At 67.5% G+C, this 56877-nt stretch carries 50 protein-coding genes (2 of these 50 cut by a window edge); 21 read left to right on the top strand and 29 right to left on the bottom strand.

What is annotated here, in order from left to right; genetic code table 11:
• Nucleotides 1-102 carry the beginning of a hypothetical protein gene (locus tag VFB33_03675; protein HZO80771.1) on the bottom strand. It extends 408 nt beyond the left edge of the window, so the window shows 102 of its 510 coding nt (coding positions 1-102); its start codon is at nucleotides 100-102; the stop codon falls past the left edge of the window.
• Between the two features lie 288 nt (nucleotides 103-390).
• Nucleotides 391-912: a hypothetical protein gene (locus tag VFB33_03670; protein ID HZO80770.1), complete on the bottom strand. Its 522-nt coding sequence runs from the start codon at nucleotides 910-912 to the stop codon at nucleotides 391-393.
• A gap of 227 nt (nucleotides 913-1139) precedes the next feature.
• Between VFB33_03670 and VFB33_03665 the strand changes: the two genes are divergently transcribed.
• A complete protein-coding gene (locus tag VFB33_03665; GenBank protein ID HZO80769.1) occupies nucleotides 1140-1478 on the top strand; it encodes a hypothetical protein in 339 nt (112 codons plus the stop codon).
• Here VFB33_03665 and VFB33_03660 read toward each other — a convergent pair whose 3' ends face one another.
• The 8 genes from VFB33_03660 to VFB33_03625 form a co-directional block, all read right to left on the bottom strand.
• On the bottom strand, nucleotides 1479-2633 hold the full coding sequence (locus VFB33_03660; GenBank protein ID HZO80768.1) for a MaoC family dehydratase N-terminal domain-containing protein: 1155 nt from the start codon (nucleotides 2631-2633) through the stop codon (nucleotides 1479-1481).
• Between the two features lie 67 nt (nucleotides 2634-2700).
• Nucleotides 2701-4167, bottom strand: a complete 1467-nt coding sequence (amt, locus tag VFB33_03655) for an ammonium transporter (protein HZO80767.1) — start codon at nucleotides 4165-4167, stop codon at nucleotides 2701-2703.
• A gap of 1 nt (nucleotide 4168) precedes the next feature.
• The gene (locus VFB33_03650; protein HZO80766.1) at nucleotides 4169-5188 is read right to left on the bottom strand and encodes a serine/threonine-protein kinase; all 1020 of its coding nucleotides are present in this window, start codon (nucleotides 5186-5188) and stop codon (nucleotides 4169-4171) included.
• 90 nt (nucleotides 5189-5278) lie between these two features.
• Nucleotides 5279-6118: a protein phosphatase 2C domain-containing protein gene (locus VFB33_03645; protein ID HZO80765.1), complete on the bottom strand. Its 840-nt coding sequence runs from the start codon at nucleotides 6116-6118 to the stop codon at nucleotides 5279-5281.
• Nucleotides 6119-6189: 71 nt separating this feature from the next.
• Nucleotides 6190-6438, bottom strand: a complete 249-nt coding sequence (locus VFB33_03640; protein ID HZO80764.1) for a DUF2934 domain-containing protein — start codon at nucleotides 6436-6438, stop codon at nucleotides 6190-6192.
• A 108-nt stretch (nucleotides 6439-6546) separates the two neighbouring features.
• Complete coding sequence (locus tag VFB33_03635) at nucleotides 6547-7839, bottom strand: outer membrane beta-barrel protein (protein ID HZO80763.1); 1293 nt, start codon at nucleotides 7837-7839, stop codon at nucleotides 6547-6549.
• Between the two features lie 357 nt (nucleotides 7840-8196).
• The gene (locus tag VFB33_03630; GenBank protein ID HZO80762.1) at nucleotides 8197-9870 is read right to left on the bottom strand and encodes an APC family permease; all 1674 of its coding nucleotides are present in this window, start codon (nucleotides 9868-9870) and stop codon (nucleotides 8197-8199) included.
• Between the two features lie 278 nt (nucleotides 9871-10148).
• Complete coding sequence (locus tag VFB33_03625) at nucleotides 10149-11663, bottom strand: SagB/ThcOx family dehydrogenase (protein ID HZO80761.1); 1515 nt, start codon at nucleotides 11661-11663, stop codon at nucleotides 10149-10151.
• 219 nt (nucleotides 11664-11882) lie between these two features.
• On the opposite strand from VFB33_03625, the gene VFB33_03620 reads away from it, so the two are divergent.
• The 4 genes from VFB33_03620 (at nucleotide 11883) to VFB33_03605 (ending at nucleotide 16215) form a co-directional block, all read left to right on the top strand.
• Complete coding sequence (locus VFB33_03620) at nucleotides 11883-12803, top strand: cyclase family protein (GenBank protein ID HZO80760.1); 921 nt, start codon at nucleotides 11883-11885, stop codon at nucleotides 12801-12803.
• Nucleotides 12804-12826: 23 nt separating this feature from the next.
• Nucleotides 12827-13486, top strand: coding sequence for a pyridoxamine 5'-phosphate oxidase family protein (locus VFB33_03615; GenBank protein ID HZO80759.1), 660 nt, complete (start codon nucleotides 12827-12829; stop codon nucleotides 13484-13486).
• Nucleotides 13487-13583: 97 nt separating this feature from the next.
• The gene (locus VFB33_03610) at nucleotides 13584-14783 is read left to right on the top strand and encodes an amidohydrolase family protein (GenBank protein ID HZO80758.1); all 1200 of its coding nucleotides are present in this window, start codon (nucleotides 13584-13586) and stop codon (nucleotides 14781-14783) included.
• 22 nt (nucleotides 14784-14805) lie between these two features.
• Nucleotides 14806-16215, top strand: coding sequence for an amidase (locus tag VFB33_03605; GenBank protein HZO80757.1), 1410 nt, complete (start codon nucleotides 14806-14808; stop codon nucleotides 16213-16215).
• Between the two features lie 116 nt (nucleotides 16216-16331).
• On the opposite strand, the gene VFB33_03600 is transcribed toward VFB33_03605, so the two are convergent.
• Entirely contained in the window at nucleotides 16332-16784 is a 453-nt protein-coding gene (locus VFB33_03600; GenBank protein HZO80756.1) for a response regulator, read from the bottom strand.
• A gap of 415 nt (nucleotides 16785-17199) precedes the next feature.
• Between VFB33_03600 and VFB33_03595 the strand changes: the two genes are divergently transcribed.
• Complete coding sequence (locus VFB33_03595) at nucleotides 17200-18987, top strand: chloride channel protein (GenBank protein ID HZO80755.1); 1788 nt, start codon at nucleotides 17200-17202, stop codon at nucleotides 18985-18987.
• A 91-nt stretch (nucleotides 18988-19078) separates the two neighbouring features.
• Here the strand turns inward: VFB33_03595 and VFB33_03590 are convergent, their stop codons facing one another.
• From VFB33_03590 to VFB33_03575, 4 genes are all read right to left on the bottom strand, one after another.
• Complete coding sequence (locus VFB33_03590) at nucleotides 19079-19855, bottom strand: acetoacetate decarboxylase family protein (GenBank protein HZO80754.1); 777 nt, start codon at nucleotides 19853-19855, stop codon at nucleotides 19079-19081.
• Nucleotides 19856-19883: 28 nt separating this feature from the next.
• Nucleotides 19884-20924: an LLM class flavin-dependent oxidoreductase gene (locus VFB33_03585; GenBank protein ID HZO80753.1), complete on the bottom strand. Its 1041-nt coding sequence runs from the start codon at nucleotides 20922-20924 to the stop codon at nucleotides 19884-19886.
• Nucleotides 20921-22048, bottom strand: a complete 1128-nt coding sequence (locus VFB33_03580) for an acyl-CoA dehydrogenase family protein (GenBank protein HZO80752.1) — start codon at nucleotides 22046-22048, stop codon at nucleotides 20921-20923. Before VFB33_03580 ends, VFB33_03585 begins: the two co-directional genes overlap by 4 nt.
• Before the next feature lie 65 nt (nucleotides 22049-22113).
• Nucleotides 22114-23304, bottom strand: coding sequence for an acyl-CoA dehydrogenase family protein (locus tag VFB33_03575; protein HZO80751.1), 1191 nt, complete (start codon nucleotides 23302-23304; stop codon nucleotides 22114-22116).
• A 267-nt stretch (nucleotides 23305-23571) separates the two neighbouring features.
• Here VFB33_03575 and VFB33_03570 point away from each other — a divergent pair, with 267 nt between their 5' ends.
• Together VFB33_03570 and VFB33_03565 are read left to right on the top strand one after the other, a co-directional pair.
• Nucleotides 23572-24162, top strand: coding sequence for a hypothetical protein (locus tag VFB33_03570; GenBank protein HZO80750.1), 591 nt, complete (start codon nucleotides 23572-23574; stop codon nucleotides 24160-24162).
• Between the two features lie 78 nt (nucleotides 24163-24240).
• Nucleotides 24241-25464, top strand: coding sequence for a HAMP domain-containing protein (locus VFB33_03565; protein HZO80749.1), 1224 nt, complete (start codon nucleotides 24241-24243; stop codon nucleotides 25462-25464).
• Between the two features lie 5 nt (nucleotides 25465-25469).
• On the opposite strand, the gene VFB33_03560 is transcribed toward VFB33_03565, so the two are convergent.
• The 3 genes from VFB33_03560 to VFB33_03550 form a co-directional block, all read right to left on the bottom strand.
• Nucleotides 25470-26492, bottom strand: coding sequence for an AAA family ATPase (locus tag VFB33_03560; protein HZO80748.1), 1023 nt, complete (start codon nucleotides 26490-26492; stop codon nucleotides 25470-25472).
• A gap of 218 nt (nucleotides 26493-26710) precedes the next feature.
• Entirely contained in the window at nucleotides 26711-27472 is a 762-nt protein-coding gene (locus tag VFB33_03555; GenBank protein HZO80747.1) for a glucose 1-dehydrogenase, read from the bottom strand.
• 46 nt (nucleotides 27473-27518) lie between these two features.
• Nucleotides 27519-28190 (bottom strand): EthD domain-containing protein, encoded by a 672-nt coding sequence (locus tag VFB33_03550; GenBank protein HZO80746.1) that lies wholly within the window; start codon nucleotides 28188-28190, stop codon nucleotides 27519-27521.
• Between the two features lie 159 nt (nucleotides 28191-28349).
• Between VFB33_03550 and VFB33_03545 the strand changes: the two genes are divergently transcribed.
• The gene (locus VFB33_03545; GenBank protein HZO80745.1) at nucleotides 28350-29267 is read left to right on the top strand and encodes a cobalamin-binding protein; all 918 of its coding nucleotides are present in this window, start codon (nucleotides 28350-28352) and stop codon (nucleotides 29265-29267) included.
• Nucleotides 29268-29428: 161 nt separating this feature from the next.
• Here VFB33_03545 and VFB33_03540 read toward each other — a convergent pair whose 3' ends face one another.
• The 6 genes from VFB33_03540 to VFB33_03515 form a co-directional block, all read right to left on the bottom strand.
• Nucleotides 29429-30352 (bottom strand): NAD(P)H-binding protein, encoded by a 924-nt coding sequence (locus tag VFB33_03540; GenBank protein HZO80744.1) that lies wholly within the window; start codon nucleotides 30350-30352, stop codon nucleotides 29429-29431.
• Between the two features lie 55 nt (nucleotides 30353-30407).
• Nucleotides 30408-31412 (bottom strand): metallophosphoesterase, encoded by a 1005-nt coding sequence (locus VFB33_03535; GenBank protein HZO80743.1) that lies wholly within the window; start codon nucleotides 31410-31412, stop codon nucleotides 30408-30410.
• A 13-nt stretch (nucleotides 31413-31425) separates the two neighbouring features.
• Complete coding sequence (locus tag VFB33_03530; GenBank protein ID HZO80742.1) at nucleotides 31426-32232, bottom strand: HAD family hydrolase; 807 nt, start codon at nucleotides 32230-32232, stop codon at nucleotides 31426-31428.
• A 16-nt stretch (nucleotides 32233-32248) separates the two neighbouring features.
• Entirely contained in the window at nucleotides 32249-33412 is a 1164-nt protein-coding gene (locus VFB33_03525) for an epoxide hydrolase (protein HZO80741.1), read from the bottom strand.
• Between the two features lie 80 nt (nucleotides 33413-33492).
• Entirely contained in the window at nucleotides 33493-34239 is a 747-nt protein-coding gene (locus VFB33_03520) for an alpha/beta hydrolase (protein HZO80740.1), read from the bottom strand.
• Between the two features lie 359 nt (nucleotides 34240-34598).
• Complete coding sequence (locus tag VFB33_03515) at nucleotides 34599-35282, bottom strand: VOC family protein (protein HZO80739.1); 684 nt, start codon at nucleotides 35280-35282, stop codon at nucleotides 34599-34601.
• A gap of 345 nt (nucleotides 35283-35627) precedes the next feature.
• Between VFB33_03515 and VFB33_03510 the strand changes: the two genes are divergently transcribed.
• The 4 genes from VFB33_03510 to VFB33_03495 all read left to right on the top strand — a co-directional run bounded on the left by VFB33_03510 (nucleotide 35628) and on the right by VFB33_03495 (nucleotide 43187).
• A complete protein-coding gene (locus VFB33_03510; protein ID HZO80738.1) occupies nucleotides 35628-36191 on the top strand; it encodes an Lrp/AsnC family transcriptional regulator in 564 nt (187 codons plus the stop codon).
• Nucleotides 36192-36193: 2 nt separating this feature from the next.
• A complete protein-coding gene (gltB, locus tag VFB33_03505; GenBank protein HZO80737.1) occupies nucleotides 36194-40750 on the top strand; it encodes a glutamate synthase large subunit in 4557 nt (1518 codons plus the stop codon).
• A gap of 153 nt (nucleotides 40751-40903) precedes the next feature.
• A complete protein-coding gene (locus tag VFB33_03500) occupies nucleotides 40904-42349 on the top strand; it encodes a glutamate synthase subunit beta (protein ID HZO80736.1) in 1446 nt (481 codons plus the stop codon).
• A gap of 16 nt (nucleotides 42350-42365) precedes the next feature.
• Nucleotides 42366-43187, top strand: a complete 822-nt coding sequence (locus VFB33_03495; protein ID HZO80735.1) for a hypothetical protein — start codon at nucleotides 42366-42368, stop codon at nucleotides 43185-43187.
• 30 nt (nucleotides 43188-43217) lie between these two features.
• Here VFB33_03495 and VFB33_03490 read toward each other — a convergent pair whose 3' ends face one another.
• The 3 genes from VFB33_03490 to VFB33_03480 all read right to left on the bottom strand — a co-directional run bounded on the left by VFB33_03490 (nucleotide 43218) and on the right by VFB33_03480 (nucleotide 44655).
• Nucleotides 43218-43835: a DsbA family protein gene (locus tag VFB33_03490; protein HZO80734.1), complete on the bottom strand. Its 618-nt coding sequence runs from the start codon at nucleotides 43833-43835 to the stop codon at nucleotides 43218-43220.
• A gap of 159 nt (nucleotides 43836-43994) precedes the next feature.
• Nucleotides 43995-44441: a PaaI family thioesterase gene (locus tag VFB33_03485; GenBank protein ID HZO80733.1), complete on the bottom strand. Its 447-nt coding sequence runs from the start codon at nucleotides 44439-44441 to the stop codon at nucleotides 43995-43997.
• Between the two features lie 19 nt (nucleotides 44442-44460).
• Nucleotides 44461-44655, bottom strand: coding sequence for a hypothetical protein (locus tag VFB33_03480; protein HZO80732.1), 195 nt, complete (start codon nucleotides 44653-44655; stop codon nucleotides 44461-44463).
• A gap of 315 nt (nucleotides 44656-44970) precedes the next feature.
• Here VFB33_03480 and VFB33_03475 point away from each other — a divergent pair, with 315 nt between their 5' ends.
• The 3 genes from VFB33_03475 (at nucleotide 44971) to VFB33_03465 (ending at nucleotide 48502) form a co-directional block, all read left to right on the top strand.
• Complete coding sequence (locus tag VFB33_03475; protein HZO80731.1) at nucleotides 44971-46275, top strand: HAMP domain-containing sensor histidine kinase; 1305 nt, start codon at nucleotides 44971-44973, stop codon at nucleotides 46273-46275.
• Nucleotides 46268-47731, top strand: a complete 1464-nt coding sequence (locus tag VFB33_03470) for a sigma-54 dependent transcriptional regulator (protein HZO80730.1) — start codon at nucleotides 46268-46270, stop codon at nucleotides 47729-47731. Before VFB33_03475 ends, VFB33_03470 begins: the two co-directional genes overlap by 8 nt.
• 222 nt (nucleotides 47732-47953) lie before the next feature.
• Nucleotides 47954-48502, top strand: a complete 549-nt coding sequence (locus VFB33_03465) for a hypothetical protein (protein HZO80729.1) — start codon at nucleotides 47954-47956, stop codon at nucleotides 48500-48502.
• Nucleotides 48503-48639: 137 nt separating this feature from the next.
• Here VFB33_03465 and VFB33_03460 read toward each other — a convergent pair whose 3' ends face one another.
• Nucleotides 48640-50073, bottom strand: coding sequence for a 4-hydroxyphenylacetate 3-hydroxylase N-terminal domain-containing protein (locus VFB33_03460; protein HZO80728.1), 1434 nt, complete (start codon nucleotides 50071-50073; stop codon nucleotides 48640-48642).
• A gap of 215 nt (nucleotides 50074-50288) precedes the next feature.
• On the opposite strand from VFB33_03460, the gene VFB33_03455 reads away from it, so the two are divergent.
• The 4 genes from VFB33_03455 to VFB33_03440 all read left to right on the top strand — a co-directional run bounded on the left by VFB33_03455 (nucleotide 50289) and on the right by VFB33_03440 (nucleotide 54701).
• On the top strand, nucleotides 50289-51068 hold the full coding sequence (locus tag VFB33_03455) for an SDR family oxidoreductase (GenBank protein ID HZO80727.1): 780 nt from the start codon (nucleotides 50289-50291) through the stop codon (nucleotides 51066-51068).
• Between the two features lie 13 nt (nucleotides 51069-51081).
• Nucleotides 51082-51846 (top strand): glucose 1-dehydrogenase, encoded by a 765-nt coding sequence (locus tag VFB33_03450; GenBank protein HZO80726.1) that lies wholly within the window; start codon nucleotides 51082-51084, stop codon nucleotides 51844-51846.
• Between the two features lie 53 nt (nucleotides 51847-51899).
• A complete protein-coding gene (locus VFB33_03445) occupies nucleotides 51900-53003 on the top strand; it encodes a cobalamin-independent methionine synthase II family protein (protein ID HZO80725.1) in 1104 nt (367 codons plus the stop codon).
• Nucleotides 53004-53120: 117 nt separating this feature from the next.
• Nucleotides 53121-54701, top strand: coding sequence for a bifunctional heptose 7-phosphate kinase/heptose 1-phosphate adenyltransferase (locus VFB33_03440; protein HZO80724.1), 1581 nt, complete (start codon nucleotides 53121-53123; stop codon nucleotides 54699-54701).
• On the opposite strand, the gene murJ is transcribed toward VFB33_03440, so the two are convergent.
• Nucleotides 54675-56240 carry a murein biosynthesis integral membrane protein MurJ gene (gene murJ, locus VFB33_03435; GenBank protein ID HZO80723.1) on the bottom strand — a complete coding sequence of 522 codons (1566 nt, stop codon included), beginning with the start codon at nucleotides 56238-56240 and terminating at the stop codon, nucleotides 54675-54677. The genes VFB33_03440 and murJ overlap by 27 nt on opposite strands.
• 218 nt (nucleotides 56241-56458) lie before the next feature.
• Here murJ and VFB33_03430 point away from each other — a divergent pair, with 218 nt between their 5' ends.
• A protein-coding gene (locus VFB33_03430) for a hypothetical protein (GenBank protein HZO80722.1) crosses the window boundary here: on the top strand, nucleotides 56459-56877 show its 5' portion. The gene runs 73 nt beyond the window's last position; the window shows 419 of its 492 coding nt (coding positions 1-419); it begins with the start codon at nucleotides 56459-56461; the stop codon falls past the right edge of the window.

Raw genomic sequence — 56877 nt, 5'->3', positions numbered from 1 at the left:
GAGAAGGCTGGCGCTCACCGACAAAAAGGACGGGCTCGATTGCGCCGAGGCGAGCTCCGGCGTGAGCGCGAGCAGCGCCGCAAACGCTAATGCAGTTCTCATGGTTGAAAGCGGCTCCTCTGGAACGCCTTAAATCCGGCGCTCAAAGTTTCGACCCGCAACGCGCCCCAGCAACGAACATGCCATCGTCGTCTGCGATTCGGTCTTTGGCTCTATAACTGCCGCACCGACATCTCAACGGAGTTGGATAACTTCGAGACCATTCTTGAAGCGAGCCCGATGATTCCAAAAACAAGCTGACCGCGCGCGCGCGCCGTCGGTCACGATCAAATCGGGGCAAACTCGAGACATGCGCGGTCCTCCCGGGGGAAGCCGCGCAGCTCAATGGGATCAGGAAGGAGGCGGACAGCTCTTCAGATTGCCCACTTTGCAGAAGGTATATGAAAAGGGACCATTGAGCTGAAAGGAGATGTCGTTGGTCTGATCGGTGATGGATACGTTTTGATAATTAACCCTGTAAAGGACCAGAGAGCCTTGGTTGCTTTGGCACCACGTCACGCACGCGGAATCTGGTTCGGGCTCGTCCAGCGTGGTGGTATGGCGAGTGCTGTTCTTGGGCTCGACGATCCAGATCGTGCGCGACGGATTGGCATCGACTTCTGCGCAGAGCGGCTGATCCAGCGCAACCTTCGTCGCGCATCCATATACTGCGGAAGCCTCAGCAGCCAGGTTGTAAGTGATGACTTGGCCAGCGGTCAGCCCTGTCTCGGTCCATCGAATGAGCAGGTCCCCTTGATCGAAGCCGTTCATGACGGAGGCACTTGCTCCCGAAAACGCGGGTTGCGCGCAAGCAATCGGTGCTGTCAGTGATGCGAGCGTGAGCAACGCGGCCAGTACGATCGCGGCCTTCATGGCTGAAAAACTCTCCCTCAGGGCGCCCTGGACTGCCGCCCAAATGTGACGCCCATGGTTTGGAATTGAACAGAGGAACAGCAATTGATATGCCAAAGACCACGCTAGGCATTTTTCTCCTAAATTCTGACGGAGCGGAGAAGCGCTGTTCCCTTTGGAGCCATGCGTCCCTTCAAGAGGGCCCGCGGCGTGCTCGATGGGCCCCACAACGCCGGCTCACCCTTGGTTTGCGAGAGAGCGTCCGATGTGCGGCGGCGGCGGCGATGTTCGTCGCCGGATGGTATTTGCTCGCGCCGCCGATGTACGAATCGTACACGGCCAGGCGCCAGCTTATCTCGGTGCGCGCCTATCCGGAGCTGCCGCTCAGCGCGTGGGACAGGTTCGGCCTCTATCCCACGCGCGAGCGATGCGAGAGGCAGCGCCACGTGGATTTCGACGACACGCTCAAGGCCGGCCCGGGCACCGACACCCGCCAGCAGGCGCTGTGGGAAAGCTCCGGCCACGCGCTATGCGTCCGCGCGGACGATCCACGGTTGAGAGCGCCATCCGCCGCGGCGGGCCGCTGATTATTCTGTTCGCGACTTCGAGCGCGACGGCAGGCGGACAACGCCTGTGGCGCGCACTGACAGCTCGCCGTCCTGCTGGACCGCGGTCTGCGCGACTTCGGCGTAATGCGCGCCATCCTCCTCGAACACGCGCGTCACTTCGCCGTTGATGTAGAGCGTGTCGCCGACCGGATTATGGCGGCGAATCTCAACCGCGATGTGGCGCAGGAACCCCGCGTCGCCCATCCAGTTCGTCAGATGGTGCGTCATCCATGAGCAGCGCTCGGGGCCGTAGTCGTAGGCGGCGGGGGTGCCGACCAGCGTGGCGAGGTCGTCCTCCCAGTGCACGCGCTCGGGGACGTCGGGGATACCGAAGCGGTTGGGAATGCCGACGCCCGGATGCTTGCGCAGCTGTTGCCAGGCGAGCTTGTTGGCGCGGATATACAGCCCGCCCCATCCTTGGGCAAACGCGATGAAGCCGGTGACGGTCATCGGCCCCTTGGCCATCGTTTGCAGCTTGTCGCCGACCTTTACGTCCTCGATGTAGCGCGGAGCGGCGCCGCACACTTCCTCGGCCTCGTACAGCGCGAAAATCTTCGCGATGTCCTCGCGCGAGTAGCGCACCGGCGGCTTCTGCTTGACCGCCTCGTACTTGGTGCCGCGCTCGCGCGCGGTGTCGCGCTCGGTGCGGAAGCACCAGCTATCACCCTCGGCGACCAGCTCGCCGCGCTGGTTGTAGAACTCGCAGCGATAGATCTGCTGGATTGCGCGGCCGGCGAAGCGGGTCTGATGCTCAACGAGGTCCTTGAGCCATGCCTTGGTGGTGAACGCGTCGCCGAGCGCCATCGGGCGATGCCAGGTGACGTCGATGCCGGCGAACATCGCATGGACCCCCGGCAGTCCGGCGACGTAGCCGCTGAACGAGCGGTTGAGCGCGAAGATGAATGACGGCGGTGCTACCAGGCGCCCGTAGGGCGTGCGCGCGGCGTAGGCGGGGTCACACCACAGCGGGTTGTCGTCGCCGATCCCGTGCGCCCAATGGCGGATATTGTCGCGCGTCGCCTCGTAGCACCACGGTTCGAGCGAGTCCTCAATCGGGACGCCGATAAGCTTGCGCAACTCGGCGAGACCCTTGTCGGTGATCAATGAAAAACGCTGCTGTTGTGTCTCCGGCATCGCGGACGAACGCTCCTGCGTACGGTGCTGAAGTATCGCCGGATCGGGCGCCGCTTGCCAAGCGGGCCTACACGCCGGGATAAGCGTCGGAGCCCATCTCGAGCGCGTCGAGGCCGCTCCACTCGACCTCGGCCGGCACCCGGTTGCCAATCGTGCGCTCGACGATCACGAAAAAGGCGAGCGCGAGGCTGAAGATCACCACCACATTGATCGCAACGCCGATCAGCTGGGCGGCGAACTGTCCCGTGTCGCCGAACAGCAGCCCGCGCACCGGACCGCCGACCCCGTTCCATCCCACGCCGTAGCTGCCGTCGGCAAACAGGCCAAGCGCGAGCGCGCCCCACATTCCGCATACGCCGTGCACTGCGATCGCGCCGACCGGGTCGTCGATGCGCAAGCGCCGCTCGAGCGCGAGCACCGCCCCGACCACCAGCAACCCGGCGATTGCGCCGATCAGCACCGCCGCCGCCGGGGTGACGAACGCGCAGGGCGCGGTTATCGCGACCAGCCCGCCCAATAGCCCGTTGCACGCCATCGCGACGTCCGGTTTGTTGAAGCGCCGCCACAGGTAAAGCAGCGCGGCCAGCGCGCCTGCCCCCGAGGACAGCATCGTGTTGACCGCGATCAACCCGATCCGCGGGTCGGAGGCGGCCAAAGTCGAGCCCGTGTTAAAGCCGAACCATCCGAAGGCCAGGATCAGCGTTCCGACTATCGCCATCGGCAGGTTATGCCCGGGCAGGGCGCCGATCGCGCCGTCGCGGCGAAACTTGCCGATCCGCGGCCCCAGCACCATCGCGCCCGCCAGCGCCGTCACGCCGCCGGTCATGTGGACGACCGAGGAGCCGGCGAAATCGACGTGGCCGTGGCCCAGCCCGAAGTTGACCCCCATCTGCGCCAGCCATCCGCCGCCCCACACCCAGTTGCCGTACAGCGGGTAGAGAAACATCGACATGAACAGTCCGTAAATGAAGAAGGCGGAGAACTTCCAGCGCTCGGCCATCGCGCCGGTCGGAATGGTCGCCGCAGTGTCCATGAAGACCACCGCGAACAGGAACATCGCAAGGCTCGCCGGATCGTGGCTGACGCTGAGCAGCGCGAACTTGCCCGCACCGATGAGGCCGAAGCTGTGGCCGCCGATGTGGAGGCTCAGTTCGCGGCTGGGGATTCCGCCGCGCCCCAGCGACGGCCATTGCGCCACCCCGCCCATCATCAGGGCATAGCCGGTCAGCCAGAAACCGATAAGTCCGATCGGGTAGATAACGAGATTCATCGCCATCGTGTTGACCGCGTTCTTGGCCCGCGTGAAGCCGGTCTCCAGCATCGCGAAGCCGACCTGCATGAACATCACCAGGAAGCCGCCGACGAGCACCCAGGCCATGTTGAGCGACGTGCCGGGCACCGGCGCGAAGTGAACATCTAAGCGCGTGCCCGGCGCCGGCGCGTCCTGCGCGCCGGCGCGCGCCGCGGCCGCGACGATTAGCGCGGCCGCGAGCGGCAGCGTCCGGGCAAGCGTCCATCTTGCGCGCGCGGTCATTTCATCTCACCTCCCCCCGGTACGAACGGACGGCCTGCGAGGTGGCGGCCGGGTATCGATTGGCGAGCCAGATGAGCAGGATGAAGACCGCCACCAGCGAGCCGAAGAACAGCGCCATCCACAGCGCGCCGCGGATGCGCCGGATGCGCAGGCTGCGCGGATGGAGCCGGGCGGCACGGCCGCTCGGCTTGACCCGCTGCGGCGCGTTCAAGTCCTCGAGCATCTCGGCGGCGCTCTGGTAGCGGTTGCGCGGCTGGCGTTCGATGGCGTGCAGGATGATCTCTTCGAGTTGCGGATCGATGCTGGGCAGGAAGCGGCTGGGCGGCAGAGGATCCTCGCCGGTCTTCGCCCGCATCATCGCGTACACGTTGGGCGCGTCGAAGGGCAGATGGCCGGTCAGCATCTCGTAAAGCATCGTGCCGAGCGCGTAGATGTCGGTGCGGGCGTCGCCGCGCCGGCCGCTGACCTGCTCGGGCGACATATAGTCGGGAGTGCCGATCGTGGTCGAGAGCCCCGACCAGGTGAGCCGGCGCGCCGACTCGTCGAGCGCGATGCCGAAGTCCATCAGCTTGACCTGGCCGTCGGCCGTGACCAGCACGTTTTCGGGCTTGAGGTCGCGATGGACCACGCCGCGGCCGTGCATGTAAACCAGCGCGGCACAGATCTGGCGCGCGAAACCGAGCGCGCGCTCGGCCGTCATCGGACGCTCGTCACGCATAATCGCGCGCAACGAGACGCCGTCGACGTACTCCATCGCGATGTACATCCGGCTCTTATGCCTGGGGGTGAGGACCTTGATGATGTTGGGATGGTCGAGGCGACGGCCGACTTCCTCCTCGCGCTTGAAGCGACCATAGAAGACGACGTCGCTTTCGAACTGGAGATAGGGGACCTTGATCGCGACGGTCTGGCCGCTGAGCGTGTCGGTGGCCTTGAAGATCGAGGCCATCCCGCTGCGCGCGATAAGCTCGGTCAGGCGGTACTGGTCGAGCTGCTCGCCGACGTTGACCTCGCGCATCATGGAAGATGTCGCATGCGGGGGCGGATGGGCGCGCACGTTACCATCGCCACCCCGCCCACCGCAACGCGCGGCTGCTCGCGCGCGCCGCGTTCAGGCGCTGCGGCCAAAGAGCCGCCCCAGCCGCGCGCGCCAGCCCGCGCCGCCCTCGGCATAGGGGGTCGCGCCGTTCATCCTGAAGACGGCGGCGGTCAGATTGTCGGCGGTGCCGTGCGCGTTGGCGGCCTCGATCAGCGCCTGGCAGGCGGCGGCCGCGCTTTCGCCCTCGCGCACCATCCGTGCCAATTCGCGCTCGTCGAGCACGTTGTACAGGCCGTCGCTGCACAGCAGCAGGTGATCGCCCTGCACCAGCGGCATCGCGATCCGGTCAACCGCGACGATCAGCTCGTGGCCGAGGCAGCGGCTGAGCACCGAACGCTCGGGATGGTTGCGCGCGCGCGCCGCGCTCATCAGGCCCATCCGCACCCGCTCGGCCACCATCGTGTGGTCCTTGGTGATCTGGACGATCCGTCCGCCGCGCACGAGATAGAGACGGCAATCGCCAACGTGCGCCGCGCTCAGCCTACCGCCCTCGACCACCGCCGCCGTCAGCGTGGTGCCCATCCGGCGCAGCTCGGGCACGGTCAGCGCCCGGTTGTGGATCTCGATGTTGGCGCGCTGGACGGCCCGGTGCAGACGCTTGGCCGGACCCCATGCGCGCGGGCTTTCGTGATAGGCCTCAAGCGTGATGTCCACCGCCATGCGGCTGGCGATCTCGCCGCCCTCGTAGCCGCCGATACCGTCGGCGACGACGAAGATCGCGCCGCTGCCGTCGTCCTCGACGTGATCGCCACAGGCGTCCTCGTTGTCGGGCCGGTCGGTGCCGACGTCGGAGAGGACGGCGAGATCGAAGCTCGGCGAAGAGGCCGCGCCGGCGGCGATCGGTTCAGCCATGCGGGCCTCAACCGCTTGCCGGCGGCGGCTGGTCCGCCGGCGCGGCGGCGAACGCGCGCCGACCGGCGCGCTCAGCTCGCGCGCGCCGTGCGCAGCTCGCGCTCGGCCTGGAACCAGTCGGCGAGATCGTGGCCGTGAACGGCGCCGCGCGCGAGGAAAAGCTCGTAGGCGCGGGCACGGATCGCCTCGACGTTCGGCTCGGCCACCGTCCGCGGGTCGCGTGTCGGGTTGCCATTGGGTTGCGCCTGCTCAGCCTTCCTGGCTGCGGCGCGCCGCCGCGTCGTCGCTGTCGTAGAGCTGCCCCTCTTCACCGTGGCCATCGTAACCAACTACCTCCGCCGAAAGGCCGACCCATCGATCTAGCGATACGCCGCGGCGTGCGCCGCGCCAAGAGGCTTACGCGTTGTCGTTCGTCATCTTTCTCCGCGTTACAACAACAAACCGGTTTCGAGCACCCCACGCACCTGCGCCGGATTACGGCCCGCGCCGCCGAACACGCTGCCCGCCACGTAGCTCATCGCCTGAACGAAGCTGACTTCACCGCGCACGAAGAACTTCTTGTACTGGTAGGTCGGAGTCAGCGTGAGCGACCACGCCTCGCTGCCCGGTCCGTAGAGCAGGTTGACCGAGCCGTCGGTCGGACTGCCGGTGCTGCCGATATATTCGGCGCGCGCGGCCAGGAAGAAATTGTCGGTGAGCGCGTAGCTGGCGAGGATCGCGCCGCCGATGGTCGATGTCGATTTGGCAACCCCTATCTTGTCGTTGCTCGGCACGTAGGTCCACTGGACGTACGGCTGCACGATCCAGGGCGATGAGTTGTAGGTATAGATGAGATTGTAGATCTGGCTGTTGTTGAGCACCGCCGAGGTCGCGAAGTTGGAAAACTTCGAGAAGCCGAGGTTGCCGCCGCCCACAACACTGACCGCGTTGGCCGAGTTGATCGCGTATGCAAGCGATCCGATGAGCCAGGTGTAGCTGTTGGAGTAGAAGCCGTTGCTCCAACTCAGCGAAGTGCTCACCGGGCCCAGGCTATAGTTGAGCTGCACGCCGCGGTTGATCGCGTTCTCCTGATTCCAGAGAAGCCCACGCTCGATGTTCATGTTCTCGAAGGTGAACGTATACTCGGCCCCGATCAGGGTGGGCAGATTGCCGGCCATCACCGAGAAGTTGTCGCTCGGCGCTAGCTTCAAGTAGGCGACGGGCAGCGGTCCATACAGGCTGTTTAGCGCGGTGCCCGCCGAGATGAAGGGCGCGCCAAGGGCCGGGAGATCATAAGCGCCCGCCTGCAAATAGAACTGCACCGGCCCCTCGGCTTTCTGAATCATGATCATCGCGTTGCTTACGTCGGCGCGGTCGGTACGGTCGGAAGCGGTCGCATGATCCTGCACGATCCCGATGCCGCTCACGACCCCGTTGATGTCGAACTTGCCGAGGTCGGAGATCACGGGGACGTCGGACAGGCCGGTCATCGCGCTCAAATCGATCGGCGTCGGGCTTGCGAACTGCAACGGTCCGGTCACCGCCGGCGTGGTGAGCGGTGGAATCGGCGTCGGCGCGGCGGCGGGAGCGGGCGCCGCGGTTGCCGGAGCGCCAGCCGCAGGTGGCGTAACCGTGGCCGTGGACTGAGCCCACGCGCTAAGGCGGCCGCAAACGCCGAACGCCAGCAGGGTGGCCGCCAGCACACGGGCGATTCTGGTCACGAGCGAAGTGTATGGTTCCATTCCGTTTGTCCCTCTCCGATGCAGCAACCAACCCGGGCGCGTAGCCGAGCGGGCGTCCTGCGTGATGAAATCAGGCCGTTGCAATCCTCCCGGTCCGCGGCCCGTGCGGCGCCGGTTTGGCGAACTAATGTGTCGCGCCGGTTGGCGTGATCAAGTTCCATGCCGCAGCAGCCTGCTTCGATCCACGCGCAATTCAGGCCTGTCGCGCGTGCTCACCTCGCGTCGAGTTGACCAGCACGATGGCAACTGCCGCCCCGCTGGTCAGCGCTGGCACCTCGGGCGCCACGGATGCGGGCGCCGGGCCGCGCTTTGCGCACGGCCCGGCACCGTCCCCTCGGCACGCGCTCCCCCGGACACTCACGCAGGCTTGGCAACCAGAACGGTCTCCTTGCCGCGCCGGCGCGAGTTGCGTACGAAGTAGATTGCCCCGTACACCCCCCACACCACCGACAGTGCCACCGCCATCAGCGGCTCCTTCGCGCTGCCCAGGCCCTCGAGCGGCCCGATGATGTAGAAGGCGAGACAGGAGAAGTTCGCGAGCGCCCCGAAGACCGGCACCACCATGTGGCGAAAGCCCGAGAATTCGTGGTGCTCGCGGAAGGCCACGATGCAGATGATGTTGGTCAGCCCGTACAGGACGAAAGTGCCGAAGTTCGACAGCAGGGTGACCAGCAGCAGCCCGTTAGGCAGCGCCGCGAGCGACGCGTTCGAGTTCATCCCGAGCGCGTACCAAATGTTATGCGGCAGCGTCGCGATCGTCTTGTCGTCGGGCGCCGACCCGCCGGCGAAGAAGAACAGCGCCGCATACGCGCCCAGCGCCGCTGAGATCGTCGCCAGCGTCCAGATTGCGCGATGCGGAGTGAGGTTGGCGCCGTGCAGGATGCCGAAGTGCTCGGGCACCTCCTCATCCCGCCCCATCGCGTAGGTCACCCGCGCGCCGGTGTTGATGCAGCTCAGGCTGGTGCCGATGAGCGCGAGGAACACGGTCAGCGCTTCGAGCAGCATGAAGGCCTGCCCGTGCCCGCCGAGCAACGCGTTGCCGACGATCACCATCATGTCGCCGATCGGCGCCGCCGAAGCCTTGGCCGCCGCCAGGCCGTAGGCACTGCTCATAAAGTAATTGGCGGCAAAGTACTCGATGAGGTAGCAGATGAGCCCCTGGATGGTCAGCGAGAGCAGCACGCCGCGCGGGATGTCCTTCTTGGGATTCTTGGCTTCCTCGCCCAGCGCAGTGACCGACTCGAAGCCGACCAGCAGCAGGATTGCGACCGTCGCCTGCAGCATCACCCAGTCCAGCCGGTGCGGCAGGATGACCGAGAGCGCGTTGGGATGCGACGGGCTGTCGCTGCCGAAGCCGTAGCTCAGGGTTGACGCGATCGTATGCCCGCTGGGATCGAGCGCGAGGCCGGCCGAGCCCGCCGGATGCGAAATGCGGTAGGCGATCGCGAGTGCCGAGAAGAACAGCAGCGCGACTATCTGGATCACGTTGATCGCGAGGTTGACCATGGTCGAACCGTTGACCCCGCGAAACGCGATGTAGGCCACGATGTAGGAGAAAACCACCGCGACCAGCGCCATGAACACCGGCCCCGGCACCGCCGAGTTGATGGCCGAGGGCGCGATGTTGCCGATGATGTAGCCGACCATGACGCCCATCGTCGCCACCATCACCCCCGGATATACCCAGTAGTACAGATGCGAAGCCCAGCCGATGATGAACTTGGCGATCCGCGCGAAGCGATAGGCATGGGTGGTGTTGAGGAAGGCCTGCTCGGCGAACAGGTAGGAGCTACCCGCGCCCGGATACAGCTTGGCCAGCTCCGAGTACGAAAGCGCGGTGGCGTAGGCGAGCATGAGGGCGACGAAGATCCCGGCCCACATCGCCAGCCCCGACGGGAAGACATACCCCGCCTGAAGAACGAAGGTGATCCACAAGAATGCGCCTGGCGCGATCAACGCCATCGCGTTGACGGTCACGCCGGTTAGCCCCAGCGTGGGCACCATTTTGGGCCTTTCGGGTGCGGCTGCCATCTCTCCCTCCTTGAGCGGCGCTGTTCCGCCTGGCGGCCCTATCCCCGGCATCGAGGACATGCCCCTTCGGCGGCTCGCGCGCAGCCCTTGGGCAAGAAGGATGCCGTCGCAAAGTGCAGTAATTGATTGCGCCGTGCAGCGCGGTAATGCCCGCCGCGTAGGCAGACGCCTAGCGATCGGTCAGCGCTTCTACACAGATGGGATGAGCGCGCCTACGCCGCCAGCACTCGGGGCGATCGGCCGAAAGTACCAGCACTGCCGCGTCAATGTTCGGCGGGCTACTCGGATGGGGCGCGCGGCACCCCCAGCGCCACCATCAGCAGCGGGCTCTTGCCGGCGGCGTGCGGGGCAAAGAAGTCGGTCGTGTCGTCGTCGTAAAAGGTGAGCCCAGTCGCGCCGCGTCCCAGCGCGTAGGCGGCCAGATAGACGCGCCCGGCATGGAGGCCGGCCTCCAGATGGGCGTCGCGGTAAGCGCGATTGCCCAGCGCGCCGAGGCCGCGTTCGAGATCGGCCATGTAGCAGACCAGCGCCGCGCAGTCGGCGCCCAGCGGCTGCTCAAGGCACAGGTATCCGGCCTCGCCGCGGAAGTTTCCGGCTTTGAGCAGCTCGAACTCGCCGCTGTGGTGATGGTAGTAGTACGCGCCCGGCTCCATCCCCTCGACCGCGTTTACGATGAGGTAGGTTTCGCTGAGCGGCGGGAAGTCGGAGCGCGGATGGCCACTGGAAGCGGCCATGATCGTCGCCAGCTCCTCGGCTGTGATCGGCGCGTGCGCGAAGACGCGCGTCGAGCCGCGCCGGAGAATCGTCTCGCCCAGCCCCGCGCCGGCGTCGGTGTCGAGCCGCTTGGGCCTGACGACCTTTCCCCTCGCAGTTGCGGCCGCCGGCGCAGGCTGCGCGGCTGCCACGGCCGCGACTTCGTCGGCGTCAAGCAGGCGCGACTCGCGGTGTATCCGGACCAGGTCCGGATAGCCAACCTCTTCGGCAGAAAGCGGGACCGTTTCGAGGCCGAGCGGCCTGAGCGCCGGCGACTCGCCCGGCGCCGGCGCGTCCGCGCCCAGCGCGACGATGCATAGCGCGCCCTCGCGCTCGCCGTCGATGTCGAGCAGCGCCTCGATCTCGGGGTCGGCAAAGGCGGTTACGAGGTCCGTCGAGAGCCCCTCGGCGGCCGCAGCGGCGAGCAGGTTGGCGAGCAGCGTGCCGGCGTCCCATAAGCAGTAGCGCCAGGCGCGCGCGCGATACTTCCATGTGCTGCGCCAGAACAGCGCGCTCATCACGACGATCGCGCGCGCCTTTAGCAGCGACGGGCGTCCGGCGGCGGCGCGCGTGATAAATGCGCGCCAATCGCCGCGGCGCAGCCCGCGCAGCCTGAGATCGGCGGGCGAAAAATGGTAGAGCCCACGCTCGAGGCCTTCCACTGCGACCGCCGCGACGTAAAGCTCGACTGGATAGAGCGCGCCCGCCGACGGCGCGGCGCGGAAGTGGTAATCTTCGCCGCCCACCCGTTTGCGCCGCGTGAGACCGTCGGCGCAGAATAGGATGCGCGTCAGGCCCTCCAGCCCGAGCTCCTTGCCGGCGCCGTCCTTTGCCCCGTCGGCGGTGATGGCGGCGAGCGTGGGAACCTGCGCGAGGCTTAAGTCGCGCGGAAGCGCGAAGCCGGCGACCTCCGGGTAGAGTTTGTAGGGCATCGGGCGGTTGTCCCAGTCGAGATAGTGCCTGTCCGCACGCACGCTGGTGTACGAATGCTTGGTCGCCGCGTGGTAGGCGCGTGCCACCTCGATGTTTCGGTTGCCCAATCTCCGACTCCTTGCGCAGCCGCTCCTTGGCCTGCCGCCCGATCATAGCACCGCCTGCTCTGCCGGCCGCGCGGGCTTCACCCCTAGGCGGAACAGTCGGTGCGTGCTATTAGGAGGGCGCGCTTGCGCCGCGACCTCCGCGCGGACGCAGCGCCGCGCCTCGGCGCGGCGCGGGCGCGTCCCTCGCGGCGCCCACACCATCTGCCGGAGAGGTTCGCCATGGCCACCGCGCCCAGGCTCAGCGCCGCCGAAGTCAAAGCCCTGTTCGAAGAGCTCAGCAACTGGGGCCGCTGGGGCAAGGAGGACGAGCGCGGCGCGCTCAACTTCATCACGCCAGAGCGGCGCGCCGCCGCCGGCCGCTTGGTGCAAAGCGGCGAGACAGCCTCGATGGCGCTGCCGCTGGCGACCGCCTCGGGCCCCGACAATCCGACTCCGGCCACGCACGTGATGCTCTACTCGGGGCCGGGGCTCGCGGCCGCCCTGGACTACTTCGCAATCGCGCCGCACGGGATGGCGTTCACCCATCTCGACGCGCTCTGCCACGTCTTCTGGCAGGGCAAAATGTACAACGGCTTCAGCGCGCACGAGGTCGGGCGCTGGGGCGCACGCCGATGCGCGATCGATGTCGCGCGCGAGGGGGTGGTCAGCCGCGGCGTCCTGCTCGACATCGCGCGGCTCAAGAAGGTCGACTGGATGGAGCCCGGCGAGCGCATCTTCCCCGAGGACCTCGACGCCGCCGAACGCGCACAGCACGTGCGCGTGGGCGAGGGCGACGTTCTCCTCGTGCGCACCGGGCGGATGGCACGCCAGCGCAAGCTGGGGCCGTGGGACAGCCGCAGGGAGGGGATGGCGGGGCTCGATCCGAGCTGCCTGCCATGGCTGCACGAGCGGCGGATCGCGGTGCTCGGATGCGACGGGGTGAGCGACACCATCCCGACCGGCTACGGCAGCGAGCTGATCTTCCCGATCCATGTCGGCACGCTGGTCACGATGGGCGTCCATCTGATCGACAACGCCGACCTCGAAGCGCTCGGCGCGGCGTCTGTGCGCCACGGGCGCTCGGAGTTCATGTTCACAATGCTGCCGCTCATCCTGGAGCACGGCACCGCTTCACCGGTCAATCCGGTGGCGATCTTTTGAGTGAGGATCGCATCGAGGAAGATATGAGCTCAATTTACGGTGAGCAGCATCGCGCCCTGCAGGAGGCGTTCGACACCCGGCGGCTGGCCGACCGGCTCGAGGCGTCGATTGTGCGGCCGGAAATTCCGCGCGATCACAAGGGCTTCGTCGAGAGCCGCGACATGTTCTTCCTCGCCTCGGTCGATCATCGCGGTTACCCCACCTGCTCGTACAAAGGAGGAACGCCGGGCTTCGTCAAGGTGATCGACCCGCGGACCATCGCGTTCCCCATCTACAACGGCAACGGCATGTTCCTGTCCACCGGCAACATCCTGACCACCGCCAAGGTCGGAATGTTGTTCATCGATTTCGAAACGCCGCATCGCGTGCGGGTGCAGGGCACCGCCAGCATTGACCGCGCCGACCCGCTCGTCGCCGAGTTCCCGCGCGCGGAGCTGGTCGTGCGCGTCGCGGTCAGCGAAGTTTTCATCAACTGCCCGCGCTATATCCATAAGTACCGGCGCGTTCAGACCTCGAAATACGCGCCGCAGGCGGGTCGCGAGGCGCCGCCGCCGCCGCAATGGAAGCGTATCGACGCGATGCAGGACGTGCTGCCCGAACGCGAGCGCGACGTCGCCGGCAAGCTCGGCGGAATCATCACGATCGCCGAGTACGAGACATTGGTGAGAAAGGGCGAGGGCTGATCGCGGCCACGCGGCGGCGCGGCCGCGAGTCCGGTTCCGGGATTTGCCGCCCCTGCCGAACAACGGAGCGAATTTTTCGAATTTGCTGGAGAACCCGATGCCATCCGAAGCGCTGGTGATTGATGCCGACGGCCATATCCTCGAACCGCCCGACCTCTGGGAGCGCTACCTCGAACCCAGATATCGCGACCGCGCAATTCGGATCGTGGTCGGCCAGGACGGCTACGAGTATCTCGAAATCGACCGCAACATCTCGCGCCTGTGCCGGCGCGGCCAGCTCGCCACGCTCGGCGGGATGGGCAAGCAGGTCGAAGACGCGGCCCGCATGCGCGAGCGCGCGCTGCGCGGCGAGATCGGCCCCGAGGAGCTGCGCTACAAGATGCCCGGCCCCGAGGACACCTACCTCAAGGGCGCTGCCTTCGGCACGATGGACATGAAGGAGCGGATCGAACTGCTCGAGCGCGAGGGACTGGCCAAGGCGCTGCTCTACCCGACGCTGGGACTGCTGTGGGAGGCCGAATGCTTCGACGCCGAGATCTCGGCCGCCTACTGCCGCGCGTACAACCGCTGGATCGCCGACTTCTGCCGCGACTCCGGCGGGCGGCTCGTCCCGATCGCGCATCTCTCGCTCGGCGATCCCGCGGCTGCCGCGGCCGAGCTCGAGCGCGCGGTCAACGACGGATGCAGGGGCGCGTTCGTCGCGCCGTTCACCCTCACCAAGGTGCCGCATGGTGACAAGGCGCACGACCGGCTGTTCGCCACGGCGCAGGAGCTCGGCGTTCCGCTCGCGATTCATCCCACCTTCGAGCCGGTCGCCTTCGGCGTGCACCATCGCTTCGACAACTTCCGCTGGGCGGTCTGGTACTACGACCTCTTCGCCGCCCAGGGCGTACAGCATGCCTTCGCGACCTTCTTCCAGTGCGGCACCTTCGACCGCTTCCCGGGCTTGCGCGTGGTCGTGCTCGAGGCGGGCGCCGGATGGATCGGTTACCTGCTCGATCGCGCCGACGCGATCTACAGTGGCACGCCGCTGGGCGGAACGGTGCGGCTGAAGGAAAAGCCGTCGTACTACTTCAAGGAGCGCTGTTACATCTCGGCCGACCCCGATGAACGCACGATCGCGGGCCTGATGCCGCTGGTCGGCGAGTACCGCTTCTTCTGGGCCAGCGACTATCCCCATCCCGACCATCCGGGCAACTACCTCGAAGAACTGCGCGGGCTGGTCGCGCCGATGAACGAGTCGGGGCGGCGCGGGATCCTCGGCGAAAACGTCGCCCGCGCCTACAAGCTGATGTAGCGGCCGAGGCGGAGCGAACGCGATGGCGGAACTGGACTTCAAGTCGGCCTTCGAGCTGATGGCTTTGATCCGCCGACGCGAGGTCAAGCCGAGCGAGGCGGTCGGGCACGCGCTCGCACGGGTCGAGACGCTCAATCCGCGGCTCAACGCGTTCGTGGCGATGCGCGCGGAGCAGGCGATGGCGGAGGCGCGCGCGCTCGACGAGCGGCTTGCGCGGCGCGAAGAGCTCGGGCTGCTCGCCGGCGTTCCCCTAGCAGTCAAGGACCTCGAAGAGGTGGCCGGGATGCCGACGACGTTCGGCTCGCGGCCGTTTCGCGACAATCTTGCCGCCGAGGACGCGATCGAGGTCGCCCGCCTGCGCGCCGCGGGCGCGATCGTGATCGGCAAGACCAACACGCCCGAGTTCGGCCACAGCGCGTTCACCCGCAATCTGCTCTTTGGCGTGACCCGCAATCCATGGAAGCTCGAGCGCACGCCCGGCGGCTCGTCGGGCGGCAGCGCGGCCGCGGTCGCAAGCGGGATGGTGCCGATGGCGACGGCGTCCGACGCCGGCGGCTCGATTCGGCTGCCTGCGGCGTACACTGGATGCGTCGGCCTCAAGCCGTCGCACGGGAGGATCCCGGCGGGCCCGCGGCTGGGAATGGAATCGTTCAATGGCATCTCGTCGGTCGGCCCGATCACGCGCACGGTGACCGATGCCGCGCTCTACCTCGATGCAGCCTGCGGCTACCATCCCGCCGACTCCGAGTCGCTGCCCCATCCGGGCATCTCCTATCTCGGCGTGATCGAGCGGATGCCGAAGCGGCTGCGCGTCGCGTTCCATCCCGATTTCGGGCACGCTATCGAGCGCGGCGTGCTGCGCGCGGCGGAGGAGGCGGCGCGCGCGTTCGGCGAGCTCGGCTGCACGGTCGAGACGATCAACGAGGCGGTCCCCGAGACGGCGCTTGCGTGGACCACGGTGCGCGCGGCGCAGCTGCTCGCGCAGCTCGCCGACGTTATCCCGGCCCATCGCGCCGACATGAACCGCTCCTTCGTCGCCTACACCGAGGCGGCGGCGAATACGGGATGGCGCGAGTACGGCGCGGCGCAGCGCACGCGCGCCGAGTTCAACGAATGGGCGCGCCGCCTCTTCGAGCGCTACGACCTGCTGCTGACGCCCGCGACGGCGACTGCGCCGTTCGCCGCCAACGGCCCGCCGCCGTCGGAAATCGAGGGCCAGCGGCTGGCGGACCCGCTCCTGGCGCTGGTCTTCACCTACCCGTTCAACCTCAGCGGCCATCCGGCGATCGCGCTGCCTGCCGGGATGACCGACGACGGGCTGCCGTGTGGAATCCAGATCGCCGCCGAGCGCCATCGCGACGACCTCGTCCTGCAGGCGGCCTACGCCTACGAGCGGCTACGCCCTTGGAATCACAGGCCTCCCCAAATCTGAAGCGGCAGCGCCGGCGGAGGAAAAAGAAAGGGCCGTCTGATGACGGCCCTTGTGATCGTTTGAGTCGATTCGTTGTGCCCGACGCTCCGCGGCGGGCGATACGTCGCGCGCCTGGTTCAGGATGCCGGCGCTGAGCCTGACGCCTTGGGCGGGATCACGCCGATACGCGCCAGCTCTTCCTTGAGGATCGCGCGCGAGAGCGGTTTGCACAGCACCGCCGAGGCGCCGAGCTCGTAGCTCTGTGCGATGTCCATGTCGTAGAGCGAACTGGTGATGACGAACATCGGCACGTGCGAGCACGGCTCATGCGCGCGCGCGGCCGAGAGCACCGCGAACCCGCCGTTATCGGGCAGGCGCAAGTCCACCAGCATCAGGTCGGGCCGGTCGGTGTCGGTGAACTGCTGGATCAATTCAACCGCCTCGTCGGCGTTCTCGGCCACGATCACTTCGCTGGCGTCGCCAAGAACCTGGCGGACCACGGTGACCGCGATGAACGCGTGCTCGGGATTGTCTTCGACAAGAAAAACGCGGACTCCAAATTCAGGAGGCATTTGTTCGTTACTGTCCATAACGCGCCTTTCCTCAGCACTATACACGAATTGCGGCGCAAGCAACTCGGACGAGGGCTCCGAATCATGACGGAACCGCGTGCAAGGCTGTTTGAGTACAATTGCCGTGCCATAGCGCTCTGACTATAGTTTCCTGTCTAGCGCGACATTGTTCCTTGATGCGCGCTGGTGCGTAACCGCACCGGGCCCGGCGCTTCAAATGAGCGCAAAAGCTAGCCTTTGACAGCATTGAGCGAGCTATCAGCGGACCCCAATCGAGGTCCGACACGCCGCGGCCGGCCGGGCGCGGCGTCGGCTTTCGCCGCCCGGCCGCGACCGCAATGCCGCAACAAGTGTTGCACCTGCACAACGGCAGCGTCCCGACCCGACGGATTCGGCACGGACGTGGCGGCAAGCAAAGAGGAGGATTTCTGTGGTGGGGCTTCTGGCGTCGATAAAAGACTCCCGCTGGTTCGACAACACGCTGGTGCGCAAGTGCTCGGCGTTGATCAGCGACGATCTCAGCGCGACCTACAGCCGTGACACCCGCAAGTGGCTGATCGTCGCGCCGATCATCGGCGTCGCGGCGGGACTGGTGATCACGGCGATCACGATGGTGATCCTGCGCGGCGTGTGGGCCGTCCTGTTGCCTTATTTTCTCGCCCATCACGGCGCGATTATTCCGATCACGTTGCTCGGCTTCTTCCTCACTGGGCTCATCATGCAGTTTCTCACCCGCAATCCGGACCGCCATTCCACCGAGGAGATCATCGAGTCCTACCATGAGCATCAGGGCGACATCGACGTCCGCCCGTTCTGGTTCAAGCTGCTCGCGGCGGTCACCACGGTCGGCTTCGGCGGCAGCGCGGCGCTGGAGGGGCCGAGCATTTACGGCGGCGGCGCGATCGGTTCGTGGCTATGGGTGAAACTGCGCCGCTTCGGCATCGACCTCGCACCGCATGAGCGGCGGATCATGCTGATCAGCGGCGCGGCGGCCGGGATGGCGGCGGTGTTCCGCGCGCCGCTGACGGGCCTGATTTTCGCGCTCGAGATGCCGTACAAGGACGACCTCGCGCACGAGGCGCTACTGCCGTCGCTGATCGCCTCGGTGGTCGCTTACGCAGTGCTGGTTTCGTTCGTGGGCACCGCGCCGCTGTTCGCCTTCGGCGGCGGGCCGCTGCCGTTCTCCGATGCCGATTTGCTGTGGTCGGTGTTGCTGGCGGTGATCTGCGGCTTTATCGCGATGAACTTCGCCAACGGCTTTCGCCGCACGCGCACCTTCTTCGTCAATTTGCGCACGCCGCATACGGTCAAGCTCCTGATCGGCGGCCTGCTCACCGGGATTTGCGGGCTCGCTTACATCACGCTCTATCCGGGCAAGCTGATTCCGCTCGGCCCTAACTACGAGGCGGTCAACATAATCCTCAACCAGCCGCGCGCCTCGGGCGAACTGGTTGCCTTCGCCGTCTTCAAACTTTTGGCGACGTTGTTCTCGCTCGGCTGCGGCGGCGTGAGCGCGATGTTCGTGCCGCTGTTCCTGTGCGGTGGCGCGATCGGCAAGGCATTTGCCCAGTCGCTGCTGCACTCTTCGCGCGGCGACCTGTTCGCGGCGGTCGGGATGGCCTGCTTTATCGCGGCCGGCTACAAGACCCCGCTCGCCGCAGTGGTGTTCGTGGCTGAAACCAGCGGCAGCCACTCCTACATCATTCCCACCCTGATCGGCGCGGCGGTCGCCTACGCGGTCTCGGGCGAGGCGTCGGCCTCGGGCGACCAGCGGCTGCATCAGGCCGCCCGCATCAGCGAGCTCAGCGGGCTGCGCGTGGCGGAGGTGATGCAGCGTCACGTGGTGAGCGTGCAGGCCTCATCCACGGTTCGCAGTTTCGCCGACAGCGTCGCCGCCCATCACCGCCACGCGATCTTTCCGGTTTCCGAGGGCGCACAGATCGTCGGCACGGTGTCAGTATGGGAGCTCAGTAAGGTGGCGCCGGAGCGATGGGAGCGCACGCTGGTGCGCGACATCGCCGACCGCGACGTGACTTGGGTCAGCGCGGATACTGACCTGCTCGAAGCGCTGCGCCTGCTCACGCGCGAGAACGCGCAGCAGGTGCTGCTGGTGACCGCGCCTGACGGCGCGCTGGCGGGCATCGTGACCAAGACCGACATCCTGCGCTCGCTGGGCAACGGCCCCAACGGCAACGCGCATGCCGCCGGCGGCCACGGCTAGCCTGCTTCACCAGCCGCTTTCCGCCCCGCCCCGGCCTTCGCCTGCGCCTTTGCAGCGAAAGGCCGGGGCGGGATTCTGAAGGCGCCGCCGCTTACTCGACGGCGCTGTAGTCGTCGATATTCTGGAAAGCGTAGGGCATGAAGCGCGCCGCCTCGACCGTCGCCAGCCGGCGCGCCTCGGCGTGGATGTCGCCCTCGAAGTAGGTCGCGCCGCGCAGCTCGACCACTTCGATCTCGGCCAGCGGATCGTGATGGGAGGGGCGAAAGATCACCTTGCCGGCCCCGCGGCGATGGGTGCGGACGTGTTGGGTGAAGTGGGCGTGGACCAGAATGGGGTCGAACTCCAGCCCCGCGCCGTTGGCGGCGTGCATGAACTTGAAATGGAAGCGATCGGCGTGGGTCGGCCCGTCGATCGGCACCTTGTCCGTGAGCCGCGCTTCGAGCGCCATGTAGGGGACGCCGAAGCGCGAGACGCTGGCGCGCACCACATCGCCGTCGCTGTTGAACTCGACGTGCGCCTGCTTCTTGGGCTCGCCGTACAGCTCGCGCCCGAAGATAATCGCGACGTCGGTGGACATCGGCATCGCCAGGCAATAGTCGGCCTCGACGTCCTTGTAGCGCGCGCGCACGCACAGCATCCCGCCGTCGAACGCGCCCACGCAGTTCGAGCGCCCAAGCGTGCCGATCCCGGCGGTCACCAGGGGCTCGGCCGCCGCTTCCAGCGGCGGCGGCAGCACCTCGCGCATGATCTCCGGGCGGGTGAGGTACTGCACGCTCAGCCAACGCGCGTCGGCGAAGACGGGCGCGCGCAGCCGCTCCTCGATGCGGCGGATTTCCCCTGCCGTTTTGGTCCAGCTCTTGGTGAACATGGCGGCGTCCTCCTTCGATTCGGCCGTTCTACTTGAAGTGCGGCATCACGTGCTCGGCGAACAGGCGCATCGCCTCGATCACGTTGCGATGGCCGCTGAGTCCGCCGGTCTCGAACCAGCACACCATCCGGGTAAACCCGAACTGCTCGCGCAGCGCGGCGATCCGATGGACGCAGCGCTCGGGCTCGCCGAACACGGCCATCAGCGACTCGACCGTCTCGTAGCGCATCGAGCGCGTCCGTTCCACCACCCGCTCGTAGTCCTCGGGGACGGCGATGCTCTCAGGGCGGATCATCTCCGAGACAGTGCGAAAATAGTTGATCAGGCTCTGCTCGATCGTCGCGCGCACCGCCTCGCGGCTCTGGCCGACAAAGGTCAGGAACAGCGCCGCCAGCCAGTCCGAGGGCAGGGACAGACGCGCCTCGGCGAGCGCCCTGTGGTAGATCGCCAACCGCTCGGGCAGCACGTTTATGGGGTTGACCGGACCGCCGGCGAAGATCGGGTAGCCGTTGGCGCCGGCGAAGCGGAAGGTGTCGGGACTGTTGGCGGCGAGCCGAATCGGCGGCGACGGCCGCTGCGCCGGCTTGGGAAAGACCTCGATGTCGTCGAGCTCGTAAAAGCGGCCGTGAAAGGTCAGCCGCTCGTCGCTCCACGCGCTGCGCACCAGCGCGAGCATCTCCTCGAAGCGCTCGCGGCTGGTCCCCATATCGACGCCGAAGCCGTGATAGTTGTTGGGAAACGCGCCGCGCCCCGCGCCGAATTCAACCCGTCCGCCCGAGAGCACGTCGAGCGTCGCGATCTCCTCGGCCAGGCGCACGGGATGGTGCAGCGGGAGCAGGTGGACCGCGATGCCCAGGCGCAGGCGGGTGGTGCGCTCGGCGATTGCGGCGAGCTGGAGGGTCGGTACCGGCAGCGTGCAGAAGCGCGGCGAGAAGTGAATCTCGGCCAGCCACAGGGTGTCGAAGCCCAGCCGATCGGCCTCGATCGCCTCGGCCATCAGCTCACGGTAACGTTCGGCGGGGTCCTGGGTGGCCGCCGCGGGCAACTGGTAGAACAGGTCGAACTTCATGCGTCGTAACCACTGAGCGCCGCCACGCGCTCGCGATGGTAGCCCGGCGAGCCGAAGCAGGACTCGTTGAAGCGCGCGCGCTTGAACCACAAATGGATGTCGTGATCCCAAGTGAACCCGATCCCGCCGTGCATCAGCACCGCACGGTCGGTGCCGCGCATGTAGATGTCGCTGAGCCGCGCCTTGGCCATCGCCGCCGCCCGTGCCGCCTGCTGCGGCAGCGCGTCCTGCGCGTAGGCCGCGTACCACAGCAGCGCGCGCGCCGGCTCCAGTTCCGCGACGATCTCGGCCGCCGCATGCTTGAGCGCCTGGAAGGAGCCGATCGGCTTGCCGAACTGCTCGCGCACCTTGGAGTACTCGACCGCCATCTCAAGCGCGCGGTCCATCCCACCCAACGAGTCGGCAGCGATCGCGACCGCGCCCTGGTCGAGCAGACGGGCGTATAGATCCGCGCCGCCCGCGAGCTCGGCCGCGGGCGGCACGATCACCGCGTCGAAGTCGAGCGCGCACACGCGCCGTGTCAGGTCGAGGCCCTTCAGCATCCGCATTCGCATGCCGCGCGCGCCGTTTTCGACCACGAAGAGGCCCGCGTCGCGCGGGCCCGGCCCGGTACGTGCGGCAGTCACGATGAAGTCCGCCAGATGCGCATAGGGGACGAACATCTTGACCCCGTTGAGCACCCATCCCGCACCCTCGCGCCGCGCCGTCGCCGCCAGCTCGGCCGGGTTGAGACTGTCCGCGCGTTCGGTTATCGCGACGGTGCCGGTCGCCTCACCCGCGGCGAGCGGCCTAAGCCATCGCTCCTTGATCCCTTCTGAGCCGCCGTGGACGAGCGCGGCGGCGGCGAGCGCGGCCGAGAACAGGAACGGCCCGGGCATCGCCGCGTAACCCATCTCGGCGAGCAGCACCGCCATGTCGAGCATGCCGAGGCCGGCCCCGCCCCAGCGCTCGGGAACGATCAGTCCGTTCCATCCGAGCCGCGCGAGCGCGGCGTACAGCTCGCGTGCGGCGCCGGCCTCGTCCGCCATCGTCTTGCGTACGTATGCGGGCGGACACTCGTTGCTCAGAAATTGGCGGGCGCTGTCGCGCAGTTGGCGTTGTTCGTCGCTCAGTCCGAAATCCATCGCCGCCCTTTCATTTCATATGCAATCGTTCGTATCGGTCCCCGGCCAGGCCGGGGCCTGGGCGGCTAGCGCGACTTCGGCATCTTGAGCCCGCGCTCGGCGATGATGTTCTTCTGGATGTGCGAGGTGCCGCCGCCGATCACGAGCCCCAGCGAGAACATCCATTCGTACGGCCAGAACCCTCGATCCATCGCCTCGTCCTCCCCGCGCGCGAGCATCGCGTAATCGCCCATCGCCTCCATCGCGGCGGTCGAAATGTCGTGGTTGAGCTCGGTACCGACCAGCTTGTTGACCATCGCCTCGATACCCGGATTGCGCCCGCGCATCTGGTCCGAGAGCTGGCGCAGCATGTGGTACTTCATCGCCTCGACCCGCACCTCCAAATCGGCGAGGCGTTGGCGAAAGAGCGGGTCGGCGGTCAGCGGACGCCCGTTGCGGCGAATCGTGCGCGCGAGCGCGACCAGCCGGCCGAACAGTTGCTGCGAGGTCGCGGTCGAGCCGAGCATGTTGCGCTCGTGGAAGAGCGTCGCGTTGGCGACCAGCCAACCCTCGTTGAGCTTGCCGACCAGGTTGGCGCGCGGCACCCGCACGTTGTCGAAAAAGACCTCGTTGAAGTTGTGCGCGCCGGTCATCTGGATCAGCGGACGCACTGTGATCCCGGGCGAATGCATGTCGACCAGGATGTAGGAAATCCCGCGATGCTTGGGCGCCGCGGGATCCGTGCGCACCAGGCAGAACATCATGTCCGCGTAGTGCGCGCCCGAGGTCCACACCTTCTGCCCGTTGAGTATGAACTCGTCGCCGACGATCTCGGCGCGCGTGCGCAGCGAGGCCAGATCCGATCCCGCGCCGGGCTCCGAGTAGCCCTGGCACCAGATCTCCTCCGCAGTCAGAATCTTCGGCAGGTAGCGGCGCTTCTGCTCCTCGGTCCCCCAGCTGATCAGGGTCGGCCCGAACATCCCGATCCCCATCGCGCCGATCAGTCCCGGCGCGCGCGCCCGCACCATCTCCTCGTTGACGATCGACTGGCGCACCGGGTCGAGTTCCTGGCCGCCGTACTCCCTGGGCCAGGCGAGCGCGACGTAGCCCGCCTCATAGAGCCGGCGCTGCCAGGCCTTGGCCTTCTCGATCGATCCTGCGTCGCGGGTCGCGTTGGGGTCCGCGCCGCGCAGACCGCTTAGCGGGACGTTTTCCTCCAGCCAGGCGCGGACTTTGCGGCGGAATTGCTCCTCTTCGGCTGTGAAATTCAGATCCATGAGTGGCGCGCGCGCCCCTTGGCTTGATGCTGGCCCGAATATAGTCAAATCCGGCAAGAGGTTAAAAGCTGAAAGCGCAACCGGTGCGAGCCGACGCGACCGCGGCGAAATCGCATACCGACAACAGGGGACAAAGAGGCCGCACCGCGCGGCGCTGCGATCGGATTGCGCCGCCCGCTCAGCGGCAAACTCGTGCAATTGCCGCCTCGTACGGCCGTTGATAGATTCCTTTCCTGGCAAGCGCCCCGAATCGGCGCGCAACTTACAATGGCGAGCGAGGACCCACGGGAGAACAGCGGCGCGTCGCAGGCAAACTCCGCCACCACGCCGCCCGCGCCGTCGGCAGCGGCGCCGACTGCTGATGCGGCTGCCGCCCCCGCGCTCAAACCGGCCGTCAGGCCGACCGCGGCGCCGGGCGCGCCGACCCCCGCCAAGGCAACACCGGCCCAGCCGACTCCGCCCGCGCGGCCGCCCAGGCCGCAGCCGGTTGACGAGTTCGATCCCGTCGGATGGGATGTGCCGATCGTCTGCAAGGACTGCGGAAAAGACTTCAGCGTGCCCTATCGCCACTTCCACGCCGGTGTCGTTTTCCACTGCCCGCACTGCAACGGCTCGTGGGTGCCCAACACGACGATCGCCAGGGGCACGCGGCGCGTGTTCGAGGAATTCTGGGGCGCGCGCAAGCGGGCGCGCGAGGCCTTCGAGCGCGGCGAGCTCAAAGTCGAGCGCGGGGAGTTCGAGCGCCGGCAAGCGGCGGAACTCGAAGTCTTCAGGGGGCGCCTGAAGCAACTGGCGCAGGAGATGAAGCCGGCGGGCAAGCTGGTGCGCCCAAAGGGGCTCGCCGCGATGTTCACCTGACCGGCGCCGAGGCTAGGGCGCGGCGATGGGCGGGGGGAGGAACGGGCGGCCGGCGGTGAGTGCTGAGGGCCAAGCGCGATGAGCCTGCGCGCGAAGTTTGCCGCGATCTTCCTCGTCCTCCTGATCGTTCCTATCGTCGCCGCGACCGTGCTCCAGATCGACCGCACGATGGCGGTGATGGTTGACGGGCTGGGCGACTCGGCCGCACTCCTGATGGCGCAGGCGTTCGAACAGATGCGCGCCGTCCCCAACCTCACGACCGCCGAGGTCGCGGCCGCGGTGCGCGGCGACCCCGCGATGCGGGCGTTTATCGATTCCTCGCAGGCTTTCGGCAAGGGTGTGGTTTATGTGCGGGTCGAGAAGCTCGACGGCACGATCCTGCTCGGCGCGGGCGCCGGCGCGCCACGTCCCGCCCATCCCTTTCCGCCGTTCGAGGAGCTCCTGGCGATCGCGGCCGGACGCTGGCCGCTGGCCAAGATCTACGCGCTATGGACGCCGCGCACGTACGAGCTCAGCCGCGCGGTCGAGGTCGGTGGCAGGCCGCTCGCACTCATCGCGATTGGGATCTCGACCAGCCTGATCTCGCCCGAGGTTCACCGTGCACTCGGCCAAATCCTGCTCGCGGCGGCGGCCGCGGTCGCATTGGGCTTGCTTGGCGGCGCGATCTTCGGCGGCCTGGTGCTCAATCCGCTCGCGGCGATCACCACCGGCGTCGAGGAGATGACGGTCGGGCGCGAGGACGTGCGCGTCGAAGTCGGCGGAACTGGCGAGCTGAGCGCGCTCGCCGCCAAATTCAACCAGCTCTCGCAGCGCATCCGACTCAACCAGGAGCGATGGGAGGCCGAACGCGGCCGGCTCCTGGGCCTGTTCCGCACGATCAACGACGCGCTGCTGCTCCTCGATCGCGAAGGCGCAATCCTGTTCGCCAACGAGGAGGCCGAAGGGCGGCTGGGATTGCCGGCCGGCGGCCTTGCGCTCGGCAAACGGCTCGAAGCGCTGATGGGCGCGCCGAATGCGCTTGTGCGGGTAATCGATACCGCGCTCAACGCCAACACGGGCGTCAACGACGTGCCGATCGAGCTGGGCGACGCCGCCGGCCGCGCGCACTTCCTCGTATCGACCTTCGTTGTCGGCCAGGGGCCGGCCGCACCCGGTCTGCTGGTGGTGCTGCGCGATCTCGAGCCGATGCGCGGGATGCGCGCGGTGCGCGAGGAGGCCGGCCGCCTCGACAAGGCGGTCGAAGCGCTGAGTCCGCCTGGCGAGGCGCCGCTTGCCGCGCCGGAAGCCGGCCGCTCGAAGTGATTTGACTAGCTAGCCAGCGACTCCGGCTTTTCCAGCGCTACCGCGCACGCCTGCGCCGGCTCCGGCGATGCGGCGCTCGAACCTGCCTCCAGTGCTCGCGCGTCGTGCGGATTGAGCGCGCGCGACCATGCGAGCAGCCTGAGCCCTGTCGATTCCAGGGCGCGGCTCAACCATCGGCGCATCCCGGTTGCGCTGCCGGTCGCGCGGGCACGCTTGAGCGCGAAGAGGCCGTCGTACTCGGTGACCGCGGCCTGCACCATCTGCGCATCCACCAGCGGCGCGTTGGCCGAGTACGCAAGCAGCATCGCATTGTGGCAGAGCACGTTGATGCGGCGCGGAATTCCGGCGCTGTGGCGGACTATCTGGCGCAGCGCACCCGAACGGAAAACCCGCTTCGCGCTGCCGCCGCAGGCCTGCAGGCGCTGGTCGATATATTCGCGCACTTCGCCGGACTGGAGCGGATTGAGTACCGAGCGCGCGCCGATACGCTGGTCGAGCTGGCGCAGCGACGGGCTGCTCAGCCGGCGCAGCAGTTCGGGCTGCCCGACGAACAAGAAATGGAGCTGCTTTTCGTCGGGCTTGCCGCTGTTGGAGAGCAGCCGCAGCTGCTCCATCGTTTCGTCGCTCAAGTCCTGCGCTTCGTCGATGATGATCACGACGCGCTCGCCGGCGGGCAGCTCGAGCAAAAAGCCGCCGAACGCCTCCAGGTCGGCGAGCCGGCTGCGCCGCTGCGCCTTGAGCCCGAGCTGTTTGAGGATGACCTTCAGCATCTCCTCGAAGCTAAGCTTCGGGTTGTTGAGATAAATCGGACGGACGTTCTGATATTCGCGCGCGAGGATCGCGAGTACCAGCGTGGTTTTGCCCGTGCCGACCTCGCCAACCAGCACGGTGAATCCGCTCGATTCGTGAAGCAGGCCCCACTCCAGCGCGGCGTAGGCCTCGCGATGCTCCTTGCTCATGTAGAGCGCGGCAGGCGAGGAGGTGAGTTGGAAGGGCGGCCCGCTAAGACCGAAATGGCTGTAGTACATGACTTATTTCCTTCTCCCGTCACCCGGCACCGTGCGCAAATCGCCGTTCAGTTGAGGCATCCCGCAGAATAGGGTAGTTCCTCTATGCAATTGATGTCAATACGCTTCTAGTAATGTTTATTTGTCGAGCGGAGTGACATTTATCGCGAAAAAACGCGGGCCGCGTCGGAGACGACGCAGCCCGCATCTGAAGGCCGACCGCGCTCCTTTGCTCCCGGCTACTGCGCCGTGAGGGCGAAGTCGACCGGCATCGCGGCCCCGCTTACGAATGACGCCGAATTGGACATCAGCCACACCACCGCCTCGCCGATCTCCTCTGGCTTGCCCATCCGGCGCACCGGCTCCGCCGCCAGCAGCTTCTCGCGCATCCGCGGATGGCTGCCACTGATCTCGGCCACCATGGCGGTGTCTATCACGCCAGGGCACACGGCGTTGACCCGGATCGCGTTGCGCGCGTACTCCAGCGCCGCCACCTTGGTTAGTCCGACCACGCCATGCTTGGCCGCGGTATAGGCCGGCATCCCGTGCGAGCCGACCAGTCCCGCCGCCGACGCAGTGTTGACGATTGCACCGCCCGTGCCCTGCTTGAGCATCTGGAGAATCTCGTACTTCATGCACAGCCATACGCCCTTGAGATCGACGGCGATGACGCGGTCGAAGTTCTCCTCGGTGTCGTCGGCGGTCTTGAGCTGGCGCCCCGCGATACCGGCGTTGTTGTGCGCGCAGTCGAGCCGGCCGAAGTGTTTGACCGCCGCCGCCACCGTCGCTTCGACCTCGGCGGCACGCGTCACGTCGCACTTGTGGAACGCGGCCTCGCCACCCGCTCTCTTGATTAGAGCCACGGTCTCCTCGCCGGCGGGCACCGCGTCAACCACCAGCACTCTGGCGCCCTCGCGTGCGGCGGCCAAGGCTGAGGCCCGGCCGATTCCGCTCGCCGCGCCGGTTACCAAAGCGACCTTGCCCTGTAACAGTCCTGCCATTGTGAACCCTCCGAAAATGTGGATGACCGGTCCGCGCGCGCCCCGCTCAGCGCGCGGCGATCACGACGTGTTCCTGCGCCATGAAAAATCGCATCTGGGCGGTGTCGATGAATTCTGCGCCGTCGGCGAGCAACGCCTTGCCCGCGGCTCCGGCGAAGGCCGCCGCGAACTCCTCGGCATTCCTGAACCAGAGCTGGGCGACACCGTCGAAGCGCGGCTCCGCGTACAGGTACGCCTCGTCGATGAGATGCGACTGGACGTAGCGGCCGAGACCCGGCAGCTTGAGCGCGAGCGGTCCATGCACGCCGATCCAGTACTTGCGGAAGTCCTCCAGTGCCATGCCGGCCTTGCGCTTGAGCTGCCAGATCCCCTTGATAAGGCCGGCCCCGGTCGGACCGTCATTGATCACGTGGTCCTGCGTCGCCATCCACTCGACTCGCGTGAGGTCGATGAAGTTGCGCTCGTCGGCGAGCGCGCCGTCGAGATACTCAGGGCTGCGGCGCAAAGCCGCAATCGCGTCGAGCGACTCGATCAACACTTCGGCTTCGCCGTCGTAGGGCGAGTTGGCGTTGGGCGCGGGGATGCGATGGCTCTGGACGTAGCGGCGCAGCTGCGGGATGCGCGCCGCAATCGGTCCGTGGGTCTCGCGCCAGTAGCGATGGAACTCCGCTTCGTCCATCCCGGGTTTGCGCGTGATGAAATAATGGATGTGGACCATCGTGCGATCCTCCATGGTTTGCCCGTTGTATAGCGCAGCGCGCGCGGATTACGCCAATCGCCAAGCCCGCCCGCGACTGCGGGAGTTGCGCCGTCGTGCTGACACCCGGCGCGCGCCGCAGTACTCTCAAGCCCAGCCCCACGCATCAGGGAGACGCGCATGCATCGAATCGTAAGCCTGCTGCCGAGCGCGACCGAGATCGTATGCGCGCTCGGCTTTGAAGCCGACCTGGTCGGCCGCTCGCATGAGTGCGACTACCCGCCCGGGGTCGAGCGCCTGCCCGTGCTCACCGCGCCCAAGTTCAACCCCGAGCGACCGAGCGCCGACGTCGATCGCGAGGTGCGGCGGATCGTCGGCGATGCGCTGTCCATCTATCGGGTGGACACCGGCAAGCTGCGCGAGCTGGCGCCAGACGTAATCGTCACGCAATCGCAGTGCGAAGTATGCGCGGTGAGCGAGCGCGACGTCGAGGAGGCGGTTGCGGGATGGCTGGGCGAGCGCCCGCGGATCGTCTCGCTCAAGCCGTACCGCCTGAGCGACATCTTCGCCGACATCGAGCGCGCCGCCCGCGCGCTCGGTCAGCCGGCGCGCGGCGCCGCCGTCGTCGGCGAGTTGAGCGCACGGATGGACGCGGTCGCCGCGCGCACGCGCCGGATACGCGAGCGGCCGCGCGTCGCCTGCATCGAATGGTTGGACCCGCTGATGGCGGCGGGCAACTGGATGCCCGAGCTGGTCGAGATGGCGGGCGGCGAAAATCTCTTCGGCGCGCCCGGCGAGCATTCGGGCGGCCTCGACTATGACGCGCTGGTGGCCTCCGACCCGGACCTAATCGTGGCCGCGCCGTGCGGGTTCACGATGCGCCGCACGCTGGAGGAGTTGCCGGCGCTGGCCGCGCGTCCCGGATGGGCGGCGATGCGCGCGGTGCGCGAGGGGCGGGTTTTCGCCGCCGAGGGCAGCCAGTATTTCAACCGGCCCGGGCCGCGAATCGCCGAGTCGCTGGAGATCCTGGCCGAGATAATCCACCCCGGGCTCTTCCGCTTCGGTTACGAGGGCCGCGCCTGGCGGCGCGCGGCGTAGCGGTGCGGCTGGTTTCCTCTTGCTGGGGCCGGGCGTCTCACTGAAGAAGGCCAGCCGCATCGCAAATGATTCTTACTCCGCTTCCCTTCAGAGAAGGGGCCGGGGGTGCGTCGGTTGCCCAAACCGAAGCGTGCGCCGCCGAAGAAAGCCACACCACCGAGTCAGTGCGCGGCCTTCAGGTAGGCCATCCCGGCGCGCGCAGGGGTGAGCCGGATCGCGAACTCGGCGAGCAGCGGCGCGATATCGCAGGCGTTGTCGGCGAGCAGGAAATCGACCGCGTCGCGCGAAAACACCGGCCGCGGCAGGACTGCGCTCAGCCCCTCGGCGAGCGCGCCGCCCAGGCGCATCAGAGCTTCCGGCATCCGAACGATCGGCCGATGGCATCCGGTCAGCTCCATGATCAGCCGCACCATCTCCTCGAACGTCATCGCCTCCGGCCCGCCGACGTCGAAGACGCCGTTGCGGCCGCTCCCCCCGACCGCCATCGCGACGCACGCCGCGAGATCGTCAACCAGCACCGGCTGCACGCGCTGGCGTCCCGTACCGGGGACCGCGAAGACCGGCGCGTAACGCAGCGCGCGCGCGAGCATATTGGTAACCCGATCCTCCGCGCCGTAAACCAGCGAGGGGCGGAAGATCGTGTAATCGATTCCGGAGTCCCGAATCGCGCGCTCGGCGCGCCCCTTGGCGCGAAAGCCCGGTTGACTGCTGTTCTCGTCGGCGGCGGCGCCGCTGATGTAAATGAAGCGCGCCACCCCCGTCCTGCGCGCCGTCGCCAGCATCGCGACCGTTCCGCCGTAGTCCACGCGCTCGAAGGTCAGCCCCTGGCGCGGATTCTCGACCGGGTAGCCGTCAAACTGCGCGGCGTTAACGGCGACCTGCGCCCCGGCCATCGCCGGCTCCAGCGAGGCGGGATCGGTCACGTCGGCCTGCACGAATTCGGCGCCGGTGCCGGGAATACGCGCGCGGGCGGCGTCGGGATGGCGCGTCAGCACGCGCAGGCGGGCGGCGTCGCCGAGCCGGCGCACGATTGCCCGGCCGATAAAACCCGAGCCGCCGGCGATTGCCACCGTGGGACGTTCCATCTTCCGCGCCGATGTTTGCGCGCGCGCGGCTGCGCAGAGCGCCTCGGGCGACCGCTTAGGCCCGCTTCCGAAGCCGCCGCAACGGCCGCCGGATTCGCCGCGCTGGATGCCCGTGCGTGCTGGTCGCGGCGGCTGCGACCGCGGAGCTCTCCGACGCCGCCTGCGTGCTGTCGGCAAGCGGCGTCAAATGGAAATGCGAGACCTCGGGCCGGCAGTTGATCCGGATTCGCAGCCAGTAGGTCCCCAGTCCGCGGTTCGTATAGATATAGAAGTCGCGGTAGCGGTTGAGCCCGGCGTAAAACTCCTTGCCGATCCTGAGCAGCTTGAGCGGCGAGCCGTAGTAGGGCAGGCGCACCACGCCGCCGTGCGTATGCCCGGAGAGCATCACACCCGGATTGAAATGGCGCGCGTAGAGGGCGGTATCGGGATTGTGAGCGAGCACCACCGTGCACTCGCCCGGCCGCACCTTGGCAAACGCGCGCGAGGGCTCGGCGCGGCGCGACCACAGGTCATCGATCCCGACCACCACCAGCGTCTCCCCGCGGAGGGCCACGCGATGGCTTTCGTTGGCGAGCACGCGGACACCGGCGAGCCTGAGCGCCTCGGCGATCCGCTCGAACGACGACCAGTGGTCGTGGTTGCCGGCGACCGCAAAGACCCCGAGGCGCGGCGCGAGCATCCGCAGCGCGTCGCGAAAGCCATCGAGATAATGGCGCATCGTCTGCGGCCCGGTGAAGTAATCGCCCGTGAGGAACACAAAGTCGGGATGCTGCTGGTTGGTCGCCCGCACCGCGAGGATCAGCCGTTCGAGGTCCTCGTCGCGATCGACGTGGAAGTCGCTGAGCTGGCAGGCGACCAGGCCTTCGAGCGCCGCCGGCAGCCCGCGCACCGGCAGGCGCACGCGCGCGACGTCGATCTCGTCCAGCGTGCGGCGCCAGATGCGATGGAGCGGGCGGAGTGGAACCGGCGGGCGGGGGCGGCGCGCGCGCGGCGGGGGTTTGCCCTCGGCCGCCGCGGCGTCAACATCGATCACGCTTGCGAAAGAGCCCGCCTTCGCCATCGGAACCGGAATTTTAGAATATTTCCAGCAGGGCGCGAAAGTTGCTCAGCACGGTCACCCGCTCGTCGCCGAAATCGACCTCTTCGTGCTCCAGCTCCCAGGTATGGGGGTGCGGGATGAAGACCGCACGCAGGCCGGCGCGCAGCGCGGGATTGATATCCGAGCGCGGGCTGTTGCCGATCATGAAGGCGCGCGCCGGATCCAGCGCCGCCGCCTCGACCAGCCGCCGGTAGGCCGCGTCATCCTTTTCCGGCGAGACTTCGACGTGGCTGAAATGGCGGCCCAGGCCCGAGCGCTCGAGCTTGCGCAACTGCTCGTCGCGCCGGCCCTTGGTGAACAGCGCCAGGCGATGGCGTCCGGCGAGCGCGGCGATTGTCGCCTCGACCCCCGGCAGCAGCTCGCAATGACGGCCCATCAGATGCGCGCCGATGCGCTCGGCGGCGGCGGCCAGGGCCGCGCGCGCCATCGCCGGCGCAAGCTCGGCGGCGACCCGGCGCATCAGGACGACGTACGGCTCGCGTCCATAGCCGTGGCTGCGTATGATCTCCAGCTCGCGCCGGCGCATCGTCGAACGCACGGTTTCGTGCGTACCGGCGCCGGCCGCGACCAGGGCAGCGACGAACTCGGCCTCGGCTTCGAGGAAATGGATGTTGGAATCCCACAACGTATCGTCGGCGTCGAAGACCAGATGAAGGGGAAGGCCGTCGCGCGCGCCGACATGGCGATGCAGCCGCGGCGTCGCCGTCCGCGCTCGCACGGCGCCGTCATGGGCCGACTCGTGGTCGGCGTCGCGATGAATTGACGGCTTCGGTTCGCCCACGTCGCAAACGCCCGCGTCAGCGCAGCGGGCGGAAGAACGCGCGGATATCCTCGACCAGCTTATCCGGCTCTTCCATCGGGGCAAAGTGGCCGCCCGAGGGGAACACCGTCCAGCGCTTGAGGTTGTAGTAGCCCTCGGCCCATCGCCGCGGCATCAGGATGATCTCCTTGAGAAAAACCGCGGCGGCGGTCGGCGCCTCGACCACCGGCTTGCGCTCGTGCGCGGGCCGCCACGGATTGTGTGCCGCCTCGTAGTAGTAGCGCGCCGAGGTCCCATAGCTCTGGGTCACCCAGTAGAGCGTCATCGTGGTGAGCAGATCGTCCTTGCTGAACCGCCGCTCGAGGTCGCCGCCGCAGTCGCTCCACGCGCGCCGCTTCTCGACCAGCCATGCGCACAGGCCGGCGGGCGAGTCGTTCATCGCGTGCGCGATGGTCTGCGGGCGGGTGAGCTGAATCGCCGAGTAGCCGCTGCCCTCGTGGAAGAACGTCATCGTCCGCTCGTACCATCCCTCTTCGCCCGGACCGTACATCGAACGCTCCGGCATCCCGCCGGCAAACGCGGTGAGCGGGACGAGCAGATGGAGGTGCACGCCGTAAAGCAGTTCGGCGTACTTGTGTCCGAGCTGCGCGGAGACCAGCGCGCCCCAGTCGCCGCCCTGCGCCGCGAACTTTTTGTAGCCGAGCACCTCGCGCATCAGCGCGACCCACAGATCGGCCGTGCGCCAGTAGTTGACGCCCGGCGTGGTCAGCGGCGTCGAGAACCCGTAGCCCGGCAACGAGGGCACCACAACGTCGAAGGCGTCGGCCGGGTCGCCGCCGTGGGCGGCGGGGTCGGCGAGCGGGCGGATCACCTTGTGGAAGTCGTAAAACGTCCACGGCCATCCGTGAGTCATAATGATCGGAATCGGGCGCGGGCCACGGCCAGGCTCGTGGATGAAATGGATCGGGACGCCCTCGATGCGGGTGATGTAGTGATGGAAGGAATTGATCGCGCGCTCGACGCGCCGCCAGTCGTAGCCGTCGATCCAATACTCGACGAGCTGCCGCAGGTAGGCGGTAGCGGTGCCGTACTGCCAGGAATCGTTGGCGAAGTCGGGCGCAAAGCGCGTCCGTTTCAGCCGCTCCTTCAAATCATTCAGCGTGTCGTCGGGGACCGCGACGGTGAACGGCTCCTTGCTCATGGCGCGCGCGCCTCCTTGGGGCGGAGCGGATGCTAACCCCTGGCGCGCGGGCGACGCAATCGCGATGAAGGGATAGGTGGCTAGACGGCGGGGCTCTCAGAGGCGCGCGCAGATTGGCGTTCGGCGCCGCGTCGTGGGAGCAGCGATACCAGCAGGCGATAAACCTCGCGGTTGACGACCATGCTGACGTGCCCGCCGGACACTTCATGGTTGGTGCCGTCGGCGCTGACGCAGGCGCGCCAATCGACCACCTCATCCTCGCGTGTGTAGATCGAGCTGAGCTGGACCTTGCGCGGGAAGTCCCCGGCGACGGCGCCACCGAAGCGGCAGCCGCAGCGCTCGGTGCCGCATTGCGACGGCAGGTTGTTCAGCGCATGCCACAGCGTCTGGAACGCGCGCATCGCCGGCCGGTAGCGCGCGCGCACCACGTTCCAGTCCATCCGCGCGGGCGAGCCGAGCGTAATCACGCGGCAGATACGCTCGGGCGAGGTCGTGGCCAGCGCGCGCGCCAGCACGCCGCCCAGGCTGTGGCCGACCAGCACGGCGGGTGCGCCGCACTCGTCAGTCAGATGCGCCAGGCGCCATCCCAGGCGCTCGGATTTCTCGTTGGGGCATCCGACGTTCCAGTCGATGCCGGAGAGGTAGGGCCGGTAGCCCACGCGCGCCAGCCAGCGCGCCATCGTCGCCAGCGACCAGTCGCCGGCGAAAAATCCGGGAATCAACAGCACCGGCGTGCCCTCGCCGCGGATGGTATCCGTGCCATAAAAGAGCGGGTCGCAGAGCAAGCGGGAGAGGTGTTGGGCGAAATCAATAAAGGACTCGCCCATCAGAGGCTGGAGCAGCGTAGCGTTACCTCCGTTCTTCAGTCGTCGGCGCCTGCATGAGCATGGCGATTCGGGCTCTCGTCCCGATTTCCAGGCTGCGTCCTTCTACCGGATATTTTACTCCTGCGTAAAGCGCGTTGCGCATGCTTTTGGACAGGAGCGCGGGGGGCATACGGGTGACTGTCGCGGCATGAGTAGTGCCACGATGTTTCAAGAGGTTAAACGCGGCAGCCAGCAGGTCGATTAGGCTTTTCGCCTCGGCTGTCGGTAAGACTCGCCGCGCGCGCGGCTTGCGTACCCAGGCCGGGCGATAAGCCGAAACCTGGCCCGAAAACCCCTGGCCAGGTCAAATACGGCAGGCCCTAGTTCTTGCGCACAACGGGCGGCGTCGGCTGGCTCAGCGCCGCCGTGAGCTCCGCGTCGCTCATCTGCGAGAGCTTCTCCCAGCGCCCCAGAGGGAATTCCATCGGCGGCTTGTCGAGCTTCGGATTGGGCACGGCGCCGCCCCGCGACTCGAAGGAGGGCGGGTTCTTGTAGCGCTCCAGCTCGCTCGGATGGATTCCGGCCAGCCGCACAACCTCGGGATCGATCCACGCTTCGGCGTCGATCGGCTTGCCCTCGGAGGTCGAGAACTCGAGCATGATGCCTTCGGGCGCTGCGAGATAGATCGACTTGCAGAAGCCGTGATCGATCGGCCCCATCACCCAGTGGCCGTGGGAGCGGACGCGGTCGCGGATCGCGAGCAGTGCGGCTTCGTCATCGACGTTCAGCGCCAGATGCTGCATCACGCCGGCGGCGACCGGCGCCGCCGTCCACGCGGCGTGCGACACGCCCTTAATCGGTTGAATCTCGCCGATCTCGGGCGACTGGACGAACGCGATCGAGCTGTTGCCCATCTTGACGAAGCCGTGGAAGGTTTTCTCCACGCCGTGCATCCAGTACAGCGCGACCAGTTCCATCCCCACCACCTGGCTGTAGAACTCGATCTGCTTTTTGATGTCCTTGGTGCAGATCGCGATGTGGTGTACTCCGTTCGGGAGACCCATCGTGGACCCTCCAGGGCTGGATTCGCGAAGCCCCGCGGCAGGCTTCGCTCAAGCGCCACTGTGATACGAAACGCGCTTTTGCGCAAATGCTCGACCCACCGGCGCACGCCCGGCGGTGCCGATTGAGACGGGTGACCGCCGCGCGCCGTGGCATCCGCGCCCGGCGCTTGCCTCTACGCCTTCTGAGCAGTCAAGATAAGGCTAATCGACTCATTGGCCGTGCAATATTAGGATTGCGAGCGGCGATCCCTCGTAAATGCCGCTTCGCTGTCGCGTCGTCCTAAGAAACCCTTGACAAATGCGTCCGGTCTGATAGCTTCGGCTCTCCGCAGTGAGGTTTTCCTTATGAAATTAGGCGGAGAGGCCCCCGAGCTCGACGCGATCGACCTGCAGATCCTCTCGATCCTGCAGGAGCACGGCCGCATCGCGCACGTCAAGCTTGGCGAGCAGGTGGGGCTGTCGGCGCCATCGGTTATCGAACGGGTCAAGAAGCTCGAAGACAGCGGCATCATCACCGGCTACCACGCCGCGGTTGACGCCAAGCGCCTGGGCAAGGACGTAACCGCCTTTATAGGCGTTTCGATCGGCCACCCCAAGACGATCGGACTGTTCGAGCAGACCGTCGAGCTGCTCGACGACGTGCTCGAATGCCATCACGTCACCGGCGAGCACACCGTCCTGCTCAAGGTTAAAACCTCCAACACCTCAACCCTTGAGGAGCTCATCCGCACCATCCGGCTGATCGAGGGCGTGACCCGGACCGAGACGATGGTGGTGCTGTCAACCCATACCGAACGCACGCAGATCGCCGTTCACGGCGAAGGACATGCGGAGGCAGGCAACGGCCGGCGCCATCGCCATCATCACGGCCACGGCAAGAACGGCGCGGCAGAAACGAAAAGGTTATAGCGATGCATCCACGACACAGCATCCCGCGGCCACAAGGCCTTTACGATCCGGCGCATGAACACGACGCCTGCGGTGTTGGCTTTGTCGTCAACATCAAGGGCGAGCGCTCGCACGACATCCTGCAAAAGGGCCTCCGGGTGCTTGACAACCTCACCCACCGCGGGGCCTGTGGATGCGATCCGCGCACCGGCGACGGCGCGGGTGTCCTGATGCAAATTCCGCACGAGTTCTTCGCCCGTGAGGCCGACAAGCTGGGCTTCGCGCTGCCCCAGCCGGGCGAGTACGGCGTCGGACAGATCTTCCTGCCGCTCGATGCCGGCCGGCGCAGGGCCGCCGAGGCGCTCGTCGATCGGGTGGTGCGCGAGGAGGGGCAGAAGCTGCTCGGCTGGCGCACGGTGCCGATCGTGGAGAGCGCCTGCGGCGACATCGCGCGCCGCGGGCTGCCAGCGATCCGCCAGGTCTTCATCGGGCGCGGCGACGCGGTCGCGGACCAGGAGGCGCTCGAGCGCAAGCTCTACGTCATCCGCAAGCGCGTCACCAACGAGGCCGCCGCACTAGGCCTGGCCGAGGGCGAGCTGTTCTACGTGTGCAGCCTCTCGGCGGCGACCATCGTTTACAAGGGCCAGCTCATTTCGCATCAGATTCCGCAGTTCTATCCCGACCTCGGCGACGCGGCGGTCAAGACGGCGCTGGTGATGGTGCATCAGCGCTTCTCGACCAACACCTTCCCGAGCTGGGACCGCGCCCATCCCTACCGCTTCCTGTGCCACAACGGCGAGATCAACACGCTGCGCGGCAACATCAACTGGATGGCGGCGCGGCAGAAGCAGTTCGTCTCGCCGCTGTTCGGCGATGACATGCGCAAGCTGCTGCCAATCATCGAGCCCAACGGCAGCGACTCGGCGATGTTCGACAACTGCCTGGAGCTGCTGGTGCGCACCGGGCGTTCGCTGCCGCACGCGATGATGATGATGATCCCGGAGGCGTGGCAGAACGACGCGCTGATGAGCCCGCCCAAGCGCGCCTTCTACGAATACCACTCCTGCCTGATGGAGCCGTGGGACGGCCCCGCCTCAATCGCCTTCACCGACGGCCGGCGCATCGGCGCCGTGCTCGACCGCAACGGCCTGCGCCCGTCGCGCTACCTGGTGACCAAGGACGGACTGGTCGTGATGGCTTCGGAGACCGGCGTGCTCGACATTCCGCCCGCGCAGGTCGCCTACAAGGGCCGCCTCCAGCCCGGCCGCATGTTCTTCATCGATACGGTCGAAGGCCGCATCGTCCAGGACGAGGAAATCAAGGAAACGATGGCGGCGCGTAAGCCGTACCGCCAGTGGCTGGAGCAAAACCTGGTCGCGCTTGACGAGCTGCCCGAGCCGCCCAGCGCGCCCGCGATCGCCGGCTTCGAAGGCTACGACCTGCTCAAGCAACAGCAGGCTTTCGGCTACACGATCGAAGAGCTGAAAATGATCCTCGCCCCGATGGCGGTCAACGGGCAGGAGCCGGTGGGCTCGATGGGCACAGATACGCCGCTGGCCGTGCTCTCGGACCGCTCGCCGCTGCTGTTCAATTACTTCAAGCAGCTCTTCGCCCAGGTCACCAATCCGCCGATCGATCCGATCCGCGAGGAGATGGTGACCTCGGCGATCACCACGATCGGCGCCGAGCAGAACCTGTTCGAGGAAACCCCGCTGCACTGCCGCCAGCTCAAGCTCGCCGCTCCCGTGCTGACCAACGCCGAGCTGGAGAAGATCAAGCGGCTGGCGATGCCGGGGCTGCGCACGGTCACGCTCTCAACGCTGTACCGCGCGGACGACGGCGAGGCGGGACTGCGCGCCGCGCTCGACGAGCTGTGCCGGCGCGCCTCGGACGCGATCGCGCAGGGCCACACGATAATCGTGCTCTCCGACCGCGGGGTAAATGAGGAGTTCGCGCCGATTCCGAGTCTGCTCGCGACCGGCGCCGTCCACCATCATCTCATCCGCGAGGGCACCCGCACACGCGCGGGCATCGTGGTCGAGTCGGGCGAGCCGCGCGAAGCGATGCACTTCTGCCTGCTGGTCGGCTACGGTGCCGGCGCGGTCAATCCCTACCTCGCCTACGCCACGATGGCGCGGATGATCGAGGAGGGCGTGCTGAAGGGCATCGGCGAGGAGGAGGCCGTCGAGCATTTCAACAAGGCGGTGGTCAAAAGCATGATCAAGGTCGCCTCCAAGATGGGGATCTCGACCGTGCAGAGCTACCGCGGAGCGCAGATCTTCGAGGCGATCGGGCTAAGCCACGAGCTGGTCGAGCGCTACTTCACCTGGACTGCGTCGCGCGTCGGCGGCGTGGGGCTGGAGGCTATCGCGCGCGAGACCCGCAATCGCCATCGCCGCGCCTTCGAGATCATGCCCAACCTCGACGGCGAGCTCGAGGTCGGCGGCCAGTACCAGTGGCGCCGGCGCGGCGAATTCCACATGTACAACCCGAACACCATCGCCAAGCTTCAGCACGCGGTGCGCTCGGGCAACTACAAGCTGTTCAAGGAATACTCGCGGCTCATCGACGAGCACAGCCGCAACCTCGCCACCCTGCGCAGCCTGCTCAAGTTCAAATTCGACCGCCCGCCGGTGCCGCTCGAGGAGGTCGAGCCGGCCTCCGAGATCGTCAAGCGCTTCAAGACCGGCGCAATGTCGTTCGGCTCGATCAGCAAGGAGGCGCACGAGAACCTCGCGATCGCGATGAACCGCATCGGCGGCAAGTCCAACACCGGCGAGGGCGGTGAGGACCCCGCGCGCTTCGTGCGTGATCCCAACGGCGACTGGCGGCGTAGCGCGATCAAGCAGGTCGCCTCGGCGCGCTTCGGGGTGACGAGCTGGTACCTGGTCAACGCCGACGAGCTCCAGATCAAGATGGCGCAGGGCGCCAAGCCCGGCGAGGGCGGCCAACTTCCCGGCCACAAGGTCGACGAGTTCATCGCCAAGATCCGCTACTCGACGCCAGGGGTGGGCCTGATCTCCCCGCCGCCCCATCACGACATCTACTCCATCGAGGACCTCGCCCAGCTCATCCACGACCTCAAGAACTCCAACCCGCGAGCGCGCGTAAGCGTCAAGCTGGTGGCCGAGGTCGGCGTCGGCACGATCGCCGCCGGCGTGGCCAAGGCCAAGGCCGACGTGGTGCTGATCAGCGGCCACGACGGCGGCACCGGCGCCTCGCCGCTCCAGTCGATCAAGCACGCCGGCATCCCGTGGGAGCTCGGGCTCGCCGAGACCCAGCAGATCCTCGTGATGAACGGGCTGCGCGGGCGTATCCATGTGGAGACCGACGGCCAGCTCAAGACCGGGCGCGACGTCACCATCGCCGCGCTGCTCGGCGCCGAGGAGTTCGGCTTCGCCAGCGCGGCGCTGGTCGCCTCGGGCTGCATCATGATGCGGGTGTGCCATCTCAACACCTGCCCGGTCGGGATCGCGACTCAGGACCCCGAGCTGCGCAAGAAGTTCGAGGGCAGGCCCGAGCACGTGGTCAACCTGATGATGTTCATCGCGGAGGAAGTGCGCGAGTACATGGCCAAACTCGGCTTCCGCACGCTGGCCGAGATGGTCGGACACGTCGAATGCCTCGACCCCAACGAGGCGATCCAGCACTGGAAGGCGCGCAACGTCGACCTGAGCCAGATTCTCTATCGCCCGCCGGTCGGCCCCGACGAGCCGCTGCACTGCGTCGAGAAGCAGGACCACGGAATCGACAAGGCGCTCGACCAGCAGCTCCTGGAGCTCTGCCGCGACGCGCTCGAACATCGCAAGCCGGTCGAGGTCAACCTCCCGATCCGCAATGTCAACCGCACCGTGGGCACGATCCTCTCCTCCGAGGTGTCGCGCCGCTTCGGCGAGCAGGGTTTGCCGCCCTACACGATTCGGATCCATCTCAAGGGCTCGGCCGGGCAGAGCTTCGGCGCGTGGCTGGCGCCGGGCGTCGCGCTCTACCTCGAAGGCGACGCCAACGACTACTGCGGCAAGGGATTGTCGGGCGGCTTCATGGCGGTGCGGCCGCCGCGCGAGGCCACCTTCAAGGCCGAGGAAAACATCCTCATCGGCAACGTCGCGCTCTACGGCGCAACCGGCGGCGAAGCGTTCTTCTCCGGCGTTGCCGGCGAGCGCTTCGCGGTGCGCAACAGCGGTGCGACCGCAGTGGTCGAAGGCGTGGGCGACCACGGCTGCGAGTACATGACACGCGGACTGGTGGTCGTGCTCGGGCGCACCGGGCGCAACTTCGCGGCCGGGATGAGCGGCGGAATCGCCTACGTGCTCGACGAGGACGGCGGCTTCGGCTCGCGCTGCAACACCGGGATGGTCGAGCTGGGACCGCTCAGCGACGCCGAGGAGATAAAGCGCGTTCATGCGCTGATCGTGCGCCATCACCAGTACACTGGCAGCAAGCGCGCCGAGCACATCCTCGCCGACTGGGACGCCTGGGTCGGCAAGTTCGTCAGGGTGATGCCCACCGAGTACCGGCAGGTGCTCGAGCGCCAGCATCTGGGCGCGAGCAACGACATGGCGCGCCTGGCCGCGGTGTAGAGCGCCGGTTTTTTGCGTTGGCGCGCGTCTTTACCGTGCGCCGGCGGGCTTCCGAACCGTTCTGCCCGCCTTTCCCTTTAAGGAAGAGGCGGAGGCCGCTCGGATTGCCGAGCTGCAAAGTGCGCTATGCGTTTGAAGGGAGAGCAAGTTTAGATGGGCAAGATCACCGGCTTCATGGAGATCCTGCGCGAGACTCCGGCGCGCCGCCCGGTGGCCGAGCGGCTGCGCGACTGGCGCGAGTACGATCTCAAGATGCCCGAGGACAGGCTGCGCGCGCAGGGCGCGCGCTGCATGGATTGCGGCATCCCCTTCTGCCACAAGGGTTGCCCACTCGGCAACATCATCCCCGACTGGAACGATCTCGTCTATCGTGGGCGCTGGCGCGAGGCGCTCGAGCGGCTGCACTCGACCAACAATTTTCCCGAGTTCACCGGCCGCGTATGTCCGGCGCCATGCGAGGAGGCCTGCGTCCTCAACATCAACAACGACCCGGTCACGATCAAGCTCCTCGAAAAGAACATCATCGACCACGCCTGGAGCGAGGGATGGGTCGCGCCGCAGCCGCCGGCGCGCAAAAGCGGCAAACGAGTGGCGGTGATCGGCTCGGGGCCGGCCGGGCTCGCCTGCTCGCAACAGCTCGCCCGCGCGGGCCACGAGGTGACGCTCTACGAGCGCGCCGACCGGATCGGCGGCCTTCTGCGCTACGGCATCCCGGACTTCAAGCTCGAGAAGCACCACATCGACCGACGCATCGAGCAGATGCGCGCCGAGGGCGTGAAGTTCGTCACCAGCTGCCGCGTCGGCGTCGATCTCCACGCCGACGACCTGCGCGCCAGGCACGACGCGATCGTGCTCACGATGGGCGCGACCAAACCGCGCGACCTTCCGATCCCCGGGCGCGAGCTTAAGGGCGTGCACTTCGCGATGGAGTTTCTGCCGCAGCAGAACAAGCGCAACGCCGGCGATACGATCGATCCCGCGCTTTCGATCACGGCCAAGGACAAGAAGGTCGTCATTCTCGGCGGCGGCGACACCGGCTCCGACTGCCTGGGCACCGCCAACCGCCAGGGCGCGCGCCTGGTCTATCAGTACGAACTGCTGCCGATGCCGCCCGAGCGGCGGACCTTTGCGATGCCGTGGCCGGACTGGCCGATGATCCTGCGCACTTCGACCTCGCACGAGGAGGGCGTGCTGCGCGACTGGAGCATCAATACCAAGCGCTTCATCGGCGAGGGCGGCGTGCTCAAGGCGCTCGAAGGCGTCAAGCTCAAGTGGAAGCAGGACAACGGGCGGATGGTGATGGAGGAGGTGCCGGGGAGCAATTTCATCCTCGAGTGCGACCTGGTGCTGCTCGCGCTGGGCTTTCTCGGCCCTGAGCCCGACGGGTTCATCAGCGAGTTGGGAGTGCAGCTCGACCCGCGCAGCAACGTGCTGTGCGAGAACTACATGTCGAGCGTGCCGGGCGTGTTCGCGGCAGGCGACTCCCGGCGCGGCCAGTCGCTGGTGGTATGGGCGATCTGGGAAGGGCGCGAATGCGCGCGCGCGGTCGACGCCTGGCTGATGGGCGAGACCTTCCTGCCCGCCAGTCCCGAGCCGTAGCGCAGCGAGGGCAACGATGGTCGTTTATCTCGCCCCCGACGCTTTCGACCATCTCTACCGCAAGGTCGGCTGTACCGCGGCTGACATCGCCGCCCTGCGCGCGGCGATCTACGGCCGCGCATTTTCGATCCCGCTGAGCATCCATACGCTCGAAGAAATTTTGCTTGCGCGCAAGGCCGCTCCGCAGGCGCGCGCCGCGCAGATCCGGATGCTGCTTTCGGTGAGCAGTCCGCGCACTCTGCTCAAGCCCGCCGAGGAGCTGCTGCTCGACGACGTGCGCTCGTTCGCCACCAGCGGCCAACCGGCAAGCCCGATCCTGCGCGGCGAGCCGCAAAACGCGGTGAGCGCCGGAATTTCCGCCCTGCTCGAAAGCGACGGCGAGGAGCTGGACGAGGATTTCCTCCAGACGCTGGAAGTCGCGCGCCGCCAGCGCGAATCGCTCGGCGCTGAAATCGCCGGCCTGCAAGCGGCAAGCGCCGCGCCGTCGGGCGGGTTCGACGAATACCTGCGCGAGCAGGCGCCACGTATCGCCGCGGCGCTCGCGGGGCAGGCGGGCGTCGCCACGCAGTGCGAGGCGCGCGGGATCAACGAGCTGCTCCGGGTAAAAAGCGTGCGGATGTGGACCGGCGCGGCGCTCGCGCTGGCGCGCGAACGCGCCCTCGACGGCCGGGCGCCGGGCGCCGACGAACTGGGCGGCGCGGTCCACGCGGTCGCAGCGGCTGCCTCCGCCGATGCGCTCGTCACCGATAGCAATCCGCTGCGGGCGCTCGCTTCGGGCGTCGGCGTGGAGGGCTTTACCGCGATCGATCTGAAAAGCCTGCTCGCGCGGACCGCGTGATCGCCGGGGCCAAGGAGCGCGTCCGACCGCTCACCGGCGGCGCAGGCCCATCGCGTCGAGCTTTTTGACTACCCACTCGATTCGGTCGTAGCCCCAGAACAGCTCGCCGTCGACCACGAAGCTCGGGACGCCGAAGACGTGGTCTTGCGCGGCCTCGGCGAAGCATCGCTTAAGGCGCGGCTTGGCCTCGCGCTCCTCGTCCGCGATCCAGCGGCGGAAGGCCGCAGTGTCGGCGCCGACTTCCTCGAGAATCGCGGCGAGCGCCTCGGGGTCTTCGACTTCGAGCTCGCCCTTCCAGAAGCGATTGTAAACGCGGTCGGAGTACGGGCGGAACAGCCCCTGATCCTCGGCGCAAAAGCCGCCATAAAAGGCGCGCCGCGCGCTGAAGATCTTCTTCGGCGGATAGATCACCATCCCGCGCTCGCGCGCCATCCGACGCGCGTCAAAGTACAGGTAGCGCAGCCGCTTGCGCTCGCGCTCGGGGCGCGTCGGGACGTCGCCGTACACGCCTCGGATATCGACGCCGTAGGGGATGAAGCGCAGGCGAACGTTGTGCGAGCGCTCCAGCGCGTAGGCCGGGTCCTTGGCCAGGTAAGTAAAGGGACTGGTGTAGGCGAAGTAGAACTTGATTTCGAGCGGCTCGTTCATCGTGGCGCCAGACCAGCCTACAAAGCTCGGGCGCGCGATGCGAGGGGTGGATTGAGGCTGCCAGTGCAACGAGATCCTCCACAGACGGCGTGCGACGCAAGAGAGATAAGCGCGGCTTCGCAGGCAGGCCCGATCGCGCTTCGTGCGCGGCGCGCTGCCTTACCGCTTCGAAATCGCCCAGACTGAGCTTGCGGTCAGCGCGACGGCGCCGTTGGGGTCCGTCACTTGCGCTTCGAGAAAGGCGAGCGCGCGCGTGCGGCGCAAGACCCGCGCGCTGCCCTCGATCCGGCCGGGGCCGAGCGCGCGCAGAAAATTGACCTTGAACTCCGCGGTCATCGCCCACTCGCCCTCCTCCAGCACCGACGCTATCGCCGTAGACAGAAGCTCATCGACGAAGACGGCCAGGTAGCCGCCCTGCAGCGTGCCGAACGGGTTGAGCGCGGCCGCCGGCTGTTCCTTCCATACCCAGCGCGACGTTCCCGGCGCGAACTCCAGCGGCGCCATTCCGAGCGCCAGGTTGGGGGAGGAGTATTCGCTGACGCGATTCTCCCGGATTAGCCGGTTGAGCGCGTCGAGCGGACCGTGAGCGTCGGGCCTGGATGCCAAGCGTCCACTCCCGTCGCGGTCATCCGAGACCGGCGAGCTTGCGCGCATAGGCGGCCACACTCTTGAAGCTGTACTCGCGGCAGGCCCGCAGCTTTTCCGTCTCGAAGCCTTGGATCGGCGCCGGCAGCCGCGTCCAGTCGGCGTCGTGGCCGGTGAACACAACTTCCTTGGCCGGCCCGGCCTTCACGTGGATTTTGACCAAGTTGTCGCACATTCTGAAGCCGGCTTCTCGACGATGTTCTCGAACAGGACCGGCGCGTCGTTTATGGCAACGGATCCGACGGCCTGGCGATCCCCTCAAGGCGGGCCTCTCTGCAGGCCAAAAATTACTTAGGCGAATTAACAAACTTGCTTGGCTATTTCAAACTGCGGAGCCCGGCGAACCGAGATTCCCCCGAAGCACGCGCGGCTGCGCCGCAGGCGCTGCGGCATCCCCGATTGATTGGAGCCGTCGGCGCCGCCACAATTGATGGGACGGCGGAGCACCAGGCGCATAACCCCTCGCTGCGCGGGCGCCGCTCCGCACCCGATGTCATCTCCGTACACCGACTCCGCACTCGTCGCCGCCGACTTCGAGTCGTTCCGCCGCCAGGAGTCGATCTTCACCATCCTCGAGCTCGCGCTGATCGTCGCCCTGCTGCTCGCGACCGCCCTGTTCAGGCCCTATTTCGGCGAGCCATCGGCGCCGATCGTGATTGCGCTGCTGACGGGTTTCGCGATCGGCGCCGTTCAGCTCGCCTGGCTCCATGCGCGAGACGTCCCGCCGGACCCGGCCATGCTGCCGATGCTTGTCTGGTGGTCGATCGGCTTCAACGCCGCGCTGGTCGCGACGCTGCTCTTTCTCGCCGGCAGCGAGGACAACCAATACTTCGTGCTGATGGTGGTGCCGGTGCTGGAGGCGGCCTTCCGGCTGCCGCTGTGGCCGGCGCTGGGCGTGATCGCACTGGCCGACGCGCTCAATTTTCTCGCCGCCTATCCGCTCCACTCGACCAACGAGTACTTCGAAGCCGGCGCGTCGTCGGTGATCTTCACCGTGGTCGGCGTGCTGGTCTGGCTGCTGGTGAACAACCTGCGCGAGCGCGAGGCGCGGCTGCGCGGCAATCTGGAAGAGCTTGCGCGCACGCGCGAGCGCCTGCTCGCCGAGGAAAAGCTCGCCGCGGTAGGACGGCTCTCCAGCGCGATCGCCCACGAGATCCGCAACCCGGTCGCGATGATCTCCAGCTCATTGGCGACCGCCGAGCGCCCGGGGCTCGATGCGGCCGAGCGGCGCGAGATGTTTGCTATCGCGGCGCGCGAGGCCGAGCGCCTGGCGCGGCTGACCGCCGATTTTCTCGCCTACGCGCGCCCGCGCGGGCCGCGCCTGACGCGCGAAAACGTGGCCGCCGCGCTCGCGCACGTCGCCGCCGCCGCGGGCGCGCACGCGGGGCAGGCAGGGGTCGTGCTCGGGGTCGAGGCTGACCCGGCGCTGGAGGCGGAGTTCGACGCGATGCAGATGCATCAGGCGCTGCTCAACCTAGTGCTCAACGCAATCGACGCCTGCAACAGCGGCGGGAGGGTAACGCTCAGCGCCGCCCCCGCCAACGGCGCCGGCGCAATGCGCCTGGAGGTGGCCGACTCGGCGGGGCCGATCCCACCCGAGACCGTCGCCCATCTCTTCGAGCCCTTCTTCACGACCAAACGCGGCGGCACCGGGCTCGGCCTGGCGATCGCGCGCAACGTCGCCCGTGCGCATCGCGGCGACCTGCGCCTGAGCCGCAACGAGCCTGGGCGGGTATGTTTTTCGATCGAGATTCCGGCACACGGCCCTGCGGGGGTGGAGGGCCACGATGGCTAGATTACTGGTGGTGGATGACGAGCCTGGGATGCGGCGGATCCTGAGCTCGAACCTGCGGCAGGAAGGCCACGAGGTGATCGAGGCAGCGGGCGTCGCGGCCGCCCGCGCCGCGCTCGGCGAGGCGTCCTTCGACGCCGTGATCACCGATCAGAAAATGGCCGACGGCGAGGGGCTGGAGGTGCTGGCGGCCGCGCGCGAGGCGGATTCGGCGCTCTCGGTGGTGTTCCTGACCGCGTTCGCCACGGTCGAACTGGCGGTCGAGAGCATGCGCCGCGGCGCCTTCGATTTCATCACCAAACCGTTCACGCCCGAAGTGCTGGCGGCGACGGCGCGGCGCGCGGTCGAGCACACTTCGCTGCTGCGCGAGAATCTCCGTTTGCGCGACGCAGTGGTGCGGCTGGAAGGCTCGTCGGAAATCCGCGGGCAAAGTGCGGTGATTCGCGAGCTGCGCGAGCGCATCGCACGCGTCGCGCCGACCAACGCCACCGTGCTGATCATCGGCGAGACCGGCACCGGCAAGGAGCTGGTCGCCCGCGCGATCCATCGCAGCAGCGCGCGCGCGGCCAAGCCGTTCGTTGCCATCAACTGCGCGGCGTTCACCGAAACCCTGCTCGAGAGCGAGCTGTTCGGGCATGAGCGCGGCGCGTTCACCGGAGCCGACCGCGCGCGCGAGGGGCTGTTCGAGGCCGCCCACGAGGGTACGCTGTTCCTCGACGAGGCGGCTGAGATGTCGATGGCGGCGCAGGCCAAGCTGCTGCGCGTGCTGACCGACGGGATGGTCACCCGGCTAGGCTCGACCAAGCCGCGCCGGACCAACGTCCGCCTGCTGGTCGCGACCCATCGCGATCTGCGCCGGCGCGTCGCCGAGGGCTCCTTCCGCGAGGACCTTTACTATCGGCTCGCCGTGGTGCCGCTGGCGATCGCGCCGCTGCGCGATCGGCGCGAGGACATCCCCGAGCTGTGTGAGCTCTTCCTGGCGCAGGCCGCGCGCGATCTCAAGGTTGCGCCGCGTCGGATCGCGGCCGCGGCAATGCGCGCGCTCATGGCGTACGACTTCCCCGGCAACGTCCGCGAACTGCGCAACCTTATCGAACGCGCGTGCATCCTGTCGGCGAGCGAAGAAATCGGCGCGGAGAATTTTCCGGTCGCGACGCGCAGCCCGCAGTCGGGCGAGGCGGCAGCGGCCCCCGGTCTTGCCGCGCCGGGCGCTGGGCCGGCTGCCGGCGGGCGTTCGCCTACGCCGGAGGAGATCGCGGCTATGATGCCCGAGACTTTCTACCTGCGCGCCTTCCTCAACGCGTTGGAGAAGGCGCTCATCCAGCGTGCCCTCAAGGCGACTGGCGGGGCACAGGCCGAGGCCGCCCGCAGGCTCGGCCTCTCACGGAGTTACCTCTCTTACAAGCTGGACAAACACGGTATCAAGGCGGTCGGCGAACCGCATCCGCGGGCTTCCTAGCTGTCCGAAAATTTGAACGCCGAAGTCAGTGTTCAAAAAATAGTACGCAAATGTGGCTTCAACCAAGGTTAGCTTCGAGCTCGTATGGTTCCGAAAACACCAATCGTTCGTTCGGAAATGTTAGCCAGCTACACTGTATCTCCCGATTGGCATCACGGTTGCTGATACATCCCGCAACGGCCGGCGCCGTTCAAAGAAGCGCCCGCCAAGGAGGATCAGCAATTGAGTTCGATCAGGCTTACGCGGGCACTGGCGGTGGCGGCGATTATCGCTCTGGCCTCGCCGCTTTTCATACGCGGGATAGCCGCCGCCGAGGACAGCGAAGTCAGGATCAAGCGGACATCGGTTGACATCAGCCATGGAAGCGGGGCGGAGCCTGGCGATCACGCGGACGTCACCGCGGTATTCAAGCTGCGCAGCCAGGACGGCTGTGAAAGTCCCGATAAGGTGCTCAGCGGCGCGGTCGTGACGATGGCCGAGGGAAGCTGCGCCAGCGCTCCGCAGGCGCGCGTTACCATTCCCTCCTTCCGGCGCGTGTCGGGAACCAACCTGGAGGTGTTCGAGGGAGAAACCATAGAAGGCGAGACCGCCGACGCGGTGGTGCGCAGGATGCCGACTCCGGCCAACGCGTGCGCCAAGTTCAAGTTGAAGGTGGATGTATCGCACGCTGACCTGTCCTCGATAAACGCCAACCCGCTCGCCTTGGCGATCCATCTGCCCGACGGCTCCTCGGGGTGCGCCGAGGTCAACAGCGCGCGCATCGACCAGTAGACGGCTCAGTCCGGTCACCCCCAGCCGGACTACCCGGCCCACGATGGGCGAGCTCGCCGGCGGCGCAGGCCGCCGGCGACCCTTTTTTCAGAAGTCAGCCCCGCACCACGGTCTTCGGGTTCCCACTCCCCTCGCGGTCATCCGAGACCGGCGAGCTTGCGCGCATAGGCGGCCACGCTCTTGAAGTCGTACTCACGGTAGGCCTGGAGCTTTTCCGCTTCGAAGCCGCCCTCGGCGTGGACCGCCAGCACCTCCTGGTAGCCGCCGAAGTCGGAGGCGGTAAGGTCGCCGATCATGTTGAGCAGACGCAGCCGCGCCTCGGCGTCGAAGCCCTTGGCCCCGCCCATGTACTTCATCACGTAGGCGCGCGTCGCCTCGCTGGTCAGATCCTCCGCCGCGGGCGCGGTGACGAGCAACCCGCCGGCGAGGTCCTGCACGATCTGCACCGCCTGATGGTAGTTATGCGCGAAGTGATACTTGGCCACGTTGGTGAGCAGCGTGTTCGGTACCGCCAGCCCGTCCTCGAGCGTGCACGCAGCGGCGGCATGCTCGATCAACCCGCGCACCGTGCTGTGATAGGCAGCCAGATAAGTCAGCTTGTCGCGCACGTGAGCGGCGCGCAGCACGCCGTTGGCCTCGGCGATCGCGTAGCCCGCGCCCGCGAGCAGCTCGAGCAGCGGCAGCTTGTAGGAGACCGCGGTGAAGCGATGGTAACGGACGAAGGTCAGCGCGAGCAGGCCGGCGAAGTCGACCTCGCCGCACAGGAACAGGCGCTCGCGCGGGACGAAGACGTCGTCGAACACCGTCAGCGTCTCCATCATCTTGTGCCGCGCGCTCAGTGGATGTTCGAATTCGTTCTTGTGGCTCGAGCCGTGCGGGCTCGCGATGAGCTTGAGCCCCGGCGTGTCGATCGGCAGCGCGAAGGCAACTGCGTAGGGCTTGTCCTCGGCACGCATCGCGCGGGTGGGCAGCACGATGACCTCGTTGGAGTTGGTCGAAACCGAGGTATGGACCTTGGCCCCGCGCACCACGATCCCGTCGGGGCGCTCCTCGACCACCCGCACGTAGTAGTCGGGATGCTCCTGGGCGGTAGGGCCGAGCGCGCGGTCGCCCTTGACGTCGGTCTGCGCCACCGCCACCGCGAGGTCGTTGTCGCGGCAATAGCGATGGTACTTCTGGACGCGCTCGCGGTACTCGGGCTTGCCGGCCGCCGCCAGCCGCTCGCCGATAATGTGCAGGGCGTAGAGCGCGTCGGTGCCGATCTCCTTGATCAGCACGACCAGCGTCGCCCCCTCGCGGGTCGAGGCCGCGATAAGCTGGCTGCGCTTGAGCAGGTCGTCAGCCGTGCGCGGCAGATGGTAATAGCGGCTGTACTCGCCGCCCCCGTCGCGCATGACGGCAAGCTCGCGGTACTTCGGATCCTCGGCCATCCGATAGTCGATGCAGGCGTGCTCGACGGCAATCCCAATGACCGGATGCCGCGTTACGTCGGCGACCCTTTCGCCGCGGAAGAACACCGCGCGCCCGTCGCGCAGCGACTGCTTGTACTGTTCGGCTGTCTTCAGTCCCATGGTGGGTCACCTGCGATGCTGGATTTGGTCGGCGCGCCGGCCGCGGCGCTCGACTTGCCCGACTTCGACAGGCCAATATAGGAGCCCACGGCGGCCAGGTCCAACCGGACGGGAGCCCGGAGTGGAACAAGCGGCCGTGCAGGGACGCTCGCCCTACTGGGCGGCTCCCAAAAGCGGCGCGCACCTGACTTTCTCATACGGGGGCGATTGCGGAAATGGTGTCTTCAAAGATGTTCGACCTCAGCGGCAAGGTCGCGCTGGTCACGGGCGGCAACCGCGGGATCGGCGCGGCGATCGCGCTCGGGTTGGCCGAGGCGGGCGCCGCGGTTGCCATTGCGGCTCGCGACGAGCGCAAGAATGCCGAAACGCTGGAGCGGCTCAAGGGGCTGGCGGTGCCCGCGATGGCGCGCCGGCTCGACCTCAAGCAGCGCCGTGAGTTGAGGCCCGCCTTCGAGGAGGTCGAGCGGCGGCTGGGCCCGGTCGATATCCTGGTCAACAACGCCGCCTACGCAACGCTTACCGGCGTGCTCGACACCAGCGAGGAGGACTGGGACGGCGTCATGGAGGTCAACCTCAACGCCGCGGTAATTCTCTCGCGCTATGCCGCCAAGTCGATGATCGCGCGCGGGCGCGGCGGCAAGATAATCAACGTCACCAGCCTCGCCGCCTCCTTCGGCAGTGCGGTCTTCCCCTCCTACGCCGTCGCCAAGGGCGGGCTCGCCCAGCTCACCCGCTCGCTCGCGATCGAGCTGGCCCCGCACAACATCCAGGTCAACGCGCTGGCCCCGGGATGGTTCTCCACCGACATGACCGAATGGATTCGCACCGGGCCGGAATACGACTGGCTGCTCAAAGAGATGGTCCAGCGCACGCCGCGCGGTCGCTTCGGCGACCCCGAGGAGCTCAAGGGTGCGGCGGTCTTCCTCGCCTCCTCCGCCTCGGACCACATGACCGGCGCCGACCTGCTCATAGACGGCGGCTTCTCGATCCGCTGAGAGGAAAATCGCGATGGCGGCGCCGCAGATGTTCGACCTGAGCGGCCGCGTGGCGGTGGTCACCGGCGGCAACGGCGGGATCGGGCGCGGAATCGCGCTGGGCCTTGCTGCGGCCGGCGCCGCGGTCGCGATCCTCGCCCGCAACGAGAGCAAGAACCGCGCCGTGCTCGAGGAGCTGCGCGCGCGGGGCGTGGGTGCGATCGCGCGCACGCTCGATGTGACCCAACGCGCGGCGCTGGCGCCCGCGATAGCCGAGGTCGAGCGCGCGCTCGGCCCGGTGGATATCCTCGTCAACAACGCCGGGATCGCGATTCCCGGCGGCGTGCTCAAAGCCGATGCCGCGAGCTGGGATCGCGTGCTCGAGACCAACCTCAACTCGTGCTTTTTGCTCTCGCAGATGGCGGCGCGCTCGATGGCCGCGCGCCGGCGCGGCAAGATTATCAACATCGCCAGCGAGTACTCGCGCTTCGGCAACCCGATCGCCCCGTCCTACGCCGCCTCCAAGGGCGGGCTGGTGCAGCTGACGAAGTCGATGGCGGTCGAGTTGGCCCCGCATAACATCCAGGTCAACGCGATCGTGCCGGGATGGATCGAGAGCGAGATGACCGCGCCGATTAAGGGCCGCCCGTTCTACGACGAGATCATCCGGCGCACGCCGGCCGGCAGGCTCGGCATGCCCGAGGAGTGCGCGGGCGCGGCGATCTTCCTTGCCTCTTGCGCCTCCGACTTCGTTACCGGCGCAACGATCTTCGTTGACGGAGGCTACGCGATCCGCTGACACACACGCGCACCTCGCCGGCCGTCCGCGCGCCCGGCAGGGAGGGTTTGACCATGTCGTTGATGTACCGTGCGGAGGTTATCGGCTCGATGTTGCGGCCCGCCTGGCTCAAGCAGGCGCGGCTCGACTTCGCTGCCGGCCGGCTCTCGATCGGACAGTTCAAACGCCTTGAGGACCGCGCGGTGGACGCAGCGATCGCGCTCCAGGAACGATGCGGGGTGGACGTGGTCACCGACGGCGAGATGCGCCGCTCGGGCTTCGTCGCTCCCCTGACCGATTATGTTGAGGGCTTCGAGGCGGCGGCGTTCGACACCCGGCGATGGCGCGGCGGCGTGGCCGAGGACGGCGAAGTCAATCTGCCGGTGCCGCTGACCGTGACCGGCAAGCTGCGCCGGCGCCGCTCGCTGACCGCCGAAGAGTTCATCTACGCGCGCGCCCGCGCCGCGCGCCCGCTCAAGGCGACGCTGCCGAGCCCGCTGATGCTCGCGCTGCGCTGGTCGCCCGAGCACTCGGCGGCGGCCTATCCCGACCCGTTCGCCTTGTTCGCCGATGCGGTCGACATCCTGCGCACTGAGGTTGACGAGCTGGTAGCGCTGGGCTGCGAATACATCCAGATCGACGCGCCCGAGCTCGCGACCCTGATCGATCCCTCCACGCGCGAGCGCGTTTACGCCGCGCACGGGATTTCGCCCGAGCGGATGCTCGGCGAAGGCGTCGAGATGCTCGACGCGGTGGCTGATGCCTCTGAGATCACCTTCGGGCTCCATCTGTGCCGCGGCAACAATGCCGGTCACTGGATGAGCGCGGGCGGCTACGAGGCGATCTCGCGCGAGGTCTTCGCGCGCGCCATGCGCTACCATATCTTCCTGCTCGAATACGACACGCCGCGCGCGGGATCGTTCGAGCCGCTGCGCGACGTCCCGGCCGACAAGCGCGTCGTGCTCGGCCTGGTCTCGACCAAGACCGACGCGCTCGAAACCTCTGAGGCGCTCATCGCGCGGATCGACGAAGCGGCGCGGTATTTTCCGCGCGAGCAGATGGCGCTTTCGACGCAGTGCGGCTTTGCCTCGGTGGTGGCGGGAAATCCGATTGCCGAGGCGACGCAGGAGAAGAAACTTCGCCTGGTCGCCGAGGTCGCCCGCCGGGCGTGGCCCTGAACCGGGGGGATGGGGTCCGGCGAGACCGGCCACTTCCGCGTAGCCCGCCGGCACGGTTAACGCTCGGCGCGCGATGCCGTATCATCGCTGTTTGTCATGGCACGTCGGGCTCGTAAGATGTCGCCCCGCTCAAAAGACGCATCGCGCTCCGCCGCATCGATCGCCGCAGGCGACGGGCGCGTCGAGCTGCCGGCGCTCAAGCCGCTGCGCGTGCTGGTCGCCGGCGAGATAATCCTCGACCGCTACATCTGGGGCGATGTTGCCCGGGTGTCGCCTGAGGCGCCGATTCCGGTTCTTCAGGTCCATCGCAGCGAGCAGCGCCCGGGCAACGCGGGCTTCGTGATGGCGAACCTGCGGGCGTTGGGCGCGCAGGTCAGCGCGCTCAGCGTGGTCGGCGCCGACCGCAACGGAGAGCTTTTGCGCGAGATGTTCGAGGGGCTCGAAATCGACGCTCGCTCCGTGCTTGTCGATCCTGACCGCCCGACCACGGTCAAGGAGCGGATGCTCGGCTCGGTGCAATCGGCCGGGCGCGCGACCCAGCAGCTCCTGCGCGTGGACCAGGAGGACGCGCGTCCGCTGAGCCCGGCTCGCGAGCGCGCGCTCGAGCAGCGCGTGGCACGCGAGCTTGAGCGCGCCGACGGCGTGCTCGTCTCGGACATCAACAAGGGTCTGCTGACGCCGCGGCTTTTGCGCGCGCTTATCGGCGGCGCGCGCCGCCGACGCATCCCGGTGATCGTCGATCCGCGGCTGACCGAGGACTTTTCGATCTACCGCGGGGCGACCGCGATGACCCCGAACCGCTACGAAACCGAGCTGGCCACCGGGACGCGCCTGCGCGACCGCGACGACTGGATGCGCGCGGCCAACGCGCTAGTCGCCCGGCTGGGCCTCGACGCCTGCCTGGTTACGCTCGACCGCGACGGGATGTACCTCGCCGAGCGCGGGGGCGCCGACACTTATATTCCGACCATGCCGCGCGCGGTATACGACGTGACCGGCGCGGGCGACGTCGTGCTCGCGGTCTTCGGGCTGTTCGTGATCGCCGGGCTCAGCCTGCCGGCGGCGGCGCGGCTGGCCAATATCGCGGCGGGCATCGAAGTCAGCCGGCTCGGCACCGAGATCATCACCCGCGACGACCTCGCCCGCGCGCTGAGCCCGCGCCCGGAGAGCGTCCAGCGCAAGATCCTCTCGCGTGAGGAGCTGCGCGCGGAGATCGAGCGCCGCCGGCGCGCCGGCCAACGTATCGTGTTCACCAACGGATGTTTCGATCTGCTCCACGCCGGGCACATCCAGATGCTCGCCTTCGCGCGCGCGCAGGGCGACGCGCTCGTCGTCGGGCTCAACAGCGACCGCAGTGTGCGTCTGCTCAAGGGCGCCGGCCGCCCGGTCTATCCGGCGGCTGAGCGCGCGCTGATCCTAGCCGCGCTGGAAGCGGTCGATTACGTAGTGGTCTTCGACGACGCCCGCGCCGAGCGGATCATCCGGGCCGTGCGCCCCGACGTACTGGTCAAGGGCGAGGACTACAGCGGCCAGACCGTCGACGGTCAAACCTTCGTCGAATCGCGCGGCGGGCGGGTCGTGCTTGCGCCGCTGCTCGCCGGCCACGGCACCACGCAGACGCTGGAGCGCATGCGCACGGCTACGATGGCGGCCGGTGGGGCGCCGTCGGCGCTAACGTCCAAGCGAGCGCATACCTAGTCGGCGCGAGAGATAGCCGGCCGCGCGTTCGAGTTCGGGCAGTCCGAGCCACCACGCGATTCCCAGGTACACCGCTCCGTAGGCGGGCAGCACCGCGAGCCCCATCAGGCGCGGACCCGCCGCGCCCATCGCGAGCTTCACCGCCCATCCAGCCGCCGTCGCCGCCAGCGCGATCGCCCACAGCCTGAGGAGCGGCGCGCGCCCGATTCCGGTCGCCCCTATCCGCCTGCGCAGGTTGCGGCGCAACAGGGTGAACTCGACCCATGCGGCGAGTCCCGCCGACGCGCTCAATCCTGCCACGCCCCATCGCTGCGCCAGCCCGATCGCGGGCGGCAGCGGTACCGCGCACAGGTAGCCGAGCGTCAGGGTCAGGCCGAAGCGGATGAGCGCGAACTTGAGCGGCGTGCGCGTGTCCTCCAGCGCGTAAAAGGCCGAGTTGTACAGCCGTCCCCAGGTCGCCGCGAGCAGGCCCACCGCCGAGCCCGCCAGCACGGCCCATACGTACACCGAATCCGCATGCGTGAAGTTGCCCGACTGGAAGATCAGCCCCGCGATCACATCGCCCAGGAACAGGAATGCCGCCGCCGAGGGCACCACCAAAAACGCGATCTGGCGCAGGCCGGCGTTGAGCCGGATCCGCAGCAACTGCGCGATCTCCTCGGCGTTGCCGCTTGCGCGCGACATGCTCGGCAGCTCGGCCGCCGCCACCGACATCCCGAACAGGCTTATCGGCAGGACGTACAGGATGCGCGCGTAGCTGAGCGCGGCGACCGCCCCGGTCGGCAGCAGGCTCGCCAGCAGGTTATCGACATAGCCGGAGATCTGTCCCGCGCCGCGTCCGGCGATCACCGGGCCGAGATTGCGAAACACAGCGCCCAGCGCGTCGCGCGCGCGGGCAAAGTCAGTGCGCAGCCGTCCCACCAGACGCAGCGTTTGCGGCGCCTGGACCGCGATCTGGAGTGCGGCGCCGAGCACCGCGCCCCATGCGACCTCGAGCGCGAGATCCGCCTGCCCGCGGCGCGGCCCGTAAACCACGAGCGCGCCGATGATCGCGAGGTTCCACGCAACCGGCGCGGCATAGGAAGCGAAAAACCGATGATGACTGTTGAGCACGCCCAGGCACCACGCCGAAAGCACCAATAGCCCCGCGCCGGGAAACAGGATGCGCACCAGCGTGATCGTCAGGTCGCGCTTGTCGCCGGTGAAACCGGGCGCGATGACCGCGATCAGCCAGGGCGCTGCCCACACGCCGAGCGCGACCAAAATCGAGACCGCCAGCGCCAGGATCGCGCCGACGCCCCAGGCCAGCGTCTCGGCCAGTTCCTCCTCACCCTCGCTTAGGAGCCTGCTGTAGATCGGGATGAACGAGGCCGACAGCACGCCTTCGCCGAAGAGATTCTGGAGAATGTTCGGGATACGGAAGCCGGCCTTGAAGGCGTCGGCGGCGTCGGAGTTGCCGAGGTAGTGGGCGAAGATGCTTTCGCGGACGAGTCCGGCGATGCGGCTGAGCAGGATGCCGGCCGCCACCAGGTAGGCCATGTTGGGGCCCAGGCGCGCGGCGAGCCCGCCCGTTGCGGCGCGTGCCGGGGCGGACGATTGGGGCGCGATAGGCGCCGGCTCTTCGCGGTGCGGGATGGTGGCGACGGGAGCAGGCTCCTCGATAAGCGTCGCGTCAAAGTATAGCGGCGCGCCGCCGCGGCTTACAGGCGCTGCGCACGACCCTCCGCGTCGATGTCGAATTTGCACGCACCGCACGCTTGTGCGGCCGTCGCGGCGTCCCTAAGCTCATTGATTTAACGAAACTGCGCGAGGCGGACGCACGCGGCAAGGGGAGGGAGTCGGTTACGGTCGCACAGGGGAACCAGGCGCTGCATCCCCATCTGCTCGAGCTCGAACGCTGGATCAATCTCCATGCGATCCAAGCGCTGGTCCATCATGCCACCGGCATGATCGTCGCGCTCATCGTCTTCGCGATCGTTGCCCGCCTGGCGATCTACCTTCTCCCGCACAACCGGGTGCGCTACGCCGTGGTGATCATCGACGATATCGTGCTGATTGGGCTGGTCGCGTGGTTTGGATGGGAGCTGTTCGTTTATCTGTGGAACCGGCGCGAGCGCCTCGGCGAGCTTCGAACTGCGGCGCGGGCGGGCGCAACGTTCGCTGGGCTGCATGCGCC

This window comes from Candidatus Binataceae bacterium (assembly GCA_035650475.1).
Taxonomy (GTDB): domain Bacteria; phylum Desulfobacterota; class Binatia; order Binatales; family Binataceae; genus JAKAVN01.
This window is presented reverse-complemented; position numbering and strand designations above follow the sequence as displayed.

Excerpts from the sequence above, each read along its gene's own strand:
- VFB33_03670 (HZO80770.1), bottom strand. The coding sequence starts at position 912 with ATGAAGGCCGCGATCGTACTGGCCGCGTTGCTCACGCTCGCATCACTG.
- VFB33_03660 (HZO80768.1), bottom strand. The coding sequence starts at position 2,633 with ATGCCGGAGACACAACAGCAGCGTTTTTCATTGATCACCGACAAGGGT.
- amt (HZO80767.1), bottom strand. The coding sequence starts at position 4,167 with ATGACCGCGCGCGCAAGATGGACGCTTGCCCGGACGCTGCCGCTCGCG.
- VFB33_03650 (HZO80766.1), bottom strand. The coding sequence starts at position 5,188 with ATGATGCGCGAGGTCAACGTCGGCGAGCAGCTCGACCAGTACCGCCTG.
- VFB33_03645 (HZO80765.1), bottom strand. The coding sequence starts at position 6,118 with ATGGCTGAACCGATCGCCGCCGGCGCGGCCTCTTCGCCGAGCTTCGAT.
- VFB33_03640 (HZO80764.1), bottom strand. The coding sequence starts at position 6,438 with ATGGCCACGGTGAAGAGGGGCAGCTCTACGACAGCGACGACGCGGCGG.
- VFB33_03635 (HZO80763.1), bottom strand. The coding sequence starts at position 7,839 with ATGGAACCATACACTTCGCTCGTGACCAGAATCGCCCGTGTGCTGGCG.
- VFB33_03630 (HZO80762.1), bottom strand. The coding sequence starts at position 9,870 with ATGGCAGCCGCACCCGAAAGGCCCAAAATGGTGCCCACGCTGGGGCTA.
- VFB33_03620 (HZO80760.1), top strand. The coding sequence starts at position 11,883 with ATGGCCACCGCGCCCAGGCTCAGCGCCGCCGAAGTCAAAGCCCTGTTC.
- VFB33_03615 (HZO80759.1), top strand. The coding sequence starts at position 12,827 with ATGAGCTCAATTTACGGTGAGCAGCATCGCGCCCTGCAGGAGGCGTTC.
- VFB33_03610 (HZO80758.1), top strand. The coding sequence starts at position 13,584 with ATGCCATCCGAAGCGCTGGTGATTGATGCCGACGGCCATATCCTCGAA.
- VFB33_03605 (HZO80757.1), top strand. The coding sequence starts at position 14,806 with ATGGCGGAACTGGACTTCAAGTCGGCCTTCGAGCTGATGGCTTTGATC.
- VFB33_03600 (HZO80756.1), bottom strand. The coding sequence starts at position 16,784 with ATGGACAGTAACGAACAAATGCCTCCTGAATTTGGAGTCCGCGTTTTT.
- VFB33_03590 (HZO80754.1), bottom strand. The coding sequence starts at position 19,855 with ATGTTCACCAAGAGCTGGACCAAAACGGCAGGGGAAATCCGCCGCATC.
- VFB33_03585 (HZO80753.1), bottom strand. The coding sequence starts at position 20,924 with ATGAAGTTCGACCTGTTCTACCAGTTGCCCGCGGCGGCCACCCAGGAC.
- VFB33_03580 (HZO80752.1), bottom strand. The coding sequence starts at position 22,048 with ATGGATTTCGGACTGAGCGACGAACAACGCCAACTGCGCGACAGCGCC.
- VFB33_03575 (HZO80751.1), bottom strand. The coding sequence starts at position 23,304 with ATGGATCTGAATTTCACAGCCGAAGAGGAGCAATTCCGCCGCAAAGTC.
- VFB33_03570 (HZO80750.1), top strand. The coding sequence starts at position 23,572 with ATGGCGAGCGAGGACCCACGGGAGAACAGCGGCGCGTCGCAGGCAAAC.
- VFB33_03565 (HZO80749.1), top strand. The coding sequence starts at position 24,241 with ATGAGCCTGCGCGCGAAGTTTGCCGCGATCTTCCTCGTCCTCCTGATC.
- VFB33_03560 (HZO80748.1), bottom strand. The coding sequence starts at position 26,492 with ATGTACTACAGCCATTTCGGTCTTAGCGGGCCGCCCTTCCAACTCACC.
- VFB33_03555 (HZO80747.1), bottom strand. The coding sequence starts at position 27,472 with ATGGCAGGACTGTTACAGGGCAAGGTCGCTTTGGTAACCGGCGCGGCG.
- VFB33_03550 (HZO80746.1), bottom strand. The coding sequence starts at position 28,190 with ATGGTCCACATCCATTATTTCATCACGCGCAAACCCGGGATGGACGAA.
- VFB33_03545 (HZO80745.1), top strand. The coding sequence starts at position 28,350 with ATGCATCGAATCGTAAGCCTGCTGCCGAGCGCGACCGAGATCGTATGC.
- VFB33_03540 (HZO80744.1), bottom strand. The coding sequence starts at position 30,352 with ATGGAACGTCCCACGGTGGCAATCGCCGGCGGCTCGGGTTTTATCGGC.
- VFB33_03535 (HZO80743.1), bottom strand. The coding sequence starts at position 31,412 with ATGGCGAAGGCGGGCTCTTTCGCAAGCGTGATCGATGTTGACGCCGCG.
- VFB33_03525 (HZO80741.1), bottom strand. The coding sequence starts at position 33,412 with ATGAGCAAGGAGCCGTTCACCGTCGCGGTCCCCGACGACACGCTGAAT.
- VFB33_03520 (HZO80740.1), bottom strand. The coding sequence starts at position 34,239 with ATGGGCGAGTCCTTTATTGATTTCGCCCAACACCTCTCCCGCTTGCTC.
- VFB33_03515 (HZO80739.1), bottom strand. The coding sequence starts at position 35,282 with ATGGGTCTCCCGAACGGAGTACACCACATCGCGATCTGCACCAAGGAC.
- VFB33_03510 (HZO80738.1), top strand. The coding sequence starts at position 35,628 with ATGAAATTAGGCGGAGAGGCCCCCGAGCTCGACGCGATCGACCTGCAG.
- gltB (HZO80737.1), top strand. The coding sequence starts at position 36,194 with ATGCATCCACGACACAGCATCCCGCGGCCACAAGGCCTTTACGATCCG.
- VFB33_03500 (HZO80736.1), top strand. The coding sequence starts at position 40,904 with ATGGGCAAGATCACCGGCTTCATGGAGATCCTGCGCGAGACTCCGGCG.
- VFB33_03495 (HZO80735.1), top strand. The coding sequence starts at position 42,366 with ATGGTCGTTTATCTCGCCCCCGACGCTTTCGACCATCTCTACCGCAAG.
- VFB33_03490 (HZO80734.1), bottom strand. The coding sequence starts at position 43,835 with ATGAACGAGCCGCTCGAAATCAAGTTCTACTTCGCCTACACCAGTCCC.
- VFB33_03480 (HZO80732.1), bottom strand. The coding sequence starts at position 44,655 with ATGTGCGACAACTTGGTCAAAATCCACGTGAAGGCCGGGCCGGCCAAG.
- VFB33_03475 (HZO80731.1), top strand. The coding sequence starts at position 44,971 with ATGTCATCTCCGTACACCGACTCCGCACTCGTCGCCGCCGACTTCGAG.
- VFB33_03470 (HZO80730.1), top strand. The coding sequence starts at position 46,268 with ATGGCTAGATTACTGGTGGTGGATGACGAGCCTGGGATGCGGCGGATC.
- VFB33_03460 (HZO80728.1), bottom strand. The coding sequence starts at position 50,073 with ATGGGACTGAAGACAGCCGAACAGTACAAGCAGTCGCTGCGCGACGGG.
- VFB33_03455 (HZO80727.1), top strand. The coding sequence starts at position 50,289 with ATGGTGTCTTCAAAGATGTTCGACCTCAGCGGCAAGGTCGCGCTGGTC.
- VFB33_03450 (HZO80726.1), top strand. The coding sequence starts at position 51,082 with ATGGCGGCGCCGCAGATGTTCGACCTGAGCGGCCGCGTGGCGGTGGTC.
- VFB33_03445 (HZO80725.1), top strand. The coding sequence starts at position 51,900 with ATGTCGTTGATGTACCGTGCGGAGGTTATCGGCTCGATGTTGCGGCCC.
- VFB33_03440 (HZO80724.1), top strand. The coding sequence starts at position 53,121 with ATGTCGCCCCGCTCAAAAGACGCATCGCGCTCCGCCGCATCGATCGCC.
- murJ (HZO80723.1), bottom strand. The coding sequence starts at position 56,240 with ATGGCCTACCTGGTGGCGGCCGGCATCCTGCTCAGCCGCATCGCCGGA.